We start from the raw sequence: 57671 nt of genomic DNA on the forward strand, positions 1-57671 counted from the left end.
TCAAGCTCAAACTAAAAGGCCTGAGTCCGGTGGAATACCGGACTCAGGCCTTCGGTACCTAGCTTTCAACTGTCCAACTTTGTGGGGTCAGTTCACACGCGGGGATTTTTATTTCACATCGCTGAGAAACTACTATTAGAACTTGTACTGCGCCGACAGGCTCAGCACGTTGCCGTAGTCTTCGGAGTAACCCGTCAGCGTATCGAGGGTGGCGCTCTGCGCAGCGTTGATCGATGCGTTGTTGACAAACACATGCTCGTACGACGCATTCAGCTGGAAGTGCTCGCTGGCCTTGTAGCCAACGCCGATCGAGGCGAGCTTGCGCGACTCATCAGGCACGCGCGGCTCGCGGTACTGGGCAGTGGTCGGGGTCTGGTCATACGCCACGCCGGCGCGCAGGGTGAACTGGTCGGTGAGGTAGTACTCGCCACCGAAGGAGACGTACCAGCTGTTATGCCAGTTGAACGGCTGTGTGGTGGTCGGCTGCGCCGGATTGGCGTAGTTCACGGTCAGGTTCTTGAACACATCCCACTCGGTCCAGTCCGCATCCGCACCGAAACCGAACTTCTCTTCCTGGTGCCAATAGCTGAAGCCGACGGTCGCCGGGTTGGTGAAAACGGCGGTACCGTTGGTATGCGTGAACGGCAGGCCGCCGCCAAGCAACGGTGCCACCGCCGGATTGGAGAGCAGGGCGACAACGTTGTCCGGCACCGTGAAATTCGCGGTGCCTTCGAGGCGGTGCGAAATCTTGGAACGGTAGTCGACGGCCAGTTTGTCCTGCGAGGTCATCTTCCACTCGGCGGCAAGCTGATAGCCCCATGCCCAGTCGTTACCGTTGAGCTTGCCATAGCCATCCGAGCCCGGCGGCACCACCGCACCGACCTGCGCGCCCAGTGCCTGCGCCATGGCCGGGGAGATCTCGCCTGCCATGGCCGCCTGCTGGATCAGGCCCAGGCCGACCGCGTTGTAGTTGATCGCATTGGACAGCGTGGCGCTGGTCTTCTCCGCGATAGCGCTGACACCGAGGCTGAAGTTGCTGTTGATGTCGAAGGATGCGGACAGCGTGGTATCCAGCGACTGGAACTTGGACTCGAGTGCGTTGTAACGGCCGACCCAGTTCTGGTCGTAATTGGTCTTGAAGCCGAACGGCACGTCAAACGCGGCGCCCACGTGAATGCCATCGGCGACCTTGGTGGCGAAGTACAGTGCCGGCACCGGCAGGGTGGTACCGGCATCGCCGCCGTTGCCACCGCTGATCGGGCGACCCAGCGCGTCGGTCGCCGTACCGTGGAACTGGGTGCCGAAATTGATCGCGGTGATATCGGCCTGCAGGTAGGTGCCGTCAAGGTCGCTCATGGCGGCGGGGTTGTTGGCCACAACCGAGACATCACCGCCAGCGGTAGCGGAACCGGCATAAGCGCGACCCATGCCCGTGGCGCTGTTAGCCAAAAGTTGGAAGGCACTGGCATTGGCAACACTTGGCGCAACCAGCGCACCAACAATAGCTGCGCTCAACGCGGCGAGCGCGAGCGGACGGGCAGCGCCCGTAAGGGAACGGAAAGACATGTGCATCGATTGCTCCTGCTTATTCGTGAGGCGGATCGGGGATATAGCCGGGGCGGCGAATGTTATAATTCATACGCGCGTTTGAAGCCCCTGCGCCGCACTTTGCCCGCTCAGACAAGGTGTTGCAAGTGCATTTGCAGCAATTTAACGAGGAATATGGCAGTGCCTGAGCGACTCGTGGCGCGGCCGATTCGGCTGACCGGGGACCGAACAAGCTGATTCCCGGCAGCCCGGATGGCAGGCGGCACTGTACCCTCACCGCTAATCCGGGCATCCGACCCATCAACGCAGCCAGACTCAACGGGTAGTGCCATGCAATGTTTTGTCTATGCCAGCCTGCGCAAAGCCGACAGCTATCTATGGCTGGCCCGGCGCGATGGCTTCGACGTGCTGTCTGAGTCGCTGGTGTTGCTGCTTGGCGAATTGCGCTTCGTGCTGGAAGTTCAGCTGGATGATCAACGCAAGCTGCCGAACGAGGACACCGAACAAGTGCTCGAGCACCTGCGTACTCAGGGCTGGCACCTGCAACTGCCGCCCAAGGAGACGCTGGCTACCGCCAATCATCCTGCCTACAAGCATTCCACCCGGGATGATCGCGACGAGTGAATCACGTGTATCGCCACTCAGCACAAACCCGTGGTGTTAACACTTGGTTACCGTCTGTAAGTCCAACGATTTCTATACTGCTGCCATGACCCAGCCCAAATCGCGCCGCCGTCCTCCCCTCCTGCAAGCTCTCGCCTGGTTCATTCCAGGATGGGTCGCGATCGCCGCCGCCGGCCTGGCCACCCATCTGCTGACGCTGATTCCGCTGCTGCTGGCCAATACGTTGACCATGGCGGCGATCTGCCACGCGATTGGTTTCGACCCCGAGCCGCGCTTCGGTCGCACCGTGCTGCGCCGTGGCGCGGCACATCTGGTGATGTTCACCGGCTACACGGTCCTGGTCTTTCTGCTGGTCGCGTGGCCCATGTTGCAGCTGAGCCGGACACCCAGCCTCAGCGTGGTGCTGGAGTTGACCGCAGCGCTGGTTCTCGCGCTGGCGGCCTTGTGGCGGCTGTGGCCCGCGTTTGGGCTGGTGTTCGTTTGGGATGACGCCTATCCGACCCAACGGCATGGCTCATGGATCTTCACCGCCACCTTGCGCAGCATCGCGTTCGGCCGTCATCTGTCGCGCGAGGAACGTTTCTTCAGCCACTTTTTGCCGGCTGCGCTGGCGCTGCTGGTGCTGGCGTTCGGTGCGATCGCGCTGACCGGCCTGTATGGTGTCCTGCCCAGCGAATTGCGCATCACGGCGTTGGCGCTCTACGGCGTCGTGCTGTTGCCGCTCGGTTGCCTGATCGTCGCCAACCGAACGCTGCGCGCCTTGCTGTGTGGGCGCCATGGCAAGCACACAAAATCCACCATCGCGGCATCCGCCCGTGGCAACCCGAGCACATCGGCAACGATCGCGCCGGCATCGCTTGTCGCGGCGCCGCTGAACGAGCAGGAGCGCACCGCAGGGACACCAGAGCAGGCAGAAGCGCTACTGGCTGCCACCCGCCATGGCGACATCGAGCGCGCGCTGGCACTGGTTGCTGCCGGTGCCGACCCCAATACCGCGCCAACGCCACAGGACCGTGATCAACGCCCGGTCCTGATGCTCGCTGCACTACTGCCCGACACCCGCCTGTTGCGTGCGCTGATCGCCAAGGGCGCCGACGTGAACCGGGCCAGCGGCGGCATCACTCCGCTGCTCGCTGCCACTCGCGACAGCTGGCATGGCCGCGCTGAGGCCGTCCTCACGCTACTGACCAACGGCGCCAGTCCCTTGGTCGCCGATGCCGAGGGCAATACGCCGCTGCATGGCGCCGTGATCAGCGCCGAGCCCGGCGTGGCGGCGATGCTGCTGGACGCCGCCGCACTAATCAACGCACTGAACAAAGCGGGCATCAGTCCGTTGGCCGTTGCCTGCCGTGCCGCCAATTGGCCGCTGGTGCAGTTTCTGCTTGAACGCGGCGCCAAACCGGCACCCGCTGACGGTGAGCCCGCGCTGGTCGCCGCCACCGGCATCGCCGACGACGACGTCACCGGAGTCAAGTTGCTGCTCAAGCATCGCGCCGCCGTGAATGCCGTCGATGCACGCCATCGCCATGCGCTGCTGTCCGCCGCTGCCGAAGGTCACGAGCAGATCGCGCGCGCGCTGTGCGCGGCCGGTGCCGATGTCAGTCTGTCCGACCAGCACGGCAGTACCGCATTGATGGAAGCGGCGCGGGCCGGTGCCTGCGGCATCGTGCAAATGCTGGCTGAGGCACAACCCGATGCGCGCGCGCGCGACAACCACGGCCGCGATGCGCTGACGCTGGCCTGCCAGTCGCCGCACGCGCATGGCGAAACCGTGCGGGCGCTGCTCGCCCTTGGCGCCGAACCGAAAGCGCCCGGCAGCGATGGCCGCAGCGCCCTGGATCACGCCGCGGCCGCCGGTCGCTGGGACCTGGTCGCGCTGCTTGATCCGGAAACACCGCTGCCGGCCAGCCACAGCCGCGATCTGCTGGCCGAAGGCGCAGATACTCCGGCACACCTGCTGGACGCACTGCGCTTCGGGCATTGGGCGATTGTGTCGAGCTTCGCCGAGCGCGTGCGCGAATGGCCGCAGGCGCAGCTGGCGCAGTTGTATCTGGACCTGACCACACCGGGTCTCGGTGCCGCGCGCCGCTGGCTGCTCGAGCACGGTCTCGATGCCGAGACGCGCCTGCCGTCGCAGCTGCCTGACGATGCTGAAGCGGTGGAGTCGACGGTACCGCCAGCCCTGACACCCATGGGCCGTCGCCTGTTCGATGCCTTGTTGCAACAGTTGCCGGCATCCACCGAGGCACTGGATGATCTGCTGCAGGCGGGTGCCAGTCCGGCCGGTACCGGCCTGCTGGCGCTGGCGCTATCGCGCCTGAACGGTGCGGCGCAAAGTGCCGCATTGCCGCTGAACCTGCTTGAGCGCGGCGCGGATCCTTTCGGCCCCGATGCGCGCGATCGCACCCCGCTGCATCTGGCGGTGGTCAACATGCAGCCTGAATTGCTGCAGGCGCTGCTCGCACGCGGCTGCGATCCGAACACCCGCGATCGCGACGGTCGAACTCCCTTGTTTGCCGCGCTGGAACATGGCGCCCTGGCGCTGCCGCTGGTGCGCGCCTTGATCGCCCATGGCGCGAACCCGGAAGCGGCCGATGCGAATGGCGAAACGCCACTCGGGCTGGCACTGGAGCACCCGGCCGTGGAGCGCTGGCTGGATTGGCGCGATTGGTCGCGTCCGAATCGCCCGCTGCGCCCCGATGACCTCCCGGCGGCGGCCGCCGCCGGTGCGCTTGCCACCGTGCAGCGCTTGCTGGAGCTGGGTTTTGCGGTCGACACGCGTGACGAACCGGGTGCCTCGGCGTTGTTGCGCGCCTGCGGTGCCGGTCATCGCGAGGTGGCTGCCTGCCTGCTCGATGCGGGCGCTGATCCCACCCTGGCCGCCGGCAGCGGCGTGACCCCGTTGGCCGCAGCGGTCGCCGCGCGCCGCGAGGCGCTGGTCGGCTTGTTGCTGGAGCGCCGGGTTGCCATCGATCAACGCCTGCCGAACGACACCACCGCGCTGATGGTGGCCGCCGCAATGGGTTATCCGGAAATTGCCGAAGCGCTGCTGGATGCCGGCGCCGACGTCAACGCGGTCGATGCTGGCGGTCGCACCGCGCTACATGCGGCAGCGCAGTTCGGCTTCGAACACAACGACAGTCTGCGAGCACGCCGGCTGTTCGACAGCTTGCTCAAGCATGGCGCCGACATCAACCGGGCCGACAGCGAAGGCAAAACGCCGCTGCTGCTCTTGCTGGGCGCACAACTACGCCCCGGCAGTGATTGCGATGCCACACATATCGGAGCACTGGTGCCGTTGCTGCTGGATGCCGGAGCCAGGGTGGAACACGCCGACCAGCGGGGCGTCACTGCCCTGCATGCCTGCGCGATGCATGCCTTGCTGCCGCCGGCGCGCGTGCTGCTGTCGCGTGGAGCCGATCGCCATGCCGCCGACGCGTTCGGTCGTACAGCCGCCGATGTGGCCAGGCAACTGGGCTATATCGATATCGCGCATGAGCTGACAGCACGTGTCGGATCAGTTCCCAGCGTGCGGCAGACCTTGCGTCAGCCCGCACAGCCGGCCGACTGATCGGTCGACTCGGCGGCGGATCGACCGGTAGGGGCTGGCGTGCATGTGCGCGTTGGCAGCGAGCGCCAGGCGGTCATCGCCTGCGCCGTCTCGATGTCGTCGACTCGTTGACCCGGTAATCCGCCGACCACCGACACGGCACTTCCGCTTGCACTGCGTGGTGCCCACATCAGCGGCGGCCTGGAACCAAACAGCACCACTAGCGGGCAACCCACGGCGGCGGCCAGGTGGGCCGGCCCGGTATCCACCGACACCATGCTGTGAGCTACTTCCAGCAGGGCCTTCAGACGGCCGATCGGCAGCGCGGCAGCAGCGATCGGGAGCGATTTGGTATCGCAGGCCGCGAGCACGGTGTTGAGGTAACCGGCCTCGGCCGGTGACCCGCAAAAAAGAATTTGCGCCTGTGGCAGTCGGTAGCTGATCGCGCGCGCCAGCTCGGCCCAGCGCTGGGCCGGCCATGACTTGTCGTCATCATCGGCTTGACGCACGCCGTTCCAGCGCAGGGTTCGCTTATTGCCAGGCTGCAACAGCACCAACGGGCGTCCGAGCATGCCTTGCGCGCGCAACCAGGCATCCCGGTCGGCCCGCTCAGCCGCACTGACCTGCAGCTGTGGCGCGATGCAGGAGGACGGCGCCACCGGCGGATGAGTATCACGGAAGGCCGCTGGCGTCGTGTCGCCGAAACGCAGCAACCAGTCAACCCAGTGCTCGTCCTTCAGCATCGTCGTGTCCTGGATGAACTGGCAATGGGCGGCGGGCACACCGGCCAGCGCCAGCATCGGGCGCACCTTGGTACGTGCGCGCGGATCCGGCTCGCAGATGTAGAACGGCGATTGCCGCAAACGCCGCAATGCAAGCGTCGCGCGCCAACGCTGCGGCCGCGTCAACAATGACCCGTACTGGCTGCGCAACGGTATGCATCCGGCCACCTCGGGCTGGGCCGAATAGAGCACCGGTGTCCAGTCCCCCAGCGCCAGCAACTGACACGGCCGCCCATAGCGCAAATGCAACCGACGCAACAGCGGCTGCAGCAGGATCGTGTCGCCGAGCCGGCCAAGACGGATCACGACAGGGCTGATCTCTGCGGGGCTCTGAATCATCGGCATGACTTCAAGCAACGTCGGGAGCGGCGTCCGGTTGACATCGTACGGCGTACTGGCGCAAATCCCGCGTTCCCGCCCCCACGTGTTGGGCATCGCTGCGCTCACCCCAACCTGCATAGCCGCCGCGAACCTCGATCAAACCGTAGGTTGGGGTGAGCGCAGCGATGCCCAACATTCCCGCCCGACGTTCTCACATGGATGACCCTGGGTCATCCTCGCGTTGGCCTTTCGCGCGACCCTCAGTCCTCAGCGTTCAGCGGGACATCGGGTTCAAGCGAACGTTCGCGTTCCGCCTCCGGCTCAGCGTCTGCCTCGAATAGACGCTGCAGATCGACCATCGCATCAAGCGTGCTCTGCACCAGCTTGACTTCATCGTCATACACCAGCGACTGCTTGATCAGCAGTTTCTCGTCGTAGCGACGGAAGCGTGTCACCCGGTCCACCGCCATTTCATGCGACAGACCCAGCGCCTCCAGCGTCTTGCGGGTCATCATGAGGCTGGAATGAAACGTCTCGCGTATCGGCCGCTCCACACCCATGTCCATCAAGCGGAACACGTGCTGGCGATTGCGCGCGCGGGCGATGATCTTCAGGTGCGGATACTGCCGCCTTACCAGTCGTGCGGTACGCAGACTCGCTTCCGGATCGTCGGTGGCCAACACAAACACCTCGGCCTTGTCGGCCTGGGCGGCACGCAATAGCTCCGGTCGCGTCGGGTCGCCGAAAAACAGGTTGACGTTGCCGAAGCGGCGCGCGAAATCCACCTGCTCGACCGAATGCTCCAGCGCCACGAAAGGTATCCCCTGCGCCCGCAACACGCGTCCGATGATCTGCCCCATCCGACCGAAGCCGGCGATGATCACCCGTGGCGTATCGGTATCGATCGTGTCGAACTCGCGCGTCGGCTTCTTCGGTTTCACGTTCAACAGCTTCGCCACCAGCACCACCAACAGGGGCGTCAGTGCCATCGTCAGCGTGATCACCAGCACCAGCGTGTCGCGCAGGTCAATGCTGATCAGCTTCTGCTCGGCTGCCTGCCTGAGCAGCACGAACGCAAACTCGCCGCCGCATGCCAGCAACACCATCAGGCGCAACGTGTCGGAGCGATTGAGCCCGCCCAGCAGCCGCCCCAGCGGCCACAGCAGCAACCCCTTCAGCAGCAGCAGCGCCCCCACCAGGGCGAACACCCGTCCCGGCCGCTGCAACAACAGCGACAGATCCATCGACATGCCGACGCTGATGAAGAACAGGCCGAGCAGCAAACCCTTGAAGGGCTCGATATGGGATTCCATGTCGTGCCGGTATTCCGAATCGGCCAACAGTACGCCAGCGAGAAACGCCCCCAGGCCCGCCGAGACCCCAGCCAACTCCATGACCAGCGCCACACCCATCACGACCAGCAGCGCCGTGGCGGTGGAAACTTCCAGCGAGTCAGTACGCGCGACGAAGCGAAACACCGGTCGCAACAGATAACGGCCGCCAACAACCACCGCCAGGATCACTCCGATCGTGCGCAGCACGCCCAACAAGTCAAGACCGTGCGGGGTCGACGAGGACGCCAGCAAGGGCACCGCAGCGATCAGCGGAATCGCCGCCAGATCCTGAAACAGCAAGATCGAGAACACCTGCCGACCGTAGGCCGAGCCGGCCTCCTTGCGCTCAGCCAGTATCTGCAGGCCGAACGCCGTGGACGACAGCGCCAGACTTCCGCCAACGATCGCCGCCGCATTGCCCGAGAGGCCAAACAAGTAATACGCCAACGCGGCGATGGCCACGCTGCAACTGAGCACTTGCACCAGTCCGGTACCGAACACCGACCGGCGCATCACCCACAGACGTTGCGGCGACAACTCAAGGCCGATCACGAACAGCATCAGCACGATGCCGAACTCGGCAATCGTCGTGACCCCCGCGGTGTCACTGATCAGTCCCAGCAGCTGCGGCCCGATCGCCATGCCGGCCAGCAGGTAGCCCAGCACCGAACCCAGCCGAAAGCGCTTCGTCAACGGCACCGCGATCACCGTCGCCAGCAGAAACACCACCGCGGTCTCTAAAAAATGTTGGCTGTCCACGCGCGGCCACTCCGATCCGGGGGAGGCTCGATTATTCCACGCAGCCAGTATTCATGCGGGCAACGATCTTCACGCTCGATACGTCCGACTTTCTGCCCGGATGCCGAAAAAGATCAGGCCCGCACGTGGCGGGCCTGATCTGCGACAGGGGCTACGATCGCCCCGATGGGTGGCGTCCCTTACTTCTTGGGAGCGTCCGTCTTAGGCGCGTCTTTCAGGCCACGGTTGACCAGCATCGGCTCGATGCTCGGGTCCTGGCCGCGCCAGTCCTTGTACAGCTTCGCCAGCTCTTCGGTGTTGCCGCGCGACAGGATCATCGCGCGGAAATGGTCACCGTTCTCACGCGTCAGGCCGCCATGTTCCACAAAGCCCGCGAACGCGTCGTCGGCAAGCATCTGAGTCCACAGATAGGCGTAATAGCCCGCCGCGTAGCCGTTGCCCCAGATGTGCTGGAAGTAGCTGGAGCGGTAGCGTGGCGGCACATAGCTGAGGTCGATCTTGTCACTCTTCAGTGCTGCCGCCTCGAAGGCATCGGCATCCTGCAGCGGTGCGTCGGCACCGAGCGTGTGCCAGTCCATGTCAAGCAGGGCAGCGGCGACCAGTTCGGTCATGTTGTAGCCACTGTTGAACTTGCCGGCCTTCTTCAGCTTGTCGACCAGGGCCTGCGGCATCGGCTCGCCGGTCTTGTAGTTCTTCGCATAGTGGGCGAACACCTGCGGATCGGTTGCCCAATGCTCATTGAACTGCGACGGGAATTCGACGAAATCACGTGCGGTCGCGGTGCCGGACAGGGTCGGGTACTGCTCGTCGGCGAACAGGCCGTGCAGACCGTGGCCGAACTCGTGGAACATGGTGATCACGTCATCCACCGACAGCAGTGCAGGCTGGCCAGCCGCTGGCTTGGCAAAGTTGGTGACGTTGTAGATCACCGGCTTCTGTCCAAGCAACCTGGACTGGGTGACCATGTTGTCCATCCACGCGCCGCCGCCCTTGTTGTCGCGCTTGAAGTAGTCGCAATAGAACAGCGCCATCGACTTGCCGTCTTTGTCGAACACTTCGAACACGCGCACATCCGGCTGATATACCGGGATGTCCTTGCGCTCCTTGAAGGTCAAACCGTACAGCTGGTTGGCGGCATAAAACACACCGTTCTGCAGCACGTTATCCAGCTCGAAATACGGCTTGATCTGGCTTTCATCCAGGTCGTACTTGGCCTTGCGCACCTGCTCGGCGTAGAAGTCCCAATCCCACGGCTGCACTTTGAAATTGCCGTGCTGCTGGTCGATCACGGCCTGGATGTCCTTCGCCTCGGTCTGCGCACGGGCAGTGGCAGCCGGCACCAGTTGCTGCATGAACTTGAGCGCCGTCTCCGGCGTCTTGGCCATCTGGTCGTCCAGCTTCCACGCGGCATAGTTCGGGAAGCCGATCAGCTTGGCCTGTGCAGCGCGAATCTGCGCCAGACGCTCGATGATCTTGCGGGTGTCGTTTGCATCGCCCTTCTCGGCGCGATTCCAGGATGCCTCGAACAGTGCCTGGCGGGTGTCACGGTCGCTCAGGTCCTGCAGCAGTGGCTGCTGGGTGGTGTTCTGCAGCGTCAGCACGAATTTGCCATCGGCGAGCTTGCGATCCTTGGCCGCCTGCGTGGCGGAAGCAAGCTCGGCATCGGTAAGACCGGCCAGCTTGGTCTTGTCGTCGATCACCAGCGCGCCACCCTTGGTGGCTGCGAGCAGCTTGTTGGTGAACGACGTGCTGAGCGTGGATTCTTCCTTGTTGAGATCCTTCAGCTTGGCCTTGTCGGCCTCGGACAACTTGGCGCCGGCATGCACGAAATTCTTGTAGACCACCTCAACCAGGCGCGCCGACTCGGGGTCGAGCTTGAGCGTGTCGCGCTGGTTGTAGATCGTCTCGACGCGCTGGAACAGCTTGTCGTTGAGATAGATCGCATCCTGATGTGCCGCCAGCCTCGGCGCTTCATCCTCCTGCACTTTCTGCAGCGCGTCGTTGGTATTGGCGCCGGTCACCACGGCAAACACCTGCATCACGCGGGAAAGCATGGCGCCGGATTTTTCCATCGGCACATAGGTGTTCTCGAACGTCGGGGCATCCGGGTTGTCGGCGATCTTCTGGATCTCCGCCAGCTGCTGCTTCATGCCCTCTTCGATCGCCGGCTGATAGTCAGCGTCATGGATCTTGTCGAATGGCGGCGCCTGGTACGGCAATGTGCTGGCGCTGAAGAACGGATTGCTGGTCATGGCGGTTGCTGCCGGTGCGGCCGTGCTGGCGGTGGCCACCGAGGCGGTCGTCGCAGGCGAGGTGGCGGCGCTGTTCGGCTGCTGCGAGCAGGCGGCAAGAGCCATTGTGGTAGCAATCACAATAAGGCGGAGACGAGGCATCTGGTTTTCCCAATTGGCGCGTCCGGGCCCGGACACGGTAAGTCGTAACTCTCGACTTTACCCACTCAAAGGGGGTTTCTCCTAGCCCACAAGTCATGCCACCCATCGCGGCGTGGCTTGTGCAACCTGCCCGCCAATCGCTCAGGCCGCCCGCATGTCGCGCAACTTCCATGCCCCGCCGATCAGCAGAAACAACCGGTGCCGCACCACGCTCATCGGCAGGTCGGTGATCAGATCGACCTCGGTGTGCAGGTCGGCGACCTTGGCGTTTACCTGGGCAGCAGGGTCAACGGCAGCCAGGCTGGTGTCCACGGCATCCGGATCCGGCTGCCCCAAACGCCAGCGGTCGAACAGACTGTCATCGCGCAGCGCCTGCTGCAGCGCGGCCGCAAAATCGTTCGGACCGGCACCATCGTAGGCAAACCGGGGATCAGGCCCGCTGGCATGGGCCAGGTCGGCGATGGAAAGGTAGTAGTGGTTGCGGGCCATGAAGCCTCCGGCGGTGGGCGATGCACGTATCCAAGCACGACGGATGTGAAGCTCAGTCCAAGGCCGTCACGGCGGCCTCCAGCCGAATCGCGGCCTGCGCCGGCGCCAGGCCATGCGGCAGCACGCCCAGACATGGCGCCGGCAGTAGTTCGCGCAAGGTTGCCAGGTTTTCGTCCAGTGCAGCCATCGTCGGATCGATGCAGTTGCCGATCCAGCCAAGCAGCTTGCAACCATCCGCCTTGATCGCCTGCGCGCTGAGCAGGGCATGATTGAGGCAGCCCAGCCGCAAACCAACCACCAGGATCACCGGCAGCTGCCATTGCTTGGCGATATCCGACGCAAACAGCCCCGGCGCCAACGGCACCAGCCAGCCGCCAACGCCTTCGACCACCACCCGTTGATGGCCGCCGCGCAATGCGTCGAACGCGGCGCGCAATGGCGTCAGCGAAATCTCGACGCCGGCATGCGCTGCCGCCAGATGGGGCGAAAGCGGATCACGCAGCGCGATCGGGTTGATCAAGGCATAGGGCGGCGGCACGCTGCTGGCCGCCTGCAATGCCAGCGCGTCGTCGTTGCGCCATCCATTGGGAGTTTCCATGCAACCACTGGCCACCGGCTTCATCCCGCACGCGATGTACCCGGAGCCACGCAAGGCATGCAGCAGGGTGCACGCCGCATGGGTCTTGCCAATACCGGTGTCGGTGCCGGCGATGAACACAGCGCGACTCATTTCAGGCCATACCCGCGTAAACATTCCATCGTATTCCTTCCCTCTTGTCCGTTCTTCTTCACGACCGCACCTGCGGATGACCGGCGCATAATAGATCCTCTGCGCTACAACCTTTGCTGATGGAACCATGGCATGTTTGAACTGAAAGCACACACTTACGCCAGCAAACACGAACACTACGAAGACCTGCAACAGCAGGTCCGCGGCCTGCTCGCCGGCGAGCCCGACCTGATCGCCAACGCGGCGAATTTCGGCGCACTGATCTACCACAGCCTGCCCGACCTGAACTGGGCCGGTTTCTATCTGTACGACGGCAGCGAACTGGTGGTCGGACCTTTCCAGGGCAAACCGGCCTGCATCCGCATCGCGCTAGGCCGCGGTGTTTGCGGCACCGCCGCGCAGACACGGGAAACCCAGCTGGTGCGCGACGTGAATGCGTTCGACGGACACATCGCCTGCGACGCTGCCTCGCAATCGGAAATCGTGGTGCCGCTGATCAATGCGGACGGCACGCTGCTGGGCGTGTGGGATGTGGATAGTCCAGTCATCGACCGCTTCGACGAGGATGATCGAGCGGGGATGCAGGGGCTATGCGCGGTGTTCATGGAGGCTGTGCGCGGCTGATGATCCTGAGGGTCTGCCATTTGAGTCGGAGTACCCGCGAGATGCAGTTGATCTTGGGGGAGCGACTTCAGTCGCGATGCTTTGGCCTTGCTGCTGGGCTTGCCCGCTAACGAGTAAAACCAACGCCAGGGCATCGCGACTGAAGTCGCTCCCACAAGAGCTGCAAGAGCAGCAGAGAGGGCGCTGGGTTCCGGCTTGCGCCGGACTGACGAAGACACGCGGTCCAGCGAGCACCCGCCCCTCACCCCAACCCTCTGCCCGAGAGAGGGCAGTTCCGACGATGCTTCATGCGTCGACGTGATGCGCTCTTCAGCGCTCGCGCCCCTGGTGTGCACCTTCCCGCGGTTGCCGCAGCAAGGTCATGACTGCCTGCCGAGCTTCGTCCACTCCGGTACCGGCCGACGAAGAAAACACCTGCGCCGTAGCGTGCAACCCTTCAGCCGCAAACTGCTTGAGCAACGTCGCCAGCGCCTGCGTGGCCTGGCCGCGCGAGAGCTTGTCGGCCTTGGTCAGCAACAGGTGGCAGGGCAGCTGGGTGGCGAAGCAGAACTCCAGCATCAGCCGGTCGAACTCCTTCAGCGGATGGCGGATATCCACGATCAGGATCAGCCCGCGCAGGCTGCGCCGCTGGTGCAGATACGCGTCGATCTCAAGCTTCCAGTGCTCGCGCATCTCCAGCGGGACTTTCGCGTAGCCATAGCCGGGCAGATCGATCAGTCGCACATCCAGCGGCGGCTGGCCGTCGATCTGGGTCGGTGGTGGCAGGCTGAAAGCAACCATCTGCTGGGTGCGGCCCGGGGTTTTGGAGGTGCGTGCCAAGCCCTTGTGGCCGGTCAGCGCATTCAGTGCACTGGACTTGCCCGCATTGGAGCGGCCGGCGAACGCGACCTCGGCACCTTGATCGGCGGGCAGCTGGCTGATGCGGTGGGCGGCGAGCACAAATTGCGCGCCTTGCAGGGGATTCGACATGAGATGGTTTGACCAAGGTACGGTGGCACAGGGATAATTCTTCGGTTTCTGCCTGCTGCGGCCCGATGGCTGCAGTCAGCGGCAGTGTTTGGAAGTCGTGAGCAAGTCTTTTGGGAGTCAAGTGTATGAGTTTTCGGTCCGCTGGTTTTCGGCCCGCTGTTCTTGGATCTGCCGTAGCTCTCGTGTTCGCGCTGTCCGCCACTGCGCTGATGGCACAAGACGCCCAGCCGAAGACCTCCGCCCCAGCCGCCGCCAGCACGGCGGCCAAGCCGGCGGCCGCGGCCAGTACTGCAGCAGCACCTGCGGCCGCGAGCGCGCCTGAGGCTACGGCTGCGGTCAAGCCGGGCGACGCCACGGCTGGCCAGGCCAAGGCCGCCGTCTGCGGCGCCTGCCACGGCCTGGATGGCAACTCCAGCGACCCGCAGTATCCGAAGCTGGCCGGCCAGAGCGAACAGTACATCGTCCACCAGCTGACCAGTTTCAAGGCCGGCACGCGGCAGAACCCGATCATGCTGGGCATGGCCACGCCGCTGTCCGAGCAGGACATGCACGACATCGGCGCTTACTTCTCCAGCAAGACTCCACTGCCCGGCGTGGCCGATCAGGCGCTGGTCGCACACGGCGAAGAGCTGTTCCGTCAAGGCGATCCCAAGCGTGACATTCCCGCCTGCATGGCCTGCCACAGCATCGACGGCCGCGGCAATCCGGGCGCGATGTATCCGGAGCTGACCAGTCAGCACGCGCAGTACATCCAGGCCACGCTGAAGGCCTGGCACGACGGCGCCAGTTGGGGCAAAGACGCCCATTCCCAGATCATGCCGTCGATCGCGCAGAAGCTGAATGCCGATGACATCGCGGCGCTGGCCAGCTATGTCGAAGGCCTGCACAGCGCGGAAAATCAACCGCCTGCCGCTTCGCCCTGATCGATAACGCGCCGGCCTCATGCCGGCGTTTTCGGTTTCAAGACCCCCTGTTCGAGCTGTTCCATGTCGAGGTGTTCCATGTTGAAGCGTCTGCCGATTTTGTGTGCCGCCCTGCTCGCGCTCGCCGCCTGCAGCCAGAATACGGGCAACAGTGCCGCGTCCTCCACGCCGGCCAGCACGACCGCCGCCGCCGCGGCGACGGCTGCGCCTGCCACCAGTGCCGCTCCAGCGACGGCAACAACGGCCGCACCGGCAACCCCGGGCACCACAGCACCGGCTGCCAGCAGCACCACCGCAGCAGCTCCGGCAGCTCCGGCAGCGCCGGCGCCCGCGCCCTTCGTCGACAACGGCAAGTGGGTCGAGGGCAAGAACTACTTCCTGATCGATCCCGCGCAGCCGACCAGCCACCCCGACAAGATCGAGGTCACCGAGGTGTTCTCGTACGCCTGCCCAGCCTGCAACCAGTTCCACACGAGCATGGATCGGCTGGCCGCGAGCCTGCCGTCGAATGCGGTCGTCACTTACCTGGCAGCCTCGTTCCGTCCGGACGAAAACTGGCCGCTGTTCCAGCGCGCGTACTATGCGGCGCAAGCGCTGGGTGTGGCTGAAAAGACCCACGATGCGATGTTCGATGCCGCCTGGAAAACCGGCGAGCTGGCTACCTATGACTTGCAGGCCGGCAAGCCCAAGCCGCGCGAGGCTTGGCCGACGATCGACGATGTCGCCAAGTTCTACGCCAAGTACGGCGTCGACCCGAAGCAGTTCACCGGCGTCGCGAATTCGTTCAGCATCAACACCCAGATGAAACGCGCCGACGACCTGATGAAGGCTTACGGCGTCGACAGCACGCCGACCCTCGTGGTCAACGGCAAATACCGTTACACCATTATTTCAGCCGGTGGCGTACCGCAGACGATCGAACTGACACAGTGGTTGGTGGCCAAGGAAGCCGCCGGCAAGTAACGCCGTCTACGACTGGCCATTGCGGCCAACCGCCACCCACCGGAAGAGAAGCCACATGTTCAAGCGATTTGCCCGTCTGCACTTGCTCACCCTGCTTGGCGGCCTGCTGCTGACCACGGCTTGCACCGCGCAGTCCGGTGCGCCTGCGCCGTATACCGAAGGCAGCGAGTATGTGACGCTGCCCGGTCCGCACCAGCGCTACAGCAGCGATGGCAAAGTGGAAGTGGTCGAAGTGTTTTCCTACGGCTGCATCCATTGCGCACATTTCGCGCCGATCGCGGAAAAGCTGCGCAAGCAGCTACCGCCGGGCGTCGTATTCAAGCTCATGCCGGCGCCGTTCAGCGCCGAGTGGCTGCCGTTTGCTCGCGCCTATTACGCAGCGAAGCAGCTTGGCGTGGTCGAGCGCACTCACCAGCAGTTGTTCGATGCGAAATTTGCGCAACACTACCCGATCAATTCGATGGATGAACTGGCCGACTTCTATGCCCGTGAAGGCGTGAATCGGGAGCAGTTCATGCGGATCGCGACGTCCGACGAAACCACCACGAAGCTGAAGGGGGATCTGACACTGATCCAGAAATGGGGCGTGGATGGCACCCCCAGCATCGTGGTCGACGGCAAGTATCGGGTGAACAACGTGCAGACGCCGGACGAACTGGCTGCGGTGGCGCTGTGGCTGGCGAAGCGCGAGCAGAGCGGAAAATAAGCACGCCCTGCCTGCAGCGACTGACGCGACGTTCATATCGGGCGGATCATGCTCGGGCGCATTGTCCGGCCGGTGCCTTGATCTCCGTGACTGTCTGCCTTCCCCTCCCCTGTAGTGTGTTGCGATGAACCGCGCCGCGATCCTCCAAGCTGCCCCCGCCGAGCGCCGTCTGCGCCTGCTCAGCTGCAACATCCTGGCCGGCGCCAGCGTGCGCCGGTACAGCGAATACGTCACCCGCAGCATCAACGCCGTGCTGCCGGGGCGTACCAAGATGGACAACCTCGACCGGCTTGCCGAGGTATTGCCGCAATTCGACGTGATCGGGTTGCAGGAGGCCGATGCCGGCAGCCTGCGCTCGGGCTTTCTCAACCAGACCCGCTATCTCGCGGAAACTGCCGGCATGCCGTTCTGGAGCCATCAGCCGAACCGCGCCATGGCACGGCTGGCACATTCGGCGAACGGCCTGATCAGCCGGCTGGAACCGCATTCCGTGCTGGACTATCAGCTGCCCAGCCGCATCCCCGGACGCGGCGCGTTGCTCGCGCAGTTCGGCGAAGGCAGCAGCGCGCTGGCGGTGATGATCGCGCACCTGTCGTTGAGCGCACCGGCGCGTGCGCGCCAACTGGGCTTCATCGCCGAGTTGCTGCACGATTTTCCGCACGCCATCCTGATGGGCGATCTGAATACCGAACCAGGCAGCGTGGAAATGCGCCAGCTATTCACCAAATGCAATCTGCAGCCACCGGCACAGTCGACACTGACGTTCCCCAGCTGGAAACCGCGACGCGCACTGGACCACATCCTGACGTCGTCGGCGATCCAGCTGGACAAGGTGTGGACGCTGCCCCAGGCATTCTCCGATCACCTTCCGCTGGCGGCGGAAATCCGTTTGCCGGCTCATGTCGGTAGCGTGTCGCGAGGTCCACGTCGATGAGCGGAGCAGGCCAGATCAAATCGGGCTGGACAGGATCGAACTGGCCGCTGCTGGCACTGCCATGGCTGCTGTTGCTGGCGTTCGGATTTGTTGCCGCAGGTCTGCGCTTTCGCCTGATCGAATCCACCGCGATAGCGGACCTGTGCGGCAGTGGCCAATACTCACCCTGGTGCAACACGCGGCAGCTGCTGATACTCGGTTTTCAGCATCATGCCTACGACGTCAGCGTCTACGGTGTCGCCGCCCTCATTGCGGCGGCGCTGGCGCTGTGGTCGAAGCAAATCTGGATCGCGTGGCTGGCCGCCGTGCTGGGTGTTTTTGCACTGCAGCTGTATTGCTTCGAACCCGGTGCACTGGCGCTACTCATCGGTTGCCTGCGCCTGCTGCGCCTGCAAACCCTGTCGCACACGCCACCAGGCGAACAGCACCGGCAACGCGAGCAGCAGATTCAGTCCCAGCCATAACCACGCCACCGGCGTCAGCGCTGACTCCTGCAGCACCACGACGGCCGCCAGCAGCGGCAGGCAGATAGCCATCAAGCGCTCTTCCAGCCGTGGCATCGATGCGCTTCGCTCGGACAGCAAAGCGACCAGCGCATAGCCCACGCAAGGCAGCTCGAACAGGCCGAGCGGTAGATCCCGGTAGCGCCCGTCAAACACCAGCAGCAGGCCGTAGTACGTCAGCACAAACAGCCAGGCCATGCGCAGCCATGCGGCCGGCGCAGACAGCTGTTGCGCGACACCGGCCAGCCGCGCGGCAATCCAGCGCGCCAGCAGCAGCATCGTGACCAGCGCCAGAGCACAGACGCTCAACGACACCGTCCATTCCCACAGATCGCGACCGGCAAACCACATCTGCCGGAACTGCCAGGCCAGCGCGCAACCGCTGGCAAAACCCATCAGCGCCAGGGCTGCTATGCCTCGCCCACCTTGCCAACGTCGACGCCAGCAACCGATCGGCACGAACAATCCCGCCGCTATCAAGCCCGCGAGCCAGCCAGCCCACCAGCGCGGCTCCTCGGTCACCGGCCCCACCATCGAGAACTTCGGTTGGGCATACCTGTCGAAGATGCCCCAATAGCCGCCGGCGGTGCCTTCCTGCTCGCGCTTCCACGGCTGATCAAACGCCTCGATCACGTTGTACGGCATCTGCACCGTCGCGGCGTAACGCAGGAATTCGCGCAGATAGCGTGCCTCGTTCACAAGGGTGGCGTTGGCCGCCTGGCGGGCCCGCCCGGCGCTGGGCCAACCGGTTTCGCCGATCATCACTTGCTGACCGGGAAACGCCTGCTGCACCTTCGCATAGACATCAGCGACATGCTGCACTGCGCCTTCCGGCGGCACCGGTCTATCCTCCCAATACGGCAGGATGTGGATCGTGATGAAGTCCACCGAGGAGGCCAACTCCGGATGGCGCAGCCAGAACTCCCACACGTCGGCGTAGGTCACCGGCACATTGATCGCCGCGCGCACCTCGTGCAGATAGCCGGCCAATTGCGCCGATGACAATTCACCGCGCAGCAGCACCTCGTTGCCGACGATCACCCCACGCAATACCTGCGGATACTTGCGCGCGGTGGCAATGCCGAGCTGGATCTGTTCTTCGTTCGACTGGGCGTCGCCTCTCAGCCAGATGCCCATCAGCACTTTCATGCCGTAGCGTCCGGCGATTTCCGGAACGGCACTGAGGCCCTGCCCTTGCGAATAGGTCCGCACGCAGTCGAAGCGTTGCGACAACGCACGCAGGTCGCTATCGATGCGCTGCGGACTGATGAACGCATTCGGATCGAGCGGAGTCTCGCCGTTGCCGCGAAATGGTGCATACGACACGCAGGCAATCCGCGCCGATGGCGCATCAGGCAAGGCCACCGGCCGGCCGATCGCCCACCACCAATAGGCCCCGAGCAGCGCCAGCGCCACGAGCAACAGCCATGCCAACCCGTGCCGGCGATACATAGGCGAAGGTGCTGACGGCATACCGATTCCCTGTGGCTAAAGACTGCTGAAGACGAAGCATGCCAGCTTAACAGGCACCTGCAGGCACGCTCACGATCGGCATCGATCGGCCGGCTTGCACCCAGTCGACACGAAACCATGAACTACACTGCGACCAGATCGCCACGGGAGTTTCCATGTTTGCCAACGCCACGCCACAGCGCATACCGCTTCTATGCTGGATGTTGGCGGCCGGCTGCTTGCTGGCCACGTCGCTCGCGCAGGCGACCGAGCCCAGCGACGCCCAACGCGCCGCGTTCAAGCAGGCCTATGCCGCCGCGCAACAAGGCGGCGACGGCTGGCGCAGCCTGGCCGATGGCCTGCACGACTATCCGCTGTATGCGTACCTGACGGCGGCCGCGCTGGAGCACGACATCCAGCAGACCGACCGGGCCAGCGTGGAGGCGTATCTCAAGCAGTACCCGGACTGGATTCCTGCGACCGACCTGCGCCGCGACTTCCTGCTGGAACTGGCGCGCCGCCAGGACTGGAGCAATTTTCTCGCCATGTACCAGCCCGGCCTCGGGGACGCGCTCAGTTGCGACGCCTTGCAGGCGCGACTGGCACGTGGCGAAACGCTGAATTTCGACAAGGATTTGTCCGCGTTGTGGGACAAGCCGAGCCTGCCCACTGCCTGCGACCCGGTGTTTGACGCAGCGCATGATCAGGGCCTGCTGACCAGCAACCGTCTGTGGACCCGCATTGATATCGCCGCCGACGCCGGCCAGGGCGGCACCATAAGCAAGCTCGCCGGCTGGCTGGCTGCGGACGACAGCACCGCTGCGCAGCAACTGGCGCTGGCTTTGCGCGACCCGTCGGCCGCCGTGGTCGCGGCGACAAACTGGCCCGATACCCAGCGCTCCCGGCAAGCCGTCACGCTGGCGCTCACGCGGCTGGCCCGTCGTCAGTCCGACACCGCTGATACGGCGTGGCAGAATCTGCAATCACGCTTCAACTTCAGCGTGTTGCAGCGAGGCCAGATACTGCATGCGCTGGCGTTGTTCCATGCCACCGATTTCGACGCGAACGCGCTGGCTCGATTGATCGCGCTGCCGCCCGCCGCGCAAACCGATGCCAGTCGCGAGTGGCGCGTGCGCGTGGCGCTGGCGGAACAGGATTGGCCGGCCGTGCTGGCCGCGATCGACGCGCTCACCGAGACTCAGAAGCAGGACGGCGAGTGGCGTTATTTTCGCGCCCGCGCGCTGGCTGCGCTTGGCCGCAACGCCGAGGCGCAGCAGCAGCTCAGCACGCTGGCCACCGAGCCCACGTTCTTCGGCTTCCTCGCCGCCGATCGTCTACAGCAGCCGTATGCGATCTGCCCGCTGCAACTGGCCGACGACCCGCAACGCGAAGAGGCTCTGCTGAACCAGCCCGGCCTGCTGCGCGCATTCGAACTCTATGCGGTCAATCTGCCCAAGCTGGCCCGCCGTGAATGGACGCAGGCGCTACAGGGTGCCGATCCGGACACTTTGCGGCTGGCCGCCGATCTGGCGAACAAGCGCGGCTGGTACGACCGCGCCGTATTCACGCTGGCCAGTGGCGACGCGTTGCGGCTGTATCAGCTGCGCTTTCCGCTGGCCAGCCAGGATGGTGTGGTGCCGCAGGCCGCACAGTCCGGGATCGAGGCGGCCTGGGCATACGGCATCCTGCGTGCCGAAAGTGCGTGGATGAGCGACGCCCGCTCCGGCGCCGACGCGCGCGGCCTGATGCAGCTGCTCCCTGGCACGGCTGAACTGGTCGCCAAGCGCAACGGTCTCAACTGGGGCGGCGGCGATACGCTGTACGACCCGACCGTCAACATCACGCTGGGCACGCGATATCTGGCGCAGATGGCGGAGCGTTATAACGGTGCGCCGTGGCTGGCCAGCGCGGCGTACAACGCAGGACCGGGCCGCGTCGACCAGTGGCTGGCCGCGCGCGGCACGCTGACACCGGACCTGTTCGTCGCCACCATCCCGTTCAAGGAAACCCGCGAATACGTCGCCCGGGTGATGGCGTTCAGCGTAATCTACGACTGGCGCCTCAACGGTAAGGCGGTGCCGCTGACCACCCGCCTGAGCGCGATCGGTCAGCCGTATGGACTGCCAAACGCGATGTCCGTGCACAAGTCGGTCAGTTGCCCGGTCATCGTACCGGTCACTCCGCCGGGCTCGCCCTCCACCGCGCGCAGTGCTTCACCCTGATCCAGCTACACCGAATTCGCTTCACGCAAGGATTGACTCGTATGGCCGCACAGCACCTCGTTATTCTCGGCGGCACTGGTTTCGTCGGCAGCCATCTCGTACCGCGACTGGCCGCTGACGGCCACCGCATCGTGCTGCTCAGCCGCAACCGCGAGCAACATCGTGAACTCGGCGTACTGCCGAAAGTGACCGTCCGCAGCGCCGATGTCTACAACGACGACGTGCTGCGCCGCGAGTTCGACGGCGCCGACGCGGTGATCAACCTGATCGGCATCCTCAACACGCAAGGCTCGCATACGTTTCAGCGTGCGCATGTGGACTTGACCCGGCGCGTGATTGCGGCCTGTCACGCGAGTGGCGTCAATCGTCTGCACCAGATGAGTTCGCTGAAAGCCGGCCAAGGCCTGTCGAACTATCTGAAGACACGCGGCGAGGCGGAGACCCTCGTCAAGGCCTCCGGCCTCGACTGGACGATCTACCAGCCCAGTGTGATCTTCGGCGAAGGTGACGGACTCGTAAGCCGCTTCGCCGCGTTGCTGCGGCGCATGCCAGCGCTGCCGCTGGCACGCGCAAAGTCACGCATGGCGCCCACCTTCGTCGGCGACGTTGCCGAAGCGATCGCGCGCTGCGTCGACAGCCACAAACTCGGCCTGCGAAGCAGCTACGAGCTGTACGGTCCCGAGACATTCACGCTCGGCGAGATCGTCCACCAGATCCGCGACACCGCCGGGCTGCGCACCCCGATCATTCCGCTGCACGACAGCCTCGGCCGGCTGCAGTCACAGGTCGCCGGCCTGCTGCCCGGCAAGCCGTTCTCGTTCGACAACTTCCAGTCATTGCGTACCGACTCCGTCGGCAAGACGGACGGTTACGCCGCACTCGGCATCGTGCCGCAGCCGTTCACCCCGTGGCTGCCACGCTTGCTCGGTGGGTCGCCATTGCAGCGGCGGCTGGATGAGGCGCGCGCAGCACGACGCTGATCGCTCGCGTTCCTTCGTACGCCCCCACTCTATGAGACGCCGTAGGTTGGGGTGAGCGCAGCGATGCCCAACATGCCCCACCATGGCCAACATGGACGGCCGTCGTTGCTGGGCATCGCTGCGCTCACCCCAACCTACCCCCGACAAGCCACTCCTACGTGGCAGAATCAACCTTATGCAAACCTATCTCGTCGGCGGCGCGGTCCGTGACAAATTACTGGGACGGCCGGTGGTCGATCACGATCATGTGGTTGTCGGTGCACGGCCGGAGGATCTGTTGGCGCTGGGGTACAAGCCGGTGGGCAAGGACTTTCCGGTGTTCCTGCATCCGAAGACCGGCGAGGAATATGCGCTCGCGCGCACCGAGCGCAAGACCGGCCACGGCTATCACGGCTTCGTGTTTCAGGCCGATGCGACGGTGACGCTGGAGCAGGATCTCGCGCGGCGCGACCTCACCATCAATGCGATCGCCGAAGACGCGCACGGTACGCTGACCGATCCCTATGACGGCGTGCGCGATGTCGAAGCGCGCGTGCTGCGCCATGTCTCGCCTGCCTTTATCGAAGATCCGGTGCGCGTACTGCGTGTGGCGCGTTTCGCAGCACGTTTCGCACCGCTAGGCTTCACGGTTGCCGGGGAAACCATGGCGCTGATGCAGCAGATGGTGCGCGATGGCGAAGTGGATCACCTGGTGCCCGAACGCGTGTGGGCGGAAACCCGCAAAGCCCTGACCGAAGCGCAGCCATCCGCATTTCTACGCGTGCTGCGCGAATGCGGCGCGCTGGCGGTGCTGTTTCCCGAAGTGGATGCGTTGTATGGCGTGCCGCAGCGCGCCGAGTTTCACCCGGAGATCGACACCGGCGTGCATCTGGAAATGGTCCTCGACGCGGCGGCGCGGATTGCGCCAGGCAACGATCTGGTCGGCTTCTGTGCGCTGGTGCACGACCTCGGCAAGGCGCTGACGCCGGCCGACGAACTGCCCCGCCATGTCGGCCACGAGCATCGAGGCGTGGCTCCGTTGCGCGCGCTGACCGCGCGATTGAAGGTGCCGACGGAACACGCCGCGCTGGCCGAACAGGTGTGCCGCGAGCACCTGAACGCGCACCGCGCGTTCGAGCTGAAACCAGCCACCGTGCTGAAGCTGCTGAGCTCGCTGGATGCGTTGCGCCGACCTGCGCGGCTGGATGTTTTCCTCGCCGCCTGCGAGGCCGACAAACGCGGTCGACTGGGCCACGAACAGGACGAATACCCGCAGGCCGCCTACTTGCGCGAAGCACGCGCCGTGTCGGCCGCGGTCGATGCTGGCGCGTTTATCGAGCAAGGCCTGTCCGGCCCGGCGATCGGCAACGCGATGGAAGCGGCCCGGATCGACGCCATTGCCGCACTGAAAGCTACACGTTCGCTAAGCACGCCTATTATATAAAGCCCGAATGACTGGCTCCCGGCCTGGGCGCTGATCGATCTCATACATGCTGGAGTTCCCTGTGCCGCGCGCATTCGCCCCGATCTCGCCCTTGCGTCAACGTTTTCGCCCGCTGCTGTGGCTGGCCATCACGTTCCTGCTGATCTCCTTCATCACCCGTGTAGCGCTGCTGGTGATGTCCGGGCACGAGGTATCCCATGGCCCGTTGAACCTGCTGTATGCGTTTGGCGTCGGCCTCGGCTACGACCTGGTCACGTTTATCTATGTGGCGTGGCCGATGGTGTTGTTCCTGTGGCTGGTACCGGCGCGGCGAGCGCGCGTTTCGGGCCCAGGGCAATGGCTGCTTTATCTGGTCGCCATGGCGCTGTTGTACGCGGCCTGCCTCGGTCTGGTGTTCGTGCGGTGGCATGTGGCGCTGCATGAATCGTGGCCGCTGGTCGCCTTGTTCCTGTTTTTCCTGCCTATGCCGGCGCTCGCGTATTCCGCACGCAATGGCCAGATGGCGATGTATGTGATGGGTCTGGTGCTGCTGTTCGGGCTGCTGTTCATCGCCGCGTGCGAGCTGGTGTTCTGGAACGAATTCAGTGTGCGCTTCAATTTCATCGCGGTGGACTATCTGGTCTACACGACCGAGGTGATCGGCAATATCCGCGAGTCGTATCCGATTTTCACCTGGGTGGCGATGCTGGCAGCGCTGGCGCTGGTGGTGTTCGCATTGAGCCGACGCGGCCTGCGCACGCGCGATAGCGGCAGCCGCCTCTGGCAGCGCGGCAAGCTGGCGCTGCTGTGGCTGGTGCTGACCGTGGTTTCGCTGTTCGCCGTGAACGGCGGCATGAAGGATCGCACCAGCAACACCTACGTCAACGAGCTGGCTGGCAATGGTATCTATCAGTTCTTTGCCGCGTTCCGCAGCAGCCACCTCGACTACGCGAAGTTCTACAGGACGATGCCGCAGGACCAGGCATTCCGCATCCTGCACGATAACCTGCAGACGCCGGACGCCACCTACATCAGCACCGATCCACATGATCTGACCCGCGCGATCCGCCACGTGGGTCCGGAGAAGCATCTCAACGTAGTGCTGATCAGCGTCGAGAGTCTGTCCGGTGATTACCTGGGAACCTTCGGCAATACGGAAAACCTCACGCCGTACCTGGATTCGCTGGTCGGCCAAAGTGTGTTCTTCGACAACCTCTACGCGAATGGCACGCGCACCGTGCGCGGGCTGGAAGCGTTGTCGCTGTCGGTGCCGCCGACTCCGGGTGATTCACTGATCCGCGAACACAACAACGAGAATCTTTTTTCGATCGCCGACATCTTCAACGATCGCGGCTACCAGTCGGACTTTGTCTACGGTGGCTACGGCTACTTCGACAACATGAACTACTTCTTCAGTCATAACGGTTATCGCACGATCGATCGCGGCGATATTCCGAAGGACGCCCCGATCCACAGCCAGAACGTGTGGGGCGTGTCTGACGAAGATCTGTACACGCTGGCGCTGAAGCAGATGGACGACGCGCATGCCGCCGGCAAGCCGTTCTTCCTGCACATCATGACTACGTCCAATCATCGGCCGTACACCTACCCGGCGGGCCGGGTGTCGCAGATTGCACCGTCACGTCCCGGCGCGGTGGCGTACACCGACTGGTCGATCAAGGACTTCATCGCACGTGCGCGAGCCAAGTCGTATTTCGATGACACCGTGTTCGTGATCACCGCCGATCACTGCGCTTCCAGCGCGGGCAAGAGCAGCCTGCCGATCAACCACTATCACATCCCGCTGTGGATCTATTCACCGAAGAACTTCCCGCCGCAGCGCGTGCACCAGCTGATGGGCCAGCTGGATATCCCGCCGACGCTGCTGGGCATGCTCAACTTCAGCTACCGCACACGCTTCTTCGGCCAGGACATCCTGCAACTGTCGGCCGATCGCGAACATGCGTTCCCTGGCACCTACGAAAAACTCGGCTACCTGCGCGACGATGCGCTCACCGTGCTGGAGCCGCAGCGCAAACTGGAGCAGTTCAAGCCGGACTACAACACTGGCGACGCCACGCCAATCACACCGGTGAACCAGACGCTGGTCGAAAACGCGGTGGCCTACTACCAGGTGGTGAGCGACCTGTTCAAGCATGGCCAGCTGGCGCACCGGCCGACCGATTCGACGCCGGTGCAGCCGCTGCCGTTGCCGGCTGCCGCATCTTCGGTACCTTCACCTGCGAGTTCGGCGCCAGCGCCGGCGAGCTCGACTCCCGCATCTGCGAGCACCACGCCATAGGCGGAGTAGGAACGCATCTTGCGCGGAAGACTGTGGGAGCGACTTCAGTCGCGATAACGCTATCCGGCCCTCTCAAGCCAATCGCGACTGAAGTCGCTCCCACAATAAAGCTTTGCGCGGAATTTCAGAGTAGGTTTTACAGCCGGCCGCCTTGATCGGCGGCCAGCAGCTCCGCGGGTAGCGGCAGCACATCGATACCGCGGGCCAGCAGCATGGCCTGGAATCTTTCGCCCATCTGGTCCGGCAGCATGAGTCTCTTCACCTGCTGGGCGAGCCGGTACCGACTGTGCTCGTCAGCAACCTGCGCCTGCGCATGCTCGAAGACGTCCTGCAGCCCGGCGGCAATCAGGAATTGCGCCTGCGGAAGGTAGCCGGCCACACCGAAACCGGCGTGGTTGCCGGCCTCGGCGAGCGCGGTGAAATCGACTGAAGCGGTAAGGTCGTTCAGACCCGGAAGATAAAAGGGATCGTTGTGCGAGCGATGCCGGTAATGCGCCATCAGCGTGCCATCGTCACGCTCGGGCAGGTAGAACTCCCGACGCACATAGCCGTAATCGACGAACAGCAGCAAGCCGGCGCTGAGCGAGCCGGCCACCGCCTGGATCCAGTACGGCAACTGCGGCAGGATTTCCGAACGGTAGCCGTCGGCGAACGTCGCACCCAGGTCGCGCTCGACATGACGCACGGCACCAGCCACCAAGGCGTCGGCCGGACGATCGATCCGCAGCAGATGGCCTTCGCCATCCAGCGCCACGTGCTCTTCATAGACTTCGCCGCCGAGCACGGTGAAGCGCGTGGTCGGTAGCGCATCGATCACCTCGTTCGCAAACAGCACGCCTTGCCAGTCCTGCTCGGGGGGACGATCCAGCCATTGCACGCGGGCGTTGAGCTCGGTGGGGAGATTCATGCGCAACCGTTCGCGCTGACGCTCGCGCAAGTCGGCACTGGGTTCCAGGATCAGGTAACTCCGCGGCAACGTGCCAGCGGCCGCCAGCGCGTTGAGCGCCGCCTCGGCGAATGCGCCGCTGCCGCCGCCCAGCTCCAGGAAGTCCGCTTCGTCGCCGAGCATCGCCAGCACGGGCTGCACCGCGTTCACCACACAACGCGCAAACAATTCGCCCAACTCCGGCGCGGTGATGAAATCGCCGGCCGCGCCAAATTTGGCCTTGCCCGCACTGTAGTAGCCCAGCCCCGGCGCATACAGGCAACGCTCCATGTATTGCGAAAATGGCAACGGACCATGCGAGGCGATCTGCTCGCGCAGCAGCTGTAGCAAGCGGTCAGAATGCGCGCGTTCGTCGGCGCTCGGGTCGGGAAGTCGAGACTGCATGGAGGTTCATCGGTATGACGGCGGTGCAAGGATAGCAATCTTGATGTGGTGGCCCCGCAAAACCGAAGTCTCCGATATAGCGGTCCCGCGGCCCCCTCACCCCAGCCCTCTCCCCAAAAGGGAGAGGGGCCGCGGTCAGAAGTCCTTCTGCAGGCTCAGGAAGAGCCCGCGCCGAGGCCCGAACTGCGGCGCGCCGACGCCTACGCCCGTTCCGCTGCGTAGCTCATAGGTGCGATCCAGCGCGTTGATGACCGCCAATTGCGTATGCAGCTTGCCGAGGTTGTCGAAGTCGAAATCATGCGACACGCTGAGGTTGAGCTGGAAGTAGTCCGGCAAGGCGAGGCCGTTGGGAACCAGTCCGTCCTCGCGCAAACCGCTGCCGAAGAGGTAATCGGCGCCTATCTTGGTGGTATCGGTGATGGCGTAATTGATCCCACCCGACGAGGTCAGCTTCTGATCGTGATCGAGATAGATATAGTTGTCGGCGATGTACGCCAGATCTTCAGGACTGAAGTTGTACTGACTGGTAATCACGTTCTTGCCCACTGCCTTGCTATACGCAAAGTTGAAATAGGCCGTCAGCGGACCCTGGTTGTAGTTCAGGCTGAACTCGGTGCCTTGCACGCGACCCAGTGCGTAGTTGAAGGTGGAATAGATCAGCGCGGTACCGAACTGACCTTCATCCTGCAGACGGTCGACCTGGCGGTAGTACGTGTCCAGCCCCACGGTCCAGGCTGAACCGATGTTCTGCGAAACGCCCACATCGAAGTAGTTGGAACGTTCGGCCAAGGGCGTGTTGTTGCCGTAGTTCTTCACCGCATTGGTGGTGTTGGCGAATGCCTGGATGTCTTCGCTGGAAATCAGTTCGGTTTGCGGCGGCGTGAAGTAGCGCGAATAGCCGGCATGCACAGTGGTGCTGTCGGTTGCCTGCCAGACCACGCCAAGACGTGGGCTTAGCTGGCTCTCTGTACGGAACGCTTCGTATTCATCGCCGCGCAAACCGTAGTTCACCGTCCAGTTTTCACCAATGTTCCACTGATCCTGGACGTAGGCAGCCCAGGTCCTGGCCGTCACATTGGTACCCGTGTAGATATTGAATGGCGTGGTGCCGGCCTGCGTACCGTCCGGGTTTGCCGGGAAAACCAGCGAATTGGTATTCGTGTAAGCCTGATCAAAATCACCATAGATGCCGTAGCGCAGCGTATGGCCGTTACCCCACGGCATCGCGAAATCCGCCTGCAGTGTTGTCGCACGGTCGCCCTGGTTGATCTGCCCGGCAACGCCGTTGAACATCAGGTCGCCGATGTCGTCAGGCAGGTACTGCAGGCTGCTATAGCGCTCGCCCAGCGAGACCTGATAATTCGTATCGCCGAATTTTCCCTGCAGCGCCAAGACGCCGAAGCGCGCCTGCTCGTTCTGCTGCTCGTTCAAGTTGGCGGAGTTGAAGTTGACCGTATCCAGATAGCCGAACTGCGGCGTCTGATCCGGGTTGTTCGGAATCTGGAAGCGGTTATTGGAGAAACCAAACATGAAGCTCAGGCGCGTGTCGTTGTCGATCAGGTAAGTGAGATCGCCAAAGCCCTTCACCTGATTTGTGTGATCGTGGATGGGTGTGCGACTGGCGGTTGGGTTCTCGATGCCGACATCATTCTCAAGATAGTTGGCGGTGAAGAAATAACTCCAGTCGCCACTGCTGCCCCAGAACGAGGCATTCGGATTGAACGTGCCGAACGAGCCGGCGGTAACGCCTACGCTGCCGCCGTTCCCAAGCGCCGTTCCGCTCTTGGTGGTGATGTCCACCACGGCCGCCGTGCGGTCGCCGTACTGCGCGGGCAGCGCACCGTCCAGCAGCTTGACGTTCTGGATCGTCTGCGTATCCAGCGACTGGCCGAAGCCGGCGATCGATTCCGGGATCAACACGCCGTTGATGCGGTATTGCAGATTGGCGTGGTCGCCGCGCACATGCAGCTGACCATACGAATCCTGCACCACACCGGGCGCCTGCAACATCACCTGGTTCAAGGGCGTGGAATCGCCCAGCGGCAAGGCCGCAATGGCCTGCTGGCTGATCACATACTGGCTGCTGCCGGTGTCGGGCGACAAGCCATTGCGCGCCTGGTCCAGCGCTGCGGTGACGCTGATGGCGCCCAGATTCTGTGCCTTGAGACGTTTGTCGCTGCCACTATCTGCCGTGTCATCGCCCGTCGTTGGGGCCGAGGGTGTTGCCGTGGTCGTGACGGGGGCCGTCGGGCCCAGCGGCGCCGTTTCGGTGGCATGGGCAGTAGCTAGTGCAATAGCGAGACAGAGAGCCAGCATGGATCGTTTCATCGGGGGAGTCCGTCAGGAGCAGGGGTAAGGAGGCCGTGTATGTAATGTTATAACATTACTATGCGGTGACCGTCTTCCACCTGCGCCAAAAGTCATGCTCGCCGGCGAGACGTGCCGCGGGCCCTCACCGATGTGGCTCGCGCCACTTGCCTGAACCGCCCCCTCGCGCCGTTGCGTTCGGCTTCACATGGCTTGTCTAGACTGCATGGACGCCTGCGGCATCCACCGCACCAGGCCATGCGTAGCCAACGACGGAGCGATCCCTGCATGACCAAGCAAAGCCAGCAAGTCCCTGCGGTGATCGGGCCGGTCGAACACAACCGGGTCACTCAGGCCATTCTCGATTTCGTCAGCCAGGTGCCGCCAAGCAAGGTAGGCGACAGCAAGGATCCGGCCGCCGAAGCACGACGCCTGGCCAATCGTGCGGCCCAGCGCGCCGCTCTCACCGCCGGCTCGCTGGCGCTGCCACCCGGACCCTTGGGTTGGCTGACCCTGCTGCCGGAGCTGATTGCGATCTGGAAGATCCAAGGCCAGATGGTCAGCGATATCGCGTCGGCCTATGGTCGCGAAGCGAGCCTAGGCCGCGAACAGATGCTGTGGTGTCTGTTCCGGCATACCGCGGCGCAGGCGTTCCGCGATCTGGTCGTGCAGATGGGCGATCGGCTGGTATTTCGTCGCATGTCCTATGCCGTCGCGCAACGTGTGGCGAAGCAGATCGGCGTCAAGCTCACCCAGCGCACCCTCAGCGAAGGCATCTCGCGCTGGCTGCCAGTGATCGGTGCGCTCGGCGTCGGCGCGTATGCGTACTACGACACCGGACAGGTCGCCAGCACCGCGATCGCCTTGTTCAGTGGCGACGTCGTGATGGAAGACGCGGGCGACGAGACCGCCGCGGAAACCGTCAAACCGGCAGCCCGCAAAAAAGCGCCTTCCGTTCGCCGTGCCGTGAATAAGCTGGTCGATCGCGCGGTGACCGGCGCCACCCGCAAGATCGCCAATGCAGCGGCGCGCAAGGCCGCGAGCAAGAAGCCGCGCACCCCGAAAACCAAATGACAGTGCGCAGCGGGTGACGCATCGCAGGCTTTGCGGCAAGCTGTCCGCTGGATTGCCGCAGGAACCGACGCATGAAGCCACGCCATGACCGACCCGTCGCGCTGATCACCGGTGCCGGTCGCCGCGTCGGTGCGGTGATCGCACGCACGCTGCATGCGGCCGGCTACGACCTGGCGTTGCACTATCGTCGATCGGCGGAGGCCGCCCGCGTATTGGCAGACGAACTGGAGCAGCAGCGCGCGGGCAGCACCTTGCTGCTGCAGGCCGAACTGGCCGAGCTGCATACGTTGCCGCCGCTGATCGAGCAGCTTCTGGCGCATTACGGACGGCTCGACGCGCTGGTCAACAACGCATCGACTTTTTATCCCACACCCGTGGGCAGCGCGACGCCGACCCAGTGGAACGAGTTGTTTGCCTCCAACGCGCAGGCTCCGTTCTTCCTTAGCCAGGCGGCGATCCCGGCGTTGCGCGAAGCGCGCGGCGGCATCGTCAATCTGGTGGATATCTATGCCGAGCGGCCGTTGCTGGACCATCCGCTGTACTGCATGGCCAAAGCAGCGCTGGCGGCAATGACGCGCTCGCTGGCGCTGGAACTGGGCCCCGAGATACGCGTCAACGGAGTGGCGCCGGGCGCTGTGCTGTGGCCCAGCGACGGCAAGCCCTACGCCGACCAGCAGTCGATGATGGCGCGCACACCGCTGCAGCGTTCGGGCACGCCGGAAGATGTCGCCGGCGCGGTGCTGTGGCTATTGCGCGACGCGCCGTTTGTCACCGGCCAGATCATCCGCGTCGATGGTGGCCGAACGCTGTCGGTGTAAGGACACCCCTCCTGGGGTGTCCTTCACCAGGGTTACTTCTGCTTGCTGCGGAACGCCTGCTCCAGCAACGCGGAGTCGAAACCCATGCTTGCTTCGCCCGAGTCCGCATAGCGATAAAGCGCTGCCGCGTAGATGCCTTGCAGCGCAGCCTGAATCAGGCCGAGCACGATAAATCCGCACACCGCCACGACCGCCGCCAGCACGACCGCCACGATCGAATGCGTTGCAAACGCAGCACCAAACAGCACAGCGACGACCAACATCGCCAATACCATGACCAGACCAAATACCACGCCGATGCCGCCATTGCCGATCAGGTTCTCGCCCCAGCTGCGCTTCAGCAATTCCACGCTGCCCTTGACCGCATCCACCGGACCCACATCCTCATTGGCCAGGATGGGTACCACCAGAAACGTGGCCACGGTCCAGGCCAGACCAAGGAAGCCGATCACCAACCGGCCGATCAAGCCCAGTCGCTCCTGGACCATTCGCAACACCAGACCCACGGTCGCGGCAATGAGGGCATAGCCCAGGATGTTGGTCAGCTTCGACCGCGCCAGCGCGAAGCCGTACGCCACACTGGTCGGCTCACCGCTCAAATGTGCCAGCGCCACCCCGGTCAGCGCCGTCTGAAAAAAGATGATCACGAAGTACTGCACCAGATAGAACATGAACATCGCCAGGTAGGTACCTGCCGACATGCGCTGATGCATATCCTGTCCGGCATGCACGCTTCCGAATAACGTCATGCCAATCGGTATCAAAAAGCTTGCCGCCACCAACAGCGAACACAGCCCCGACAGCAACGGAAAGATCAACAACGACTTGTCCGAACGCAATACCGTCGCGCTCGCCTGCATCAGTGCCCAGCTACGTGCAAATTTCCCAGCCATGCGTATCCCCCCGCCCTGTGGATTGTGTAGGTGATCTTTGTATCACCCGCCGACAGCGTACGACAGTGCAGCCCGAGGCACCTCTTCGAGTTGCACAGCGCTTGTGGGAGCGACTTCAGTCGCGATGCTTTGGTTTTTCTGTTTGGTTTGCTTGTTTGAAGCTCTTAAACAAGTCAAACAACAGCAGAGCATCGCGACTGAAGTCGCTCCCACAAGAGCTTCGCGCACAGGGTGCACTGGGCAGAAACAGCAGCGACAGGTCAAGCGCAAGAGCGCTGGGCCACTGCCTTCGCAGATAAGGGGTGACGGGGAATGAGTGGTCCCGCGAGCACCCGCCCCTAACCCCGACCCTCTCCCCACAACGGAGAGGGGAAAGAGTGGTCGCGTCTACAAGGTCAACCCGACCATGACTCGGGTAGCAGCGGCTCGCGCTCCGCAGGAAAGGCAGCCCATAACTCAGCCATGCTCAGACCACTCACCGGGTGCCGGAAATCAGGCGCAATGTCGGCGATCGGCCGCAGCACAAATGCGTGCTTGAGTTCCCCGCGCGGAATCTGCAGATGGCCCGCCCCCTGCGTGATCAGCGCGTCGTAAAACACGATGTCCAGATCCAGCGTGCGGTCGGAGTAACGCGGCACATCGCGACGCCGGCCATGGCGATCCTCCAGCGCGTGCAGCCAGTCGTTCAGCGCGGATGGCGACAGATCGGTATCCAGCCCCACGGCCAGATTCACGAAATCCGCACCGGCAAAACCCACCGCCTTGCTGCGGTAACCCGGCGACACCGTGATCTCGCCAAAACGCTCGCGCAAGGCTTCGATCGCCGCGCCCAGATAACGCTGCGGCTCCAGGTTGGAGCCCAGGCTCAGATAGACCCGCGCCATCAGGCCGGCCGAGTGCCGCGTTCGATCCGCACGCCGACCGCCTTCGCGCCACGTACCGCACCGGGTTTGGACAACTTCAGGCGCACCCAGCTGACGCCGAACTCCTCGCGGATGATCGCCGCACAGCGTTCGGCCAGTGTCTCGACCAGGCCGAAGCTTGATTCGCCCACATAGCCGATCAGCCGCTTGGACACGTCTTTGTAGTTGAGCGTGTCAGCAATATTGTCGCTGGCCGCCGGGCGGGTATTGTCGAACGCCATCTCGATATCGAACGAAAGGGTCTGGCGCACGCGGCGCTCCCAGTCATAGATGCCGATGACGGTATCGATGCGCAGATCTTCGATGAAAACAATGTCCATGGGCGTGATCACTGAGGCTGTAGCCGTACAGGGTCGGCGAGCCGGCGCCGGGATGCAAGTCGCCGCGCCACATAGCCACCAAAGCCCTGCGGCGGCCGGCATGCGATCATGTGCGGATGAACGCCTTCAACACGCTCCCACTCAAACCCGCCCTGCTCGCCAGCCTCGAAACGCTCGGCTACACCGAAATGACCCCGGTACAGACGCAGAGCCTGCCGCCGATGCTGGCCGGGCGTGACGTGATCGCGCAAGCGCAGACCGGCAGCGGCAAGACCGCCGCGTTCGGGCTGAGCCTGCTGCAAACACTCGACTCCGACACGATTCGACTGCAGGCCCTGGTGCTGTGCCCGACTCGCGAACTGGCGGACCAGGTCAGCAAGGCGATCCGCAAGCTGGCGGCGAACATTCCGAACGTGAAGCTGCTGACGCTGTGCGGCGGCATGCCGCTGGGCCCGCAGCTCGCATCGCTGACCCACGACCCACACATCGTCATCGGTACGCCGGGGCGGGTGCAGGAACACCTCAAGCGCGGCAGCTTGCACGGCGGCGGCATCAAGGTGCTGGTGCTGGACGAGGCGGACCGCATGCTCGACATGGGTTTCAGCGAAGCGATCGACGACATCGTGGGACGCATCGCCAAGCATCACCAGACGCTTCTGTTCTCGGCGACGTATCCGCAGGAGATCCGCGCGGTGAGTCAGCGCATGCAGCGTGACCCGGTCGAAGTGACGGTGGATGCGCCCGTCGATGAGCGGCCGGCGATCGAGCAACGCTTCCACGAAGTGGAGCCCGCGCAGAAGATGGATGCATTGGCGCAGCTGCTGAGCGGCGACCGCGCGGAACATGCGCTGGTGTTCTGCAACATGCGCCGTGAGGTGGATGCGGTCGCACAGGAGCTCGACCGTCGCGGTTTCTCCGCGCTGGCCTTGCACGGCGACATGGAACAGCGCGACCGCGACGAAGTGCTGGTGCGCTTTGCCAATCACAGCTGCGCCGTGCTGGTCGCCACCGACGTCGCCGCGCGCGGACTGGACATTGCCGCGTTGCCGCTGGTGGTGAGCTATGACATACCGCACGATCCGGAAACCCATACGCACCGCATCGGCCGCACCGGTCGCGCCGGACAGTCCGGGTTGGCGATCACGCTGTGCACGTCACGCGAACGACCGAAGGCCAGCAACATCGAAGAGCTGTCCGGCAGTCCGCTGCCGTGGCGTCCATTGAAGATCGCGGCGACGCGAGGCAAGACGCTGCATCTGGCGCCGATGAAAACACTGGTGATCGATGCCGGCCGCCAGGACAAACTGCGCCCCGGCGATATTCTCGGCGCACTGACCGGCGATGCCGGATTGAACGCAACCGACATCGGCAAGATCGATGTATTCGCTACCCGCGCCTACGTGGCGATCAGCCGCGCGCTGGCGAACAAGGCGCTGGAGCGGCTGCGTGCCGGCAAGATCAAAGGCCGCAACTTCCGTGTACGGCCGCTTGGCTGATAACGTGCGTGGCCAGCGACTCCCACGCACGACCGCTCTCCTACGCAAGGAGCTGACCCGATGATCCGATCGCCCGGCCTGACCCAGACCCTCGCCCTCGCCATGTTGCTCGGCACTACCGCTGCACAGGCGGCGGTACCTGTCTACGGCTACAAGGTGGTGAACGTCTATCCACACGACACCGGCGCCTACACCGAGGGCCTGTTCTACAAGGACGGCTATCTCTACGAGAGCACTGGCCAGGAAGGCCAATCGACCGTGCGCAAAGTGGAACTGCAAACTGGCGAAGTGGTGCAGCGCTACAACGTGCCAGCGCAGTATTTCGGCGAAGGCATCGTGGACTGGAAGAACGAACTGGTGCAGCTCACGTGGCAGGACCAGACTGGTTTTGTCTATGACCTGGCCAGTTTCAAGCTGCAGCACACCTTCAATTATCCGGGCGAAGGCTGGGCATTGACCCGCGACGATCACCATCTGTACATGAGCGATGGTTCGTCCGTGCTCCGCATTCTCGATCCGAATTCGCTGGCCACAACCAGCAGCATCATGGTGACGGCCGACGGCGTACCGGTGACAAATCTCAACGAGCTGGAATGGGTAAAGGGCGAGATCTACGCGAACATCTGGCTGACCAACCGCATCGCCAGGATCGATCCAGCCACCGGTCACGTCGTGGCCTGGATCGACCTCAGCGGCCTGCTCGACGTCAACAAGCTGCCCGACCCCGGCAACGATGTGCTCAACGGGATCGCTTACGATGCGGCGCACGACCGGTTGTTTGTCACCGGCAAGTGCTGGCCGAAGCTGTTTGAAATCAAGCTGGTTCCGCGACCCATGCCTTGAGGCACATGCTCCCGCAGCCTGTTCGTGTTCTTTATGCGCACCCCCCGACGGACAGCGCGACAGACCGTCATGTCAACCGAATGCGCCGGCGGCACGTTGAAAACATTCTGCCGGTCTTGATTGTTGACGCTCCTGCTGCTGTCCGGGACGACGCCGTTTTGACAAACGAAAGTGCTTAAGTACGAGGAATGAACCCGTGGGAGATGTTTTATGAGTGCCGACACCTCGAAAGCCACCGGATTCTTTCACGAGCGACGTGGCTGGCTGATTGGCGGGGTCGTTGTCATCGCGGTGATCGTCCTGGTTGTGATCCATCTCCTCAATGCCGAAAAGGTCAAACCCGGCACGCCCGCGCAAGTGGTCAGCGCGGCCAAGGCGACTCTGGGCAACATGCCTGAAACCTTGAACGAACTGGGCACGGTAACTCCGATCAATACGGTCAACGTGCTGCCGCAGTTGAGCGGGTACCTGACGTCAGTGGGCTATCAGGAAGGCCAGGACGTGACCAAGGGACAGTTCCTCGCCCAGATCGACCCACGCCAGTACGAGATCGACAAGCAGCAGGCGCAAGCCCAATTGGCCAAGGATCAGGCGAGCCTGGGCCAGGCCCGCGCCGACCTCGCTCGCTTCACGCAATTGCATGAGCAGAAGTCGATTGCCGAGCAGACCTTTGTCGATCAGCAATTCACCGTCAAGCAGGACGAGGCTGCGGTGCAGGCCGACCAGGCGAATATCGCGCAGTTCGATCTCGATCTTGCGTATTGCCATATCACCGCGCCGATCGCCGGTCGGGTCGGCTTGCGCCTGGTCGATCCAGGCAATTTCGTCACCCAGTCGTCGTCACCGGGCATCGTGACGATCACCACCATGAAGCCGACCACCGTGCAGTTCACGGTGCCGCAGAACTCGTTGAGCAAGGTACTGCAGCGCTTCACTGCCAGCGGCAAGCTGGCGGTCACTGTCTATAACAGCGACAACAGCAAGCAGCTCGGCACCGGCGCGCTGTACGCACTGAGCAATCAGATGGCCACGGGCACCGGCACGGTGACCTTGCGTGCGACGTTCCCGAACGACGACGAGGCCTTGTATCCGAATGAGTTCGTCAACGTGCAGCTGCTGGTCGACACCTTGCAGCGCGCGGTGCTGGTGCCGACGCCAGCGGTGCAGAGCGGCGCGCCCGGTGACTACGTCTATCTGGTCAACGCCGACCAGTCCGTCTCCGTGCACAAGGTGACCCAGGGCCCCAGCGACGGCAAGAACACGGTCATCCTGTCGGGGCTCGCCGCCGGCCAGACGGTGGTTACCGACGGCATGGACCGTTTGAGCGACGGTGCCAAGATCAAGATCGCCGGGCCGAAGTCGGCAAGGCCCGCGGCGGCAGGCCGCGCCCCGGCGCCCGCCACGTCGTCGGCAAGCGCACAGCAGCGGGGCGAGCAGCGGGTACCAGGCACCGCCATCGCCTCACACATCTCGTAAGCGGCAGGCACGCAATCCGATGAATATTTCGCGCCTGTTCGTACTCAGGCCGGTGGCCACAGCGCTGTTGATGATCGCGCTTGTGCTGGTCGGCCTCGTCGCCGTGCGCTTCCTGCCGGTGTCGTCGCTGCCCGCCGTCGACTACCCGACGATCCAGGTGCAAACGTTCTATCCGGGCGCCAGCCCCAGCGTGATGGCGACCACGGTGACCGCGCCGCTGGAAGTGCAGCTGGGCGAGATCCCCGGCCTGCAGCAGATGACCTCCAATAGTTCTGCCGGGGCGTCGATCATCACCCTGCAGTTCGATCTTTCGCTCAACCTCGACATTGCCGAACAGAACGTCCAGGAAGCGATCAACGCAGCGAACAGCCTGTTGCCGGCTGGCCTGCCGGCGCCACCGACGTATGCCAAGGTTAACCCCGCCGACCAGCCCATCCTGACCCTGGCGGTAACTTCCAACTCGATGTCGCTGCCGCAGTTGCAGGACGTCGCGAACAATCGATTGGGCGCGAAGATTTCCGAGGTGTCGGGCGTCGGCCTGGTGACACCCGCCGGCGGCAACGTGCCGGCCGTGCGCGTCGAAGCGGATCCACAGAAACTGGCCGCGTACGGGCTCAATATTGACGATCTGCGTTCGTTGATCGCCAACGTCAACGTGAGTCAGCCGAAGGGCAACTTCGACGGTCCGAAGCTGGACTACACGATCAACGGCAACGATCAGATCCAGGATCCCAAGGACTATCTGGACACGGTGATTTCCTACCAGAACGGCGCGCCGGTGTACCTGCGCGACGTCGCCCGGGTCACCCAGTCCGCACAGAACACCGAGCAAGGTGCGTGGTTCAACAAGACCCAGGCAATTGTGCTGAACGTGCAGCGTCAGCCGGGCGCGAACGTGATCGCCACGGTCGACCAGATCAAGAAAGTACTGCCGCAGCTGGAGTCCACCCTGCCGGCGGGCATGAAGGTCGAGATCGTTTCCGACAGCACCGGCGTGATTCGTTCGTCGGTATCCGATGCCGCGTTCGAGCTGGTGCTCGCGGTGGTGCTGGTGGTGCTGGTGATCTTCGTGTTCCTGCGCAACGTGCCGGCAACCATCATCCCGAGCATTTCCGTACCGGTCTCTTTGATCGGCACGCTGGCGATGATGTACGAGCTGAACTACTCGATCGACAATCTCTCGTTGATGGCGCTGATCATCGCCACCGGCTTCGTCGTCGACGACTCGATCGTGATGATCGAGAACATCGTGCGCTATCTGGAGGAAGGCAGGACGCCGCTCGAAGCGGCACTCGAAGGCGCGGGGCAGATCGGCTTCACCATCCTCTCGCTGACCGTCTCGCTGATCGCGGTGCTGATCCCGTTGCTGTTCATGGGCGGTGTGATCGGTCGCTTGTTCAGCGAATTCGCGGTCACCCTTGCGGTCACGATCGTGCTGTCAGGCATCGTCTCGCTGACCCTGGTGCCGATGCTGTGCGCGCGCATTCTCAAGGCCCAGAAGGAGCGTCATCCCAGTCGTTTCGAACGGATCAGCGAAGGTCTGTTCAACAAAACCCTGGGGGCCTACGAGCGCGGACTGCGGTTCGTGATGGCGCGGCAGACGCTGACCCTGATCGTCTTCCTGGCGACCATGGTACTGACCGTGATCCTGTACATCACGATCCCCAAGGGCCTGTTCCCGGTGCAGGACGTGGGCGTGATCCAGGGCATCAGCATCGCCGACAACTCGGTCTCGTACACGGCGATGGTGGAACGTCAGACGGCGCTGGCGGAAGCCATCCTCAAGGATGCCGATGTCACCGGACTCACCTCGTATGTCGGTATCGATGGCACCAATACGACGCTCAACACCGGCCGTTTCCTGATCAACCTGAAAGCGCGCGACGATCGTTCGGCGACTGCAGCCGTCATCGCCCGGCGCATACAGGGCGAGGTGGCGAACATATCCGGCATCAGGCTTTACGCGCAGCCCGAGCAGGACCTGACCCTCGATACCACCATCTCGCCAAACCAGTACCAGTTCGTGCTGCGGGGACCGAACCAGCAGGCCTTCATGCAATATGTGCCCGACCTGATCGCGCGCATGAAGAAGATTACGTCGATTACCGATGTCACCAGCGATCTGAACAACGACGGCCTGAGCGTCAATGTCGAGGTCAATCGTCAGCTGGCCGCGCGCTATGGCATTACCGCGGCGACGATCGACAACGCGCTCTACGACGCGTTGGGGCAGCGCATCGTGTCGACCATCTTCGATCAGTCCAGCCAGTACCGCGTGATCCTTGTCGCCAAGCCCGAAAGCCTGCCGACGCTGCAATCGCTGGGTGAGTTGTACTTGCCCAGTCAAACCAGCAGCAGCGGCCAGGTGCCGCTGAGCGCCATCGCCCAGATCCAGGTCACCAAGTCACCGCTGGTGATCAGTCATCTGGCGCAATTCCCCGCAGTCACCATCTCGTTCAACCTGGCCAGTGACGCGTCGCTTAGCAAGGCAGTGAAGGAAGTCAATCAGGCCGAGCAGGCGGTGCATCTGCCGCCCTCGATCACGTCCTCGTTCCAGGGTGCCGCCCAGGCGTTCCAGGACTCGCTGTCCAGCGAGGTGTGGCTGCTGATCGCAGCACTGGTCGCCGTCTACATCGTGCTCGGCGTGCTGTACGAAAGCTTCATCCATCCAGTGACGATTCTCTCGACGCTGCCTTCGGCCGGCATCGGCGCGTTGCTGGCGTTGATGATCGCCGGCAGCGATCTGGACGTGATCGGCATCATCGGCATCGTGCTGTTGATCGGCATCGTGAAGAAGAACGCGATCATGATCGTGGATTTCGCACTCGTCGCCGAGCGCGAGCATGGCAAGTCGCCGGAGGATGCGATCTTCGAAGCCTCGCTGCTACGCTTCCGGCCGATCCTGATGACAACGCTGGCGGCGATGCTTGGCGCATTGCCGATGTTGCTGGGCACGGGCACCGGATCGGAGTTGCGCCGGCCGCTCGGCCTGGCGATCATCGGCGGTCTGGCCCTGAGCCAGATGCTGACGCTGTTCACCACACCGGTGATCTATCTCTACTTTGATCGCCTGGCGCAGCGCTTCCAGCCCAAGGCGCCCCAGCCATCCGATGGTCCGACTGACGAGCCGGCGCCCGAGCACACGCCGTGAGCATCCCCGGGCTATTCATCAAGCGACCGGTGGCGACCACCCTGTTGGCGGTCGCCATCCTGCTGTCCGGTATGCTGGCGTACACCAAGCTGCCGGTCGCACCGCTGCCGAACATCACGTTTCCGGTCATCGTCGTACAGGCAAGCATGGCGGGCGCCAGCCCGGACATCATGGCGTCAACCGTGGCCGCGCCACTTGAGCGGCGTCTGGGCACGATCGCCGACGTGAGCGAACTGACTTCGACGAGTTCCGTCGGCTCGGCGTCGATCGTCATCCAGTTCGGTCTCAGTCGGGACATCAATGGCGCTGCGCGCGACGTCCAGGCCGCCATCCAGGCAGCACGCGCCGATCTGCCGAGCACGTTGCGCAACAATCCCACGTATCGCGAGTACAACCCCTCCGACTCGCCGATCATGGTGCTGGCGCTCACGTCGAATACGCTGACCCGGGCGCAGCTCTACGACTCCGCCGACTCGGTGATCCAGCAGCAACTGTCGCAAGTGGATGGCGTAGGCCAGATCACGTTGGGCGGTAGCGCGTTGCCGTCGGTGCGTGTCGAACTGGAGCCCGATCAGCTCAACAGCTACGGCATCGGCCTGGAAGATGTGCGTGCCGCGATCAGCTCCGCGAACGCGAACAGCGCCAAGGGTCATATCGACCAGGGCGACCAGCGCTTCGAGGTCACATCCAACGACCAGATCAACAAGGCCGCGCCGTACCGCGACCTGGTCGTGGCCTATCGCAACAACGCTCCGGTGCTGCTGCGCGATGTGGCCGATGTGCAGGACTCCGCCGAAAATATCCGCAACATGGGGCTCTACAACGGCAAGGCCGCGGTGCTGGTGATCGTCTACCCGTTGCCCGGCGGCAATATCGTCAACACCGTCGCGCAGATCCGCAAAGTGTTGCCGTCGATCGAAGCCACTCTGCCACACGATGTTCATGTCGGCATCGCCGTGGATCGATCGCAATCGGTGAACGCCGCGGTGAACGACACCGAGCGCACCTTGTTCATTGCCGTGCTGCTGGTCATCGGCGTGGTCTTCATTTTTCTGCAGTCGCCGCGCGCGATTCTGGTGCCGGCGGTCGCGCTACCGCTGTCGATCGTCGGCACCTTCGGACCGATGTACCTGCTCGGTTACAGCATCGACAATCTTTCGCTGATGGCGCTTACCATCGGTACCGGATTCGTGGTCGACGACGCGGTGGTGGTGCTGGAAAACATCGTGCGCCATGTCGAATCGGGCATGGATGTGCGCGAGGCGGCTTTGGTCGGTAGCGCCGAGGTCAGCTTCACCGTGATCTCGATGAGCCTGTCATTGATCGCGGTGTTCCTGCCGATCCTGTTGATGCCGGGCATCGTCGGCCTGCTGTTCCACGAATTCGCAGTGACGCTCTCCATCGCGATCCTGCTGTCGCTGGTGATTTCGCTCACGGTGACGCCGACCATGGCGGCGTATGTACTCAACCGCAAGACGCTGCACTCCAAGGCCCGTTGGGCACTCTGGTACGAACGGCAGTTCGAGCGCTTCAAGAATGCATACGCGCGTTCGCTGACGATCGTGCTCGATCACGCGCTGCTGGTCGGGTTGACCCTGCTCGGCCTGATCGTGCTCAACGTGTTCCTGATCAAGCTGGTGCCCTCGACGTTCTTTCCGGAACAGGACAACGGCATCTTGACCGGGCAGATCATTGCCGATCAAAGCATCTCGTTCCAGGCGATGGAACAGAAGCTCGCTCAGTTGCAGGCGATCGTGCAGAAGGATCCGGCCGTCGAATCGGTGGCAGGCTTCACCGGTGGCCGCGCGCTGAATACGGCCAACGTGTTTATCGAACTCAAGCCGCTGGCACAACGCAAACTCACTGCATCGCAGGTGGTCGATCGTCTGCGCCCCAAACTCAACGGGGTTTCCGGCGCGAAATTATTCCTGCAGGCCGCACAGGATCTGCATATTGGCGGGCGGCAGTCGGCTGCTGAATATCAGTACACGCTGACCAGCGATGATCCCAACGCGCTGTTCACCTGGGTGCCCAAGCTGGTGGCAGCGCTGACCAAGGAGCGCGGCCAGGTAACGGACGTGAACTCGGACCTGCAGCAGAACGGCCTGCAGATCTACATCAACATGGATCGCGCCACGTCCGCACGCTACGGCTTCGCGCCCAACCAGCTCGACAGCGTGCTTTACGACGCGTTCGGACAACGCACCGTGTCGACCGTCTACAACCAGCTCAATCAGTACTTCGTGGTGATGGAGGTCGCGCCGAAGTATTGGCAGTATCCGCAGATGCTCGACCGCATGCGTTTCAGTACCGCGGCCGGCAACGCGAGCGGAACCCAGCAGACGCAGGTATCCAGCGCCCTCGTGAAGCCGGTCACGCCGGTCTCGGCAATCAGCATGGCTCAGGCCGCATCCACCACCAATTCGCGCAACGCGAATGCCGAGGCCAACCAGCTTACCAATGCCATCTCCAATGCCCGCGGCGGCAGCTCCAGCGGCAGCGCGGACAGCACGGCGAGCGAGACCATGGTGCCGTTTCCGTCACTGGCCGGGTATGTCAGCAACCACACGGCAACCCAGGTCAGTCATCAGGGCGGCCTCGTTGCGGCCACGATTTCCTTCAACCTGCCGCCCGGCGGCTCGCTGAGCAAGGCGACGATCGCTATCGATCAGGCATCGCGACAACTGGGCCTGCCGGCTTCCATCCACGGAAGCTTCGCCGGTGCCGCGCAGGTCTATGCGCAGTCTATGTCGACCATGCCGCTGCTGATTCTCGCGGCACTTGCGGCCGTCTATATCGTGCTTGGCATCCTGTACGAAAACACCGTGCATCCGATCACCATTCTTTCCACGCTGCCATCGGCGGGCATTGGCGCCACGCTGGCGTTGCTGATCTTCGGCACGCCGTTCTCGGTGATCGCGATGATCGGCATCATCCTGCTGATCGGCATCGTCAAGAAGAACGCGATCATGATGATCGACGTCGCCATCCATCTGCAACGCGACGAAGGTTATGAGCCGCAACGGGCGATCCACGACGCGGCCGTTATACGTCTTCGGCCGATCATGATGACCACCGCCGCCGCTGTACTCGGGGCCGTGCCGTTGGCAATCGGCATCGGTCAGGGCGCGTCGCTACGCCAGCCGCTCGGCATCACCGTGATGGGCGGGCTCATATTCAGCCAGGTCTTCACGCTCTATACGACGCCAGTGATCTACCTCTATCTCGACCGCCTGCGCGCAAGACTCGCCCGGTGGTCCGCCACGCTGCCGTGGAACACTCAGTCGGACGCAAGCGCATGAACATGAACATCCCTCGCAAGACGTTGGCCGCCTCGTTGGCGCTGCTGCTCGGCGGCTGCATGGTCGGGCCTGACTACCATCGCCCCCAGGTAACGGCACCGGTGCAGTACAAGGAACTGCCGGGCTGGACGGTGGCCACGCCGGCGGCTGCCACGCCAACCGCCGATTGGTGGGCCGGGTTCAATGACCCCCTGCTCAACCAGCTCGAGCCGATGGTGTCGGTCTCCAACCAGACTGTGCGCCAGGACTATGCGAACTATCAGGAGGCACTGGCCGAGGTGCAGGAGGCACGCAGCGCGCTGTTTCCCACGATCGGCGTCACTGGCTCGGCAACCAAATCGCGCAGCGCCGGCGGCAATCTTGGCAACAGCGCGGTGAGCGCTCACCCGATAAGCACCGCCGGCTCCCTCGAAGGCAATGTCAGCTGGGCACCCGACCTGTGGGGCAAGGTCCGCCGTACCGTCGAAGAGAACAAGGCGACTGCACAGGCCAGCGAGGCAACCCTGGCCAACGCCACGCTGTCCGAACAAGTTGCCCTGGCGACCGCCCTCATCGATCTGCGGGTGACCGACGCAAACATCGACCTGCTGCAGAAAACTGTGGATGCCTACACGGAATATCTGCGCGTGGTCGGCAACCAGGGTAAGGCCGGCACGGTGGCTCCGTCAGACGTCATTGGTGCGCGGACTCAGCTGGAGAACGCCCAGGCCAACCTGATCGCACTCGGCATTGCCCGCGCGAAAGACGCCCACGCGATCGCTGTACTGGTCGGCAAGAACCCAGAAGAACTCGATATTCCACACAGTACGGCGCTGCCGACGCTGCCAACGGTTCCGGTGGGTGTGCCCTCGACTTTGCTGCAGCGTCGTCCGGATATCGCCGTTGCCGAGCGCCAGATGGCTGCGCAGAACGCCGCGATCGGCGTCGCCGTAGCGGCCTATTATCCGAATTTTTCGCTGTCGGCCGCAGATGGCTTTTCGCAGTCGCCGCTGGCCGGCTTGCTGCATATCGCCAACCATGTGTGGTCGCTGGGTGCCGACGTGAGCGAAACCGTGTTCGATGGCGGCGAACGCCACGCCCAGGTTGCCGCCGCCAGAGCGGCCTACGAGGCCACGGTGGCGAACTATCGCGGCACCGTGCTGACCGCATTCCAGAATGTGGAAGACGACCTTTCCGGCCTGCGCATTCTCGCCCAGCAGGGCGCGGTGCTGGACTCCGCCGTACAGGACGCCACGCGTGGTGCGCAGATTGCGTTCAACGAATATCAGGCCGGCACCGTCGACTACACCACCGCGGCCGTTGCGCAGGCGACGCAGCTGAGCACGCAGGAAAGCGCGCTGAATGTGCAGCAGCAACGACTGCTCGATACGGTGTCATTGATCGGCGATCTGGGCGGTGACTGGTCGGCCAGCGAACTTGTCGATCCGCAGAAGGCCACTGTCAAACGGTGAGCGCGGCGCAAGACCCCGTTCTTCCCGGATCGAGTCCGGGGCGGGCTCTGGGCGTAGCGAAGTCGAAGGGCGTTCGTGAAACTACCGCGAGCCCACAAACAGAGTACCCCGGATAATCGTTAACCAGCTCGTCATCCCTGCGAAGGCAGGGATCCAGCAGCTGTAATTTCTGGAGAGTCAAGGCACTGGGTCCCTGCCTTCGCAGGGATGACGAGTGGTGGATCGAGGCTCCCAATGGCCCACCTGCCCGCAGTTGCTGCGGCTTATCTGCGAAGCCAGCGTGCCGCACCGCGACCCGCCCGCATACCACTGGCGAAACACGCGGTAAGCAGGTAACCACCCGTAGGGGCTTCCCAGTCGAGCATTTCGCCGGCAATGAACACACCGGGGCGTTTGCGTGCCATCAGCGTCTCGTCCAACGCCTCCAGCCGTACACCGCCAGCAGTACTGATCGCCTCGGCCACCGGGCGCGGCGCACGCAGGCGTAGCGGCAACGATTTGATCTGTGCGGCCAGCGCCACGGGATCAGCGAGCGTGGGCTTGCCGGTCAACTCGAACACCAGCGCGCATTTGGCCGGGTCGAGTCCCGCGCGACGACGCAGCCAGTCGCCGAGGCTGTGTTTGCCACGCGGTGCAGAGAGCCGCTCGGCAAGCGCGGTTTGCGTGTAGCCCGGCGCCAGGTCGAAATAGAGCATCGCCTCGCCGCGCGTGGCGATCTGCTCGCGCAGTTCGGCGCCGATCGCGTAGACGAGGCTGCCCTCGATCCCGTATTCGCTGAGCACGCATTCACCCTGGCGATGCTGCGCGATGCCATGGCGATCGACCCAATGGGCGACCACGGGTTTCAGCGGCGCGCCGGCGAAACGTGTGCGCAGATGCTCGCTCCACGCCAGCTCGAAGCCGCAGTTGGCCGGCTGCAACGGTGCGATATCGATTCCGGCGTCGGTCAACGGCGCCACCCACGCACCATCGGAGCCGAGTTGTGGCCAGCTGGCGCCGCCGAGCGCCAGCACCACGGCGTCTGTGGTCACGCTACGTTCCCCATCAGGCACTGCAAAACGCAGCGCGCCGCCGTCAGCCCAGCCCAACCAGCGATGATGCATATGGAACGTCACGCCGCTCGCATGCAGTCGACGTACCCAGCGGCGCAACAACGGTGCCGCCTTCAGGTCGCTCGGAAACACCCGGCCGGAGCTACCCACGAAAGTTTCCACGCCCAGCCCACGCGCCCACGCGCGCAAGGCATCGCCGTCGAATTCCTGCAGCCAGCTTTCGACCGCGCCGCGCCGCTCTGCGTAGCGCCCTACAAACTGCGCGAACGGTTCGCCATGCGTGAGATTGAGTCCACCCTTGCCGGCCAACAGAAATTTCCGGCCAACCGAACCCATCGCGTCGTACAGATCGACCCTGACACCAGCCGCGCACGCCACCTCGGCCGCCATAAGGCCAGAGGGCCCACCGCCAATGATCGTGAGTCGGGGAGTGGCTGCCTCATTCATCCGCTCATGGTCGCATGTCACCTGCTCCGATTGAACCGGTGACTTCGTTGGCTGCCGCATCCGATCGAGCCTGCGGCGAGCTGCAGCCGCGGTGCTCGACATGTAGCGCCATGGGCGAATTGCTTCGCCGTCCATCGACACCCGGTGGGCATTGCGCCGAGTAATCCTGATGTCGACGCGCGCATCCGCTGAATTTCACGTAAGTCGAATCAAGTGAATCACCGGTGATCAAGGATCAAAGCACATTCATTGTGTTCAGGAGAACAGAAGTCTCTTGTGATAGCCATGAAATTATATCGTTCTAATTGCGCATATTCAGGCAATGAAACCGATTACATGGCATTCAGACGTCGCATATATTCATTCGTCGAGTTAGCACTGTATTCGATCATATCTGATTGATTCCGCTGAAAATCAATCCTCTTCGAAGCAAAACTTTAGATCGTGCGTAAATGCATTTCGGCGAATCGTCTTCACACTTTTGTGAATAACGATAATCACCTAGCCGCGCACGACAATTGACCCGTTGATTCTGTGATCGATATCACCGGATACTTCAAAAACTCCTATTGACGCTCACTCATCAGCGCCCTACCTTCGGTCAATTCATCAATGGGAGTTTGATGAATGATCCCATTCAAAACGTCACTGACTTCATCGCGACGTTGCCGATAGAGAAAGAACACCTGCATGTGAACTCCGACGGATAAATCAGGGAGGGGGCGAGCCGCAGGGAGCACATGGGATCGCTGGGCAATCCAAGAAAACCCATGGCGTCGTGTCTGTCCACGCCGCCCACTCATGAGGTCCATACGGCCCCAGCGGCTTCGTTTGGCCTCAAAACTTAGGGAGTTCACAATGCCAAGCCATTTTCGCCTCAAGCTACTGGCTGCAGCCATCGCCATGGCGGCTGCCACGTCGGTCTGCGCCACCTCCACCAACAATGCCAGTGCCTTTGTCGCGCTGACCTCGCAACACGCCACCACGTTGCATAGTGGTGACGTGGCCGCCGGGCCGCTGGCCTTCTCGCAGCCGATGCAAATCGTGGTTTCGCTCAAGTTGCGCAATCAGTCGCAACTGAACAGCTTTCTGGCTAAGGCTCAACAGCCTGGCACGCCGACCGCACAGCGCACGATGAGTCAGGAGCAATTCGCCGCGCAGTTCTCGCCGACCCAGGCGCAGGCACAGGCCGTGGCGAACTATCTGACCCAGGCCGGCTTCAAGAATGTCACCATCGCACCGAACCGGCTGCTGGTTACCGCCGACGCCACCGCCGACTCGGTGCGCGCCGCCTTCAACACTACCTTTGAGAGTGTGCACACCCACGACGGCCGCAACGCCTTTCACAACACCAGCAACGTCATGATTCCCGCATCGTTGCAGGACAGCGTGCTGTCGGTAGTGGGCCTGGATACCGTGCATCTGTCGCACACGTTTGCGCGCTATGCGAACACGAACGCCGTGCACACCGCGGTGACCGGAACGGCAGTCGGTCACAACCCGACCAATTTCGCCACGATCTACGGTGGCACAGGTGTGCCGACCGCGTCGACCATTCCTGTCGGCATCATCGTCGAAGGCAGCATGACCAAGGTCCTCAGCGATCTGAAGTCGTTCGCGTCGACCAATGGCCTGCCAGCGGTCACCACCCAGGTCGTCGGCAGCGGCGGCAGCGATACCAGCGGCGACGTCGAGTGGGACCTGGACAGCCAGGACATCGTAGGCATCAGCGGTGGCGTGCAGAAGATCGTCTTCTACGACACCACCTCGCTGACCGATGCCAACCTCACCGCCGACTACAACGCGGCAGTGAGCGCGAATGCGGTGAAGGTGATCAACGTGTCGCTGGGCGAATGCGAAACCGATGCACAGCAAGCGGGCACCACCACTGCGGAAGACCAGATCTTCTCGCAGGCCGTGGCGCAGGGGCAGACCTTCTCGGTGTCGTCGGGTGATTCCGGCGCGGATGAATGCGGCACCGGCGGCGTGGTTCCGAGTTGGCCGGCCAGCTCGCAGTACGTGGTCGCGGCGGGTGGTACCGAGCTGTACACCTCCGGTGCCACGACCTGGGGCAGCGAGACGGTGTGGAACAATCTCAACGAGAGTGAAGGTGCGACGGGCGGCAGCCCCAGCACGTTCGAGCCGATGCCGAGCTGGCAGGTGGGCGTGGGGCAGAACGCAGGTCACACCACCCGTGGCGTACCTGACATTGCGTTTGACGCCAGCCCGGATAGCGGCGCGTTGATCATCGTGGACGGCCAGGCGAATCAGCAGGTCGGTGGCACGAGTCTGGCCTCGCCGCTGTTTGTCGGTTCATGGGCACGCATGCTGGCGGCCAAAGGCAGCACGCTCGGCTTCGCCGCACCGCTGCTGTACAAGTTGCCGGCGAGCACCTTCCATGACGTCACCTCGGGCAACAACAGCGGTGAGACGGCGGCCGTGGGCTGGGACTACACCACCGGCTTCGGCAGCCTGATCATGAGTCAGGAAGTCGCCAACATCGGCGGCGGAGGTGGCGGTACGGGCGGTACGCCGGCGGCCAACTTCAGCTTCACCACCAGCGGCCTGACCGCCAACTTCACTGATTCGTCCACCGACTCGGGCGGCACCATTTCGGGCTACTCCTGGAGCTTCGGCGACAGCGGCACCTCGACCGCTCAAAATCCCAGCCACACCTATGCGGCAGCCGGGACATACAGCGTTTCCGAAACCGTGACCGACAGCGTCAGCGGCGCCACCAGCTCCAAGACGGAATCGGTGACGGTCAGCAGCGGCGGCAGTCCGAGCCAGTTGCTCGTCAACACCGGCTTTGAAACCGGAAAGGCGACACCGTGGACGCTGACGGCAGGCGTGCTCTGCACCAGCGCAAGCTGCGGCAGCAGCGAGAGCCCGCATGCCGGAACATGGTTCGCATGGCTGGACGGCTATGGCGCTTCGCACACCGACACGGCATCACAGTCGGTAGCGATTCCCAGCGGCAAGACGAGCGCGACCCTGCAGTACTACCTGCATATCGACTCGACCAAGAAGACCGCAGCCGACACGCTAACCGTGCAGGTGCTGAATTCGTCCGGCACCGTGTTGTCAACGCTGGCAACATTCACGAGTCTCAACGCGGCCACGGGTTACACGGTGCACACGGCAAGCCTTGCTCCGTACATCGGCCAGACCGTGGTGATCAAGTTCACCGGCAAGGAGACTTCGTCCTCAGGCAATACTGACTTCACGCTCGACGATGTCACGTTGACTGTGCAGTAAATCGGGAAGACGGACGGCTGCGCAAACTGGCAGCTGTCGCAGTGATGGCAATGAAGAACCCGGCCGCAAGGCCGGGTTCTTTTTTCATCGCCTAATGACCGCCTGTCCAACCCTGCGCTCTATCCACCTTTCCCCCGCTCGCTCTTCGTTCCCTCTGCGTCGCAGCGGCCTCCGCTCCCTCTGCGCCCCCGCGGCCAACGTACCCTCTCCGTTCGCCCTGAGCGTAGGCCCGTAGGGCCGAAGTCGAAGGGTGCGCCTCGAGGGGCCTTCGACTTCGCTGCGCTACGCTCAGGGCGAACGGAGAGGGTACGAAGATCGACCGAGGGGAGAGGGAACGGAGCGCTGCCGGGAGGGCGAGCAGAGGATGCGAACCGTTACTCCATGCGCACACCCAACTCGGCCAAGTGTCGCAAGCCGTCGGCGCTGGGCAGCAGCGCGCGGCTGTCGCTCACGCGACGTAGCCAGTCGGCGTCCAGCATGGCATCGGTGAGCGCCACGCCGAGCGGGCCGCCTACGTGCAAGCGGCGCTCGGTCCAGTCTAGGCAACTGCGGCCACGCAAATGCAACAGGTGCTCCGTCGCATGCGGCTGCCATCCTGTATGTATCAGCGCGTCAACGGCCGCCGGCAGCAGACACAGTCCATCGCTGTTCGATTGCAGCCAGCCGCGCTCCAGCCACGCCTTGCACATCGCCACTCCCAGCTGGCCGGCAAGATGGCGGTAGCAAGTGCGTGCACGGCAAAGTGCCGGGTCGGTCACAACCACTCGTTGCGGACGCGGTGAGCGCGGCAGCGCCATCGACTCCAGCCATGCGGCCACTTCGTCGTCGGCAAGCCGGTAGTAGCGATGGCGGCCCTGGACATGCACACCGAGCAGACCACCCTCCAGCAAGCGCTTCAGATGGGCGCTGGCGGTAGCCGCGCCCACGTCGGCAGCGCGCGCCAGCTCGCCAGCCGGACGTGCGCTGCCGTCCATCAACGCCAGCAGCATTGCGGCGCGTGCCGGCTCGGCCAGCAGAGCACCCAGCTCGGCCAGCTGATAACGGTTGAAGGGGGCAGCGGCGGTCATGAACGCAGTCTAATCCGTGCCGGATTCAGGACGTTTCGTCACGCGGCGAACGGTGCGCCGCGCGCGAATCGCGGGCGCCTTCAAGGCCCCGCAGTAGCACCGCGCAACCGTGCCGTCAGGCTGGCCTTGATCGCCGGCCATTCGGAATCGATGATCGAATAATAGACGGTGTGCCGAACCCGCCCGGTAGAGGGAATGATCATGTGATTGCGGAACGTGCCCTCTTCCACCGCGCCCAGTCGAGCGATCGCCGTACGCGACCTCTGGTTGAGCGAATCGGTCTTGAGCTCGACGCGCATGGCGCCGAGTACATCGAACGCCTGCGTCAGCAACAACAGTTTCGCTTCGGTATTGGCACCACTGCGTTGATGGCTTGGGGTGAGCCAGGTCCAGCCGATCTCGAGCCGTCGGTGAGTGGTGTCGATGTTGGCGTAGCGCGTACTGCCGATCGCCTGGTCGCTGGCCTGATCGATGATGGCAAAGGGCAGCGAAACGCCGCGCCGCTGTTCGTCGAGCGCCGTCGACACATACGTCCGCATGTCTTCGGGTGTATGCACCTGATTGGGCACCCACTGCCACAGTGTGGGGTCCAGCCCCACCCGGGCAAGTTCGGCAATATGATCGAGCGTCAGCGGTTCGAGTCGCACGATACCGCCGCGCAGGACGACGGGTTCGATCTTCATGGGTTCGGCAAGCTGCATCGCGCACTCTCGTCAGTCAGCGTCATGGTCACGTTGCCGCATTCTCGTGGCTCAAGCATGGCTTTGCGACGTCAGGCGCGTGGTTTTGCGCGATGAGTCGGCGTTGCGGTCCACGGGTCGTCCGGCCATGGGTGGCGCGGATAGCGGCCTTTGAGTTCTTTCTTCACTTCCGGATACGTGCGTTCCCAGAAGCCCTTGAGATCCTGCGTCACCTGGATCGGCCGACCTGCCGGCGACAACAGATGCAAGGTCACCGGGATGCGGCCACCACCCACTCGCGGCGTGTCGATCAGACCGAACAACTCCTGCAACTTCACTGCCAGCACGGGTGGTCCATCGGGCGTGTATTCCAGTCGACGGTTCTGCCCACTGGGCACGGTAAGACTGTCCGGCGCTTGCGCGTCCAGTAGCCGGCGCTGTTCGTAATCGAATAGCCCGCCGAGCGCCTGCGACAGTTCCTCCGCGCTCAGCGCGTCGAGCCGACGCTTGCCGTTCAAATACGGTGCAAGCCATTCGTCGAGCGTGGCAAGCAGTTGCGTGTCCGAGACGTCGGGCAGTGCCTGCTCCGGCATCCACTCGCGCAATGCCTGCATGCGTGCGCGCAGGCGTCGTGCTTGCTCGCTCCACGGCAATGCATCGATACCCTTCGCGCGCACCGCGGCGAGTAACGCCGGCAGCGCGTCCTCGGCTTTGACTGGCACGCTACGCCGCTCCAGCACGATCGCCCCAAAACGCTGTTCGTCGAATGCCTCCACTGCATTGCGATCATCGTTCCAGCGCAGCGTGCGCTCTCGCATGAACTGTTGCGGGTAGTCGCGTTCCAGCACACGAAAATCCACGGGCGCAGCAGCAAGGATCAGGCTGTCGCGGGCTTCGAAGCGCACGTCCAGCGCAACCAGCCACGGCTCGCCCAGCAGCGCGGTGTTCTCGTGCAGGCGTGCACCGCGACCGTTCGCCAACGTGTAGCGCAGCGGCTGGTTGTCATCGCGACGCGCGATGCGATCGGGAAATGCATGCAGCAGCAGGTCACCCACCGCGTGGCTATCCGGCACGCCACTCGCGGCGCTACGGACGTCCAGACGCCGGCGCCAACCCTTGCTCGCCTGTTCGACCGCTGCCAGCGCACCGGCGTCCGCTCCACCGCGTGCACCGCTGCTGTAACGATCGCGCCAGGCATGCAGGGCGCTCACGCGTGCGCGGAAATCATCGCTGCGTGCCTGCTCGCCGCGCAGCGGCGAACGTGCTTCCATCAGTGCCAGCAAATCGGCGATCAAGGCACGCAGCTCGGGTGGCGCGCGCAACGCGGCCGCGCCGAGGCGCGGCGTTGCGCCGAGTTCCAGCATTCGGCGGCCCAACGTCGTGATGCGCTGGCTGCTGTCGAGCGCGCCGAGGCTGCCCAGCAATTCACGCGCCTGCGCCAGCGCACCCGACGGCGGAGGATCCAGCCAAGGCAGTTGCGCACTTCCCCAGGCCGCCAGTTCGAGCGCAAGGCCGGACAGCTCCGCCTGGGTGATCTCGGCCGTGCGCGCGGGATCGAGCCGCTTGCTCTGCGGCCACAATCGGTATGCCGTGCCCTCCGCCACGCGGCCGGCACGACCGGCACGCTGATCGGCCGAAGCCTGCGAGATGTTGACGGTCTCCAGTCGGGTGAAGCCAGAGTTTGGATCGAAACGCGGTTCGCGCGCGAGGCCGCTATCGATCACCGCGCGAATGCCCGGCAGGGTGACGCTGGATTCAGCCACGTTGGTGGCCAGCACGATGCGCCGTGTGCCCGATTCGGCTGGGCTCAGCGCAAGTTGCTGGTCGGCCAGCGACAGCTCGCCGTGCAACGCAACTACTTCGACGTCATCTCGATCGAGACTCTGCATGAGCACCGCTTGAGCCCGCGCAATCTCGCGCCGCCCCGGCAGGAAAGCGAGCACATCGCCATCGCTGTCTTCCAATGCCTGTCGTGCCACGCGCGCGAGCTGATGCTCGACGCTCTCCTGCGCACGCGCCGGCGGATAGTCGATGTGCACCGGATAGCTGCGACCAGGGCTGGAGATGCGCGGTGCATCCAGCCATTGCGCGATGCGCTCGCCATCCAGCGTCGCCGACATCACCAGCAGCCGCAGTTCGGGCCGCAGCGTGGCCTGTACATCCAGCGCCAGTGCAGCACCGAGGTCGCCGGCCAGATGGCGTTCGTGGAATTCGTCGAACAGGATCGCGCCGATACCGCTCAGTTCCGGATCATCCTGGATCAGCCGCGTGAGAATGCCCTCGGTGACTACCTCGACACGCGTCGCCGCACTCACCTTCGACTCGAAGCGGATGCGGTAGCCGACGGTGCGGCCGATCTCTTCGCCAAGCTGTTGCGCCATGAACTGTGCCGCCGCGCGCGCCGCGATGCGCCGCGGTTCCAGCATCAGGATTTTCTGTCCCGCCAGCCACGGCGCATCGAGCAACGCGAGCGGCACCTGCGTTGTCTTGCCCGCGCCAGGCGGTGCCTCGAGCACCAGTCGCGGCGTAGCGGCAAGCGAGGCGACGATCTGCGGCAGTAGCGGGGTGATTGGAAACGCGTGGGTAAGAACGTTGGTCATGCACGCACATCTTAGCGACAGCGCTGGATTCCATCACGGCCGCGAACGCAAAACGACCGGCGCATGCCCAAGGCGAAGCAGCGAGCTGCTGTCGCCCTGGTCGAGAGCCGCAGCTCAGTGCTTGATCGGTGTCGTTGTCACGCCTGAAGTGGTGACGGGAGCCGTCGTCGTCGTGGTAGTCGTTGTCGTAGTCGTCGTATTCGCATTCGAGGCCGTCTTGCGCAACGGTGCCAGGGATTCGAAGTCGTGTTGGTAGTCGTCAGTGATCTGCTTGGCTTCTTCGCTGTTGGTAATGACCTTGGGCGTAATAAGCACGATCAGTTCGGTGCGCGTGCGGCTGTGGTTCGTGGTGCCGAACAACCGTCCCAGCCACGGAATGCGATTGAGACCGGGAATACCAGTATCACTGACAACGTTTTGCTCCTGGATCAAACCACCGAGCAAGACCGTCTGACCACTCTGCACCGCGATTTGCGTCCCCACTTCACGCTGGGAAATGGTCGGATTCGGTTGCGTGGCGGAAACTGCGCCAGCTGAACTGACCTGCTGGTCGATATTCAAATACACCAGGCCACCCGGATTCACGCGCGGCTGCACATTGAGGATCACACCCGTAGGGATATACGTCACCTGGTTCAAGGTGGTCGAGGTACCCGTGGTGGGCAGCAAGCTGGTCTGGTTGATCGGCACCTGATCGCCGACCTGGATATGCGCCACCTGATTGTTGAGCACGACCAGCGAAGGTGCCGACAGGGTTTTGGTATTGCTGTCGGTCTCCAGCGCGCTTACCGCGACCTGGAACTTGCCGCTGCTGCTCAGGAACGAGTAGAAGAACGGCTGACCGCCAAACTGGTTGCCACCCGAACCCAGGGCAATCTGACGATGGGCACCGGGATAGTTGCTGGTCGCGATTCCCGAGGAGTTCGGCGTACTGGCGGCAAGACCTTGCAGATACCATTGCACGCCAAACTGCAGGTCTCCGACTAGGGCGACTTCCAGAATTCGCGTTTCGATCTGGACCTGCAGTGGCACGTTGTCCAGCCGCTGGATCGCCGACTGGATTTCGGTCCACTGCGACGGGCGCGCCCGTATCAGCAGTTGGTTGTTGCTGTCGACCGAACTGATGCGCACGCTACCGTCCTGCGAGCTGTAGGACTGGCCGCTGCTGGCATTGCTGGTATTGCCGCCGCCGAACGCGCCGCTCGCGCCACCACCCTGGCCAGTGCCGCCCACGCCGCCCACGCCGCCCACGCTACCTGTGCTGCCAAAGCCGCCCGTGCTGCCGCCGATGGAAGAAAGACCACTCCCGCCGACACCACTGGCGCCCGCTCCGATGCCCGAGCTGCTGCCACCGAAACCGCTACCGGTCGAGCTGCCGAAACTGCCCGCCGTGCTACCCATGCCGCTGCCCGACCCATTGGCATTGCTGCCGCTGCCGAGTGTGCTCGAGCCCAGCCCCGGGGCAACCTGGCCGCCGTTGTCGCCGCCGCTGCCGGCGCCGTTGGTGTAGATCTGCGCCAGATACTTCGCCAGTTCCGATGCCTTGATATTGCGCACGTCGTAGACGAACAGCTGCGGGTCGTTGCCACCGCCAAGATCGATCTTGCCGATCCAGCTGCCTACTTCATCCAGATAGGCAGGCTGAGTGCTGATTACCACCAAAGCATTGGTGCGCTTGATCGGGAGGAAACGCAGCATGCCGGCCAGCGGTGTGTCGCCCTTCGGGCCGAACATCTGGTCAAGTTGTGGCATCACTTCGTCAACGTCAGCATGCTGCAGCGTGAATACGCCCACCGACATGCCGCGCAGCCAGTCCACATCGAACGTATGCACAGTGCGCTGATAGTTATCCAGCTCATCGGGCGTGCCGGACATCACCAGCAAGTTGCGCTCCGGATCGGCCAGCAGCACGGCGTCCGGTCGCGCGAACGGCTTGATCAACTTCTGCATTTCGCCAGCGGAGATGTAGCGCAACGGGAACAACCGTGCCTGCATGCCGCCCTGCGGTGCCGCACCACCGAGGCTGGGCACCAGGTTGCCGGCCACGGCATCCTTGTCCGGCAGCACCACATAACCGCCACCGCGCTTGACGAGCGCGTTATGTGTCCATGACAACAGCGTTTCCAGGATCGGCAACGCCTGACTACTGTCCACCGGCTCGGAAGTGGAGAACGAAATATTGCCCTGCACGCCAGGCACGATGGTGTAGTTCTGCTTGAGCAGGTCGCCGAGGATCGCCTTGACCACCGCCTGCACCGGTTGATTCTCGAAATTAAACGTCACCGCACCGTTGCCGGTTGCCGCCGGACGTGGCGTACCCAACGCGCTGGGCCGAATGAATTCACCGCTGCCCTGGCTGATCTTCGGCATGACCGCCGCTTCGCTGCCGCTGTTGATCTCGGTATTCAGCGGCAACGGTGCGGGTACCGGCTTCTGCGTACCAGCCATCGCCTCGCGCTGCAGCGCACCGTCATCATGCATCTGGGGGACCGTGTTGCAGCCTGCGATGCACACGATCGCGGCGAGCGTACTGGTGCGCAAGAGCTGGTGGGTGAGTTTGGAAAACATGGATCAATGTGCTCCTTCGTGAGTCGCAGCGGCCTGTGCGGCTCGACGCTTCTGGATGTTTTCTCTGAGCCGTTCGATCGGCGACTCGGGTATACGACCGGTCGG

The 57671-nt window shown here is 63.5% G+C and carries 41 protein-coding genes (1 of these 41 running past the window's edge); 21 read left to right on the forward strand and 20 right to left on the reverse strand.

Translation table 11 applies throughout. The features are described from left to right. Nucleotides 1-135 precede the first annotated feature (135 nt). Nucleotides 136-1566 (reverse strand): outer membrane protein transport protein, encoded by a 1431-nt coding sequence (locus HDE77_RS18085; protein WP_255482799.1) that lies wholly within the window; start codon nt 1564-1566, stop codon nt 136-138. A 312-nt stretch (nt 1567-1878) separates the two neighbouring features. Between HDE77_RS18085 and HDE77_RS18090 the strand changes: the two genes are divergently transcribed. After that, nucleotides 1879-2172, forward strand: a complete 294-nt coding sequence (locus HDE77_RS18090) for a YcgL domain-containing protein (RefSeq protein WP_184419315.1) — start codon at nt 1879-1881, stop codon at nt 2170-2172. Between the two features lie 85 nt (nt 2173-2257). Further along, entirely contained in the window at nt 2258-5743 is a 3486-nt protein-coding gene (locus tag HDE77_RS18095; RefSeq protein ID WP_184419316.1) for an ankyrin repeat domain-containing protein, read from the forward strand. Here the strand turns inward: HDE77_RS18095 and HDE77_RS18100 are convergent. The 5 genes from HDE77_RS18100 to bioD all read right to left on the reverse strand — a co-directional run bounded on the left by HDE77_RS18100 (nt 5719) and on the right by bioD (nt 12530). Then, entirely contained in the window at nt 5719-6843 is a 1125-nt protein-coding gene (locus tag HDE77_RS18100; protein ID WP_184419317.1) for a glycosyltransferase family 9 protein, read from the reverse strand. The two genes, HDE77_RS18095 and HDE77_RS18100, sit on opposite strands and share 25 nt — an antisense overlap. Before the next feature lie 242 nt (nt 6844-7085). Beyond that, complete coding sequence (locus HDE77_RS18105; RefSeq protein WP_184419318.1) at nt 7086-8918, reverse strand: monovalent cation:proton antiporter-2 (CPA2) family protein; 1833 nt, start codon at nt 8916-8918, stop codon at nt 7086-7088. Nucleotides 8919-9097: 179 nt separating this feature from the next. Then, entirely contained in the window at nt 9098-11311 is a 2214-nt protein-coding gene (gene dcp, locus HDE77_RS18110; RefSeq protein ID WP_184419319.1) for a peptidyl-dipeptidase Dcp, read from the reverse strand. Nucleotides 11312-11452: 141 nt separating this feature from the next. Further along, nucleotides 11453-11800 carry a hypothetical protein gene (locus tag HDE77_RS18115; protein WP_184419320.1) on the reverse strand — a complete coding sequence of 116 codons (348 nt, stop codon included), beginning with the start codon at nt 11798-11800 and terminating at the stop codon, nt 11453-11455. Nucleotides 11801-11852: 52 nt separating this feature from the next. Next, nucleotides 11853-12530 (reverse strand): dethiobiotin synthase, encoded by a 678-nt coding sequence (gene bioD / locus HDE77_RS18120; protein ID WP_184419361.1) that lies wholly within the window; start codon nt 12528-12530, stop codon nt 11853-11855. Between the two features lie 132 nt (nt 12531-12662). Here bioD and HDE77_RS18125 point away from each other — a divergent pair, with 132 nt between their 5' ends. Continuing rightward, entirely contained in the window at nt 12663-13154 is a 492-nt protein-coding gene (locus HDE77_RS18125) for a GAF domain-containing protein (RefSeq protein WP_184419321.1), read from the forward strand. A gap of 309 nt (nt 13155-13463) precedes the next feature. Here HDE77_RS18125 and yihA read toward each other — a convergent pair whose 3' ends face one another. Beyond that, nucleotides 13464-14123: a ribosome biogenesis GTP-binding protein YihA/YsxC gene (yihA, locus tag HDE77_RS18130; RefSeq protein ID WP_184419322.1), complete on the reverse strand. Its 660-nt coding sequence runs from the start codon at nt 14121-14123 to the stop codon at nt 13464-13466. Nucleotides 14124-14248: 125 nt separating this feature from the next. On the opposite strand from yihA, the gene HDE77_RS18135 reads away from it, so the two are divergent. The 5 genes from HDE77_RS18135 to HDE77_RS18155 all read left to right on the forward strand — a co-directional run bounded on the left by HDE77_RS18135 (nt 14249) and on the right by HDE77_RS18155 (nt 18113). Then, entirely contained in the window at nt 14249-15046 is a 798-nt protein-coding gene (locus tag HDE77_RS18135; protein ID WP_184419323.1) for a c-type cytochrome, read from the forward strand. Nucleotides 15047-15124: 78 nt separating this feature from the next. Continuing rightward, entirely contained in the window at nt 15125-16009 is an 885-nt protein-coding gene (locus HDE77_RS18140; protein WP_184419324.1) for a thiol:disulfide interchange protein DsbA/DsbL, read from the forward strand. Between the two features lie 55 nt (nt 16010-16064). Further along, nucleotides 16065-16715 (forward strand): thiol:disulfide interchange protein DsbA/DsbL, encoded by a 651-nt coding sequence (locus tag HDE77_RS18145; RefSeq protein ID WP_184419325.1) that lies wholly within the window; start codon nt 16065-16067, stop codon nt 16713-16715. A 124-nt stretch (nt 16716-16839) separates the two neighbouring features. Next, on the forward strand, nt 16840-17649 hold the full coding sequence (locus tag HDE77_RS18150; protein WP_184419326.1) for an endonuclease/exonuclease/phosphatase family protein: 810 nt from the start codon (nt 16840-16842) through the stop codon (nt 17647-17649). Further along, nucleotides 17646-18113 carry a hypothetical protein gene (locus tag HDE77_RS18155; protein WP_184419327.1) on the forward strand — a complete coding sequence of 156 codons (468 nt, stop codon included), beginning with the start codon at nt 17646-17648 and terminating at the stop codon, nt 18111-18113. Before HDE77_RS18150 ends, HDE77_RS18155 begins: the two co-directional genes overlap by 4 nt. Here HDE77_RS18155 and HDE77_RS18160 read toward each other — a convergent pair. Beyond that, nucleotides 18009-19625 carry a glycoside hydrolase family 17 gene (locus HDE77_RS18160; protein WP_184419328.1) on the reverse strand — a complete coding sequence of 539 codons (1617 nt, stop codon included), beginning with the start codon at nt 19623-19625 and terminating at the stop codon, nt 18009-18011. The genes HDE77_RS18155 and HDE77_RS18160 overlap by 105 nt on opposite strands. Before the next feature lie 155 nt (nt 19626-19780). Between HDE77_RS18160 and HDE77_RS18165 the strand changes: the two genes are divergently transcribed. From HDE77_RS18165 to HDE77_RS18180, 4 genes are all read left to right on the forward strand, one after another. After that, nucleotides 19781-21826: a transglycosylase SLT domain-containing protein gene (locus HDE77_RS18165; protein WP_184419329.1), complete on the forward strand. Its 2046-nt coding sequence runs from the start codon at nt 19781-19783 to the stop codon at nt 21824-21826. A gap of 41 nt (nt 21827-21867) precedes the next feature. After that, a complete protein-coding gene (locus HDE77_RS18170) occupies nt 21868-22806 on the forward strand; it encodes a complex I NDUFA9 subunit family protein (RefSeq protein WP_184419330.1) in 939 nt (312 codons plus the stop codon). Nucleotides 22807-22981: 175 nt separating this feature from the next. Next, nucleotides 22982-24229: a multifunctional CCA addition/repair protein gene (locus tag HDE77_RS18175; RefSeq protein WP_184419331.1), complete on the forward strand. Its 1248-nt coding sequence runs from the start codon at nt 22982-22984 to the stop codon at nt 24227-24229. Nucleotides 24230-24275: 46 nt separating this feature from the next. Then, complete coding sequence (locus HDE77_RS18180) at nt 24276-26510, forward strand: LTA synthase family protein (protein ID WP_184419332.1); 2235 nt, start codon at nt 24276-24278, stop codon at nt 26508-26510. A 136-nt stretch (nt 26511-26646) separates the two neighbouring features. Here the strand turns inward: HDE77_RS18180 and HDE77_RS18185 are convergent, their stop codons facing one another. Both HDE77_RS18185 and HDE77_RS18190 read right to left on the reverse strand, forming a co-directional pair. Then, complete coding sequence (locus HDE77_RS18185; RefSeq protein ID WP_184419333.1) at nt 26647-27840, reverse strand: SAM-dependent methyltransferase; 1194 nt, start codon at nt 27838-27840, stop codon at nt 26647-26649. 135 nt (nt 27841-27975) lie between these two features. Beyond that, nucleotides 27976-30168: a TonB-dependent receptor gene (locus HDE77_RS18190; protein ID WP_184419334.1), complete on the reverse strand. Its 2193-nt coding sequence runs from the start codon at nt 30166-30168 to the stop codon at nt 27976-27978. Nucleotides 30169-30435: 267 nt separating this feature from the next. Here HDE77_RS18190 and HDE77_RS18195 point away from each other — a divergent pair, with 267 nt between their 5' ends. Further along, nucleotides 30436-31221, forward strand: a complete 786-nt coding sequence (locus HDE77_RS18195; RefSeq protein ID WP_184419335.1) for a hypothetical protein — start codon at nt 30436-30438, stop codon at nt 31219-31221. A 71-nt stretch (nt 31222-31292) separates the two neighbouring features. Then, entirely contained in the window at nt 31293-32039 is a 747-nt protein-coding gene (locus tag HDE77_RS18200; RefSeq protein WP_184419336.1) for a pteridine reductase, read from the forward strand. A 32-nt stretch (nt 32040-32071) separates the two neighbouring features. Here HDE77_RS18200 and HDE77_RS18205 read toward each other — a convergent pair whose 3' ends face one another. The 3 genes from HDE77_RS18205 to folB all read right to left on the reverse strand — a co-directional run bounded on the left by HDE77_RS18205 (nt 32072) and on the right by folB (nt 34175). Then, nucleotides 32072-32932: a DUF6159 family protein gene (locus HDE77_RS18205; protein WP_184419337.1), complete on the reverse strand. Its 861-nt coding sequence runs from the start codon at nt 32930-32932 to the stop codon at nt 32072-32074. Between the two features lie 395 nt (nt 32933-33327). Then, entirely contained in the window at nt 33328-33816 is a 489-nt protein-coding gene (folK, locus tag HDE77_RS18210) for a 2-amino-4-hydroxy-6-hydroxymethyldihydropteridine diphosphokinase (RefSeq protein WP_184419338.1), read from the reverse strand. Further along, a complete protein-coding gene (folB, locus tag HDE77_RS18215; RefSeq protein WP_184419339.1) occupies nt 33816-34175 on the reverse strand; it encodes a dihydroneopterin aldolase in 360 nt (119 codons plus the stop codon). Before folB ends, folK begins: the two co-directional genes overlap by 1 nt. 116 nt (nt 34176-34291) lie before the next feature. On the opposite strand from folB, the gene dbpA reads away from it, so the two are divergent. The 6 genes from dbpA (at nt 34292) to HDE77_RS18245 (ending at nt 45894) form a co-directional block, all read left to right on the forward strand. After that, nucleotides 34292-35671 (forward strand): ATP-dependent RNA helicase DbpA, encoded by a 1380-nt coding sequence (gene dbpA, locus HDE77_RS18220; RefSeq protein ID WP_184419340.1) that lies wholly within the window; start codon nt 34292-34294, stop codon nt 35669-35671. 102 nt (nt 35672-35773) lie between these two features. After that, the gene (locus tag HDE77_RS18225) at nt 35774-36514 is read left to right on the forward strand and encodes a glutaminyl-peptide cyclotransferase (protein ID WP_255482803.1); all 741 of its coding nucleotides are present in this window, start codon (nt 35774-35776) and stop codon (nt 36512-36514) included. A gap of 210 nt (nt 36515-36724) precedes the next feature. Further along, a complete protein-coding gene (locus tag HDE77_RS18230; RefSeq protein ID WP_184419342.1) occupies nt 36725-37990 on the forward strand; it encodes an efflux RND transporter periplasmic adaptor subunit in 1266 nt (421 codons plus the stop codon). Between the two features lie 19 nt (nt 37991-38009). Further along, nucleotides 38010-41141, forward strand: coding sequence for an efflux RND transporter permease subunit (locus HDE77_RS18235; protein ID WP_184419343.1), 3132 nt, complete (start codon nt 38010-38012; stop codon nt 41139-41141). Next, nucleotides 41138-44443, forward strand: coding sequence for an efflux RND transporter permease subunit (locus HDE77_RS18240; protein WP_184419344.1), 3306 nt, complete (start codon nt 41138-41140; stop codon nt 44441-44443). The genes HDE77_RS18235 and HDE77_RS18240 overlap by 4 nt, the downstream gene beginning before the upstream one ends. Further along, nucleotides 44440-45894: an efflux transporter outer membrane subunit gene (locus tag HDE77_RS18245; protein WP_184419345.1), complete on the forward strand. Its 1455-nt coding sequence runs from the start codon at nt 44440-44442 to the stop codon at nt 45892-45894. Before HDE77_RS18240 ends, HDE77_RS18245 begins: the two co-directional genes overlap by 4 nt. A gap of 263 nt (nt 45895-46157) precedes the next feature. Here HDE77_RS18245 and HDE77_RS18250 read toward each other — a convergent pair whose 3' ends face one another. Further along, nucleotides 46158-47393 carry a TIGR03862 family flavoprotein gene (locus tag HDE77_RS18250; protein WP_184419346.1) on the reverse strand — a complete coding sequence of 412 codons (1236 nt, stop codon included), beginning with the start codon at nt 47391-47393 and terminating at the stop codon, nt 46158-46160. 566 nt (nt 47394-47959) lie between these two features. Next, entirely contained in the window at nt 47960-48085 is a 126-nt protein-coding gene (locus HDE77_RS20605; RefSeq protein ID WP_255482800.1) for a hypothetical protein, read from the reverse strand. Nucleotides 48086-48251: 166 nt separating this feature from the next. Here HDE77_RS20605 and HDE77_RS18255 point away from each other — a divergent pair, with 166 nt between their 5' ends. Next, entirely contained in the window at nt 48252-50651 is a 2400-nt protein-coding gene (locus tag HDE77_RS18255; RefSeq protein WP_184419347.1) for a protease pro-enzyme activation domain-containing protein, read from the forward strand. Nucleotides 50652-51025: 374 nt separating this feature from the next. Here HDE77_RS18255 and HDE77_RS18260 read toward each other — a convergent pair whose 3' ends face one another. The 5 genes from HDE77_RS18260 to HDE77_RS18280 all read right to left on the reverse strand — a co-directional run. Further along, complete coding sequence (locus tag HDE77_RS18260) at nt 51026-51718, reverse strand: helix-turn-helix transcriptional regulator (protein WP_184419348.1); 693 nt, start codon at nt 51716-51718, stop codon at nt 51026-51028. A gap of 80 nt (nt 51719-51798) precedes the next feature. Then, on the reverse strand, nt 51799-52401 hold the full coding sequence (locus HDE77_RS18265) for a GNAT family protein (RefSeq protein WP_184419349.1): 603 nt from the start codon (nt 52399-52401) through the stop codon (nt 51799-51801). 89 nt (nt 52402-52490) lie between these two features. Then, a complete protein-coding gene (gene hrpB, locus HDE77_RS18270; protein WP_184419350.1) occupies nt 52491-54998 on the reverse strand; it encodes an ATP-dependent helicase HrpB in 2508 nt (835 codons plus the stop codon). Nucleotides 54999-55112: 114 nt separating this feature from the next. Beyond that, nucleotides 55113-57566 carry a type II secretion system secretin GspD gene (gspD, locus tag HDE77_RS18275; RefSeq protein WP_184419351.1) on the reverse strand — a complete coding sequence of 818 codons (2454 nt, stop codon included), beginning with the start codon at nt 57564-57566 and terminating at the stop codon, nt 55113-55115. Between the two features lie 3 nt (nt 57567-57569). Further along, on the reverse strand, nt 57570-57671 hold the final stretch of the coding sequence (locus HDE77_RS18280; RefSeq protein ID WP_184419352.1) for a general secretion pathway protein GspN. The gene runs 591 nt beyond the window's last position; the window shows 102 of its 693 coding nt (coding positions 592-693); the start codon falls outside the window, past its right edge — the gene reads right to left on this strand; its stop codon occupies nt 57570-57572.

This window comes from Rhodanobacter sp. MP7CTX1 (genome assembly GCF_014205795.1).
In the GTDB taxonomy this organism is placed as follows: Bacteria; Pseudomonadota; Gammaproteobacteria; order Xanthomonadales; family Rhodanobacteraceae; genus Rhodanobacter.

Excerpts from the sequence above, each read along its gene's own strand:
- HDE77_RS18085 (WP_255482799.1), bottom strand. The coding sequence starts at position 1,566 with ATGTCTTTCCGTTCCCTTACGGGCGCTGCCCGTCCGCTCGCGCTCGCC.
- HDE77_RS18090 (WP_184419315.1), top strand. The coding sequence starts at position 1,879 with ATGCAATGTTTTGTCTATGCCAGCCTGCGCAAAGCCGACAGCTATCTA.
- HDE77_RS18095 (WP_184419316.1), top strand. The coding sequence starts at position 2,258 with ATGACCCAGCCCAAATCGCGCCGCCGTCCTCCCCTCCTGCAAGCTCTC.
- HDE77_RS18100 (WP_184419317.1), bottom strand. The coding sequence starts at position 6,843 with ATGATTCAGAGCCCCGCAGAGATCAGCCCTGTCGTGATCCGTCTTGGC.
- dcp (WP_184419319.1), bottom strand. The coding sequence starts at position 11,311 with ATGCCTCGTCTCCGCCTTATTGTGATTGCTACCACAATGGCTCTTGCC.
- HDE77_RS18115 (WP_184419320.1), bottom strand. The coding sequence starts at position 11,800 with ATGGCCCGCAACCACTACTACCTTTCCATCGCCGACCTGGCCCATGCC.
- bioD (WP_184419361.1), bottom strand. The coding sequence starts at position 12,530 with ATGAGTCGCGCTGTGTTCATCGCCGGCACCGACACCGGTATTGGCAAG.
- HDE77_RS18125 (WP_184419321.1), top strand. The coding sequence starts at position 12,663 with ATGTTTGAACTGAAAGCACACACTTACGCCAGCAAACACGAACACTAC.
- yihA (WP_184419322.1), bottom strand. The coding sequence starts at position 14,123 with ATGTCGAATCCCCTGCAAGGCGCGCAATTTGTGCTCGCCGCCCACCGC.
- HDE77_RS18135 (WP_184419323.1), top strand. The coding sequence starts at position 14,249 with ATGAGTTTTCGGTCCGCTGGTTTTCGGCCCGCTGTTCTTGGATCTGCC.
- HDE77_RS18140 (WP_184419324.1), top strand. The coding sequence starts at position 15,125 with ATGTTGAAGCGTCTGCCGATTTTGTGTGCCGCCCTGCTCGCGCTCGCC.
- HDE77_RS18145 (WP_184419325.1), top strand. The coding sequence starts at position 16,065 with ATGTTCAAGCGATTTGCCCGTCTGCACTTGCTCACCCTGCTTGGCGGC.
- HDE77_RS18150 (WP_184419326.1), top strand. The coding sequence starts at position 16,840 with ATGAACCGCGCCGCGATCCTCCAAGCTGCCCCCGCCGAGCGCCGTCTG.
- HDE77_RS18155 (WP_184419327.1), top strand. The coding sequence starts at position 17,646 with ATGAGCGGAGCAGGCCAGATCAAATCGGGCTGGACAGGATCGAACTGG.
- HDE77_RS18160 (WP_184419328.1), bottom strand. The coding sequence starts at position 19,625 with ATGCCGTCAGCACCTTCGCCTATGTATCGCCGGCACGGGTTGGCATGG.
- HDE77_RS18165 (WP_184419329.1), top strand. The coding sequence starts at position 19,781 with ATGTTTGCCAACGCCACGCCACAGCGCATACCGCTTCTATGCTGGATG.
- HDE77_RS18170 (WP_184419330.1), top strand. The coding sequence starts at position 21,868 with ATGGCCGCACAGCACCTCGTTATTCTCGGCGGCACTGGTTTCGTCGGC.
- HDE77_RS18175 (WP_184419331.1), top strand. The coding sequence starts at position 22,982 with ATGCAAACCTATCTCGTCGGCGGCGCGGTCCGTGACAAATTACTGGGA.
- HDE77_RS18180 (WP_184419332.1), top strand. The coding sequence starts at position 24,276 with ATGCTGGAGTTCCCTGTGCCGCGCGCATTCGCCCCGATCTCGCCCTTG.
- HDE77_RS18185 (WP_184419333.1), bottom strand. The coding sequence starts at position 27,840 with ATGCAGTCTCGACTTCCCGACCCGAGCGCCGACGAACGCGCGCATTCT.
- HDE77_RS18190 (WP_184419334.1), bottom strand. The coding sequence starts at position 30,168 with ATGAAACGATCCATGCTGGCTCTCTGTCTCGCTATTGCACTAGCTACT.
- HDE77_RS18195 (WP_184419335.1), top strand. The coding sequence starts at position 30,436 with ATGACCAAGCAAAGCCAGCAAGTCCCTGCGGTGATCGGGCCGGTCGAA.
- HDE77_RS18200 (WP_184419336.1), top strand. The coding sequence starts at position 31,293 with ATGAAGCCACGCCATGACCGACCCGTCGCGCTGATCACCGGTGCCGGT.
- HDE77_RS18205 (WP_184419337.1), bottom strand. The coding sequence starts at position 32,932 with ATGGCTGGGAAATTTGCACGTAGCTGGGCACTGATGCAGGCGAGCGCG.
- folK (WP_184419338.1), bottom strand. The coding sequence starts at position 33,816 with ATGGCGCGGGTCTATCTGAGCCTGGGCTCCAACCTGGAGCCGCAGCGT.
- folB (WP_184419339.1), bottom strand. The coding sequence starts at position 34,175 with ATGGACATTGTTTTCATCGAAGATCTGCGCATCGATACCGTCATCGGC.
- dbpA (WP_184419340.1), top strand. The coding sequence starts at position 34,292 with ATGAACGCCTTCAACACGCTCCCACTCAAACCCGCCCTGCTCGCCAGC.
- HDE77_RS18225 (WP_255482803.1), top strand. The coding sequence starts at position 35,774 with ATGTTGCTCGGCACTACCGCTGCACAGGCGGCGGTACCTGTCTACGGC.
- HDE77_RS18230 (WP_184419342.1), top strand. The coding sequence starts at position 36,725 with ATGAGTGCCGACACCTCGAAAGCCACCGGATTCTTTCACGAGCGACGT.
- HDE77_RS18235 (WP_184419343.1), top strand. The coding sequence starts at position 38,010 with ATGAATATTTCGCGCCTGTTCGTACTCAGGCCGGTGGCCACAGCGCTG.
- HDE77_RS18245 (WP_184419345.1), top strand. The coding sequence starts at position 44,440 with ATGAACATGAACATCCCTCGCAAGACGTTGGCCGCCTCGTTGGCGCTG.
- HDE77_RS18250 (WP_184419346.1), bottom strand. The coding sequence starts at position 47,393 with ATGAATGAGGCAGCCACTCCCCGACTCACGATCATTGGCGGTGGGCCC.
- HDE77_RS20605 (WP_255482800.1), bottom strand. The coding sequence starts at position 48,085 with ATGCAGGTGTTCTTTCTCTATCGGCAACGTCGCGATGAAGTCAGTGAC.
- HDE77_RS18255 (WP_184419347.1), top strand. The coding sequence starts at position 48,252 with ATGCCAAGCCATTTTCGCCTCAAGCTACTGGCTGCAGCCATCGCCATG.
- HDE77_RS18260 (WP_184419348.1), bottom strand. The coding sequence starts at position 51,718 with ATGACCGCCGCTGCCCCCTTCAACCGTTATCAGCTGGCCGAGCTGGGT.
- HDE77_RS18265 (WP_184419349.1), bottom strand. The coding sequence starts at position 52,401 with ATGAAGATCGAACCCGTCGTCCTGCGCGGCGGTATCGTGCGACTCGAA.
- hrpB (WP_184419350.1), bottom strand. The coding sequence starts at position 54,998 with ATGACCAACGTTCTTACCCACGCGTTTCCAATCACCCCGCTACTGCCG.
- gspD (WP_184419351.1), bottom strand. The coding sequence starts at position 57,566 with ATGTTTTCCAAACTCACCCACCAGCTCTTGCGCACCAGTACGCTCGCC.